54 protein-coding genes (1 of these 54 running past the window's edge) are annotated in these 56,309 nt (G+C 67.7%); 21 read left to right on the top strand and 33 right to left on the bottom strand.

Annotation, left to right across the window (positions count from 1 at the left end; genetic code table 11):
- Positions 1-154: 154 nt before the first annotated feature.
- From cydC to GONAM_RS03300, 5 genes are all read right to left on the bottom strand, one after another.
- Positions 155-1,873 (bottom strand): thiol reductant ABC exporter subunit CydC, encoded by a 1,719-nt coding sequence (gene cydC / locus GONAM_RS03280; RefSeq protein WP_006865351.1) that lies wholly within the window; start codon positions 1,871-1,873, stop codon positions 155-157.
- Positions 1,855-3,537: a thiol reductant ABC exporter subunit CydD gene (gene cydD / locus GONAM_RS03285; protein ID WP_006865352.1), complete on the bottom strand. Its 1,683-nt coding sequence runs from the start codon at positions 3,535-3,537 to the stop codon at positions 1,855-1,857. Before cydD ends, cydC begins: the two co-directional genes overlap by 19 nt.
- Entirely contained in the window at positions 3,534-4,616 is a 1,083-nt protein-coding gene (gene cydB, locus GONAM_RS03290) for a cytochrome d ubiquinol oxidase subunit II (protein ID WP_006865353.1), read from the bottom strand. The genes cydD and cydB overlap by 4 nt, the downstream gene beginning before the upstream one ends.
- A gap of 11 nt (positions 4,617-4,627) precedes the next feature.
- Positions 4,628-6,220, bottom strand: a complete 1,593-nt coding sequence (locus GONAM_RS03295; RefSeq protein ID WP_006865354.1) for a cytochrome ubiquinol oxidase subunit I — start codon at positions 6,218-6,220, stop codon at positions 4,628-4,630.
- Between the two features lie 207 nt (positions 6,221-6,427).
- Positions 6,428-7,297, bottom strand: coding sequence for an aminodeoxychorismate lyase (locus tag GONAM_RS03300; protein WP_006865355.1), 870 nt, complete (start codon positions 7,295-7,297; stop codon positions 6,428-6,430).
- A 74-nt stretch (positions 7,298-7,371) separates the two neighbouring features.
- On the opposite strand from GONAM_RS03300, the gene ygfZ reads away from it, so the two are divergent.
- The 3 genes from ygfZ (at position 7,372) to GONAM_RS22330 (ending at position 9,502) form a co-directional block, all read left to right on the top strand.
- Entirely contained in the window at positions 7,372-8,550 is a 1,179-nt protein-coding gene (ygfZ, locus tag GONAM_RS03305; RefSeq protein ID WP_006865356.1) for a CAF17-like 4Fe-4S cluster assembly/insertion protein YgfZ, read from the top strand.
- 3 nt (positions 8,551-8,553) lie between these two features.
- On the top strand, positions 8,554-9,231 hold the full coding sequence (locus tag GONAM_RS03310) for an MOSC domain-containing protein (RefSeq protein ID WP_006865357.1): 678 nt from the start codon (positions 8,554-8,556) through the stop codon (positions 9,229-9,231).
- A 94-nt stretch (positions 9,232-9,325) separates the two neighbouring features.
- Positions 9,326-9,502, top strand: coding sequence for a DUF3073 domain-containing protein (locus tag GONAM_RS22330; RefSeq protein ID WP_005194294.1), 177 nt, complete (start codon positions 9,326-9,328; stop codon positions 9,500-9,502).
- A gap of 324 nt (positions 9,503-9,826) precedes the next feature.
- Here the strand turns inward: GONAM_RS22330 and purM are convergent, their stop codons facing one another.
- The 3 genes from purM to GONAM_RS03325 all read right to left on the bottom strand — a co-directional run bounded on the left by purM (position 9,827) and on the right by GONAM_RS03325 (position 13,209).
- Entirely contained in the window at positions 9,827-10,939 is a 1,113-nt protein-coding gene (gene purM, locus GONAM_RS03315; protein ID WP_006865358.1) for a phosphoribosylformylglycinamidine cyclo-ligase, read from the bottom strand.
- 82 nt (positions 10,940-11,021) lie between these two features.
- Positions 11,022-12,629, bottom strand: a complete 1,608-nt coding sequence (gene purF / locus GONAM_RS03320) for an amidophosphoribosyltransferase (protein WP_006865359.1) — start codon at positions 12,627-12,629, stop codon at positions 11,022-11,024.
- A gap of 160 nt (positions 12,630-12,789) precedes the next feature.
- Positions 12,790-13,209 carry a sterol carrier family protein gene (locus tag GONAM_RS03325; RefSeq protein WP_006865360.1) on the bottom strand — a complete coding sequence of 140 codons (420 nt, stop codon included), beginning with the start codon at positions 13,207-13,209 and terminating at the stop codon, positions 12,790-12,792.
- 47 nt (positions 13,210-13,256) lie between these two features.
- On the opposite strand from GONAM_RS03325, the gene GONAM_RS03330 reads away from it, so the two are divergent.
- Together GONAM_RS03330 and GONAM_RS03335 are read left to right on the top strand one after the other, a co-directional pair.
- Positions 13,257-14,765: a glutamate-cysteine ligase family protein gene (locus GONAM_RS03330; RefSeq protein ID WP_006865361.1), complete on the top strand. Its 1,509-nt coding sequence runs from the start codon at positions 13,257-13,259 to the stop codon at positions 14,763-14,765.
- A gap of 147 nt (positions 14,766-14,912) precedes the next feature.
- Positions 14,913-15,710 (top strand): NADPH-dependent oxidoreductase, encoded by a 798-nt coding sequence (locus GONAM_RS03335; RefSeq protein ID WP_006865362.1) that lies wholly within the window; start codon positions 14,913-14,915, stop codon positions 15,708-15,710.
- A 24-nt stretch (positions 15,711-15,734) separates the two neighbouring features.
- On the opposite strand, the gene GONAM_RS03340 is transcribed toward GONAM_RS03335, so the two are convergent.
- Positions 15,735-16,814: an NAD(P)H-dependent amine dehydrogenase family protein gene (locus GONAM_RS03340; protein ID WP_006865363.1), complete on the bottom strand. Its 1,080-nt coding sequence runs from the start codon at positions 16,812-16,814 to the stop codon at positions 15,735-15,737.
- 188 nt (positions 16,815-17,002) lie between these two features.
- On the opposite strand from GONAM_RS03340, the gene GONAM_RS03345 reads away from it, so the two are divergent.
- Complete coding sequence (locus GONAM_RS03345) at positions 17,003-17,944, top strand: glycerophosphodiester phosphodiesterase (protein ID WP_006865364.1); 942 nt, start codon at positions 17,003-17,005, stop codon at positions 17,942-17,944.
- Here GONAM_RS03345 and GONAM_RS03350 read toward each other — a convergent pair.
- From GONAM_RS03350 to purL, 3 genes are all read right to left on the bottom strand, one after another.
- Positions 17,933-18,349 carry a DUF2752 domain-containing protein gene (locus GONAM_RS03350; RefSeq protein WP_006865365.1) on the bottom strand — a complete coding sequence of 139 codons (417 nt, stop codon included), beginning with the start codon at positions 18,347-18,349 and terminating at the stop codon, positions 17,933-17,935. The genes GONAM_RS03345 and GONAM_RS03350 overlap by 12 nt on opposite strands.
- Before the next feature lie 28 nt (positions 18,350-18,377).
- Positions 18,378-18,740 (bottom strand): CD225/dispanin family protein, encoded by a 363-nt coding sequence (locus tag GONAM_RS03355; RefSeq protein ID WP_006865366.1) that lies wholly within the window; start codon positions 18,738-18,740, stop codon positions 18,378-18,380.
- Positions 18,741-18,887: 147 nt separating this feature from the next.
- A complete protein-coding gene (gene purL / locus GONAM_RS03360; RefSeq protein WP_217997542.1) occupies positions 18,888-21,182 on the bottom strand; it encodes a phosphoribosylformylglycinamidine synthase subunit PurL in 2,295 nt (764 codons plus the stop codon).
- 208 nt (positions 21,183-21,390) lie between these two features.
- Here purL and eccA point away from each other — a divergent pair, with 208 nt between their 5' ends.
- The 3 genes from eccA (at position 21,391) to GONAM_RS03375 (ending at position 24,256) form a co-directional block, all read left to right on the top strand.
- Complete coding sequence (eccA, locus tag GONAM_RS03365) at positions 21,391-23,175, top strand: type VII secretion AAA-ATPase EccA (RefSeq protein ID WP_006865368.1); 1,785 nt, start codon at positions 21,391-21,393, stop codon at positions 23,173-23,175.
- A gap of 92 nt (positions 23,176-23,267) precedes the next feature.
- Complete coding sequence (locus GONAM_RS03370; RefSeq protein ID WP_006865369.1) at positions 23,268-23,702, top strand: hypothetical protein; 435 nt, start codon at positions 23,268-23,270, stop codon at positions 23,700-23,702.
- Between the two features lie 14 nt (positions 23,703-23,716).
- On the top strand, positions 23,717-24,256 hold the full coding sequence (locus GONAM_RS03375) for a hypothetical protein (RefSeq protein ID WP_006865370.1): 540 nt from the start codon (positions 23,717-23,719) through the stop codon (positions 24,254-24,256).
- A 37-nt stretch (positions 24,257-24,293) separates the two neighbouring features.
- On the opposite strand, the gene GONAM_RS03380 is transcribed toward GONAM_RS03375, so the two are convergent.
- The 3 genes from GONAM_RS03380 to cysD all read right to left on the bottom strand — a co-directional run bounded on the left by GONAM_RS03380 (position 24,294) and on the right by cysD (position 27,995).
- Complete coding sequence (locus GONAM_RS03380) at positions 24,294-25,073, bottom strand: 3'(2'),5'-bisphosphate nucleotidase CysQ (protein ID WP_006865371.1); 780 nt, start codon at positions 25,071-25,073, stop codon at positions 24,294-24,296.
- 88 nt (positions 25,074-25,161) lie between these two features.
- On the bottom strand, positions 25,162-27,024 hold the full coding sequence (gene cysC / locus GONAM_RS03385) for an adenylyl-sulfate kinase (RefSeq protein ID WP_006865372.1): 1,863 nt from the start codon (positions 27,022-27,024) through the stop codon (positions 25,162-25,164).
- Complete coding sequence (gene cysD, locus GONAM_RS03390; RefSeq protein WP_006865373.1) at positions 27,024-27,995, bottom strand: sulfate adenylyltransferase subunit CysD; 972 nt, start codon at positions 27,993-27,995, stop codon at positions 27,024-27,026. The genes cysC and cysD overlap by 1 nt, the downstream gene beginning before the upstream one ends.
- Positions 27,996-28,046: 51 nt before the next feature.
- Here cysD and GONAM_RS03395 point away from each other — a divergent pair, with 51 nt between their 5' ends.
- The 7 genes from GONAM_RS03395 to GONAM_RS03425 all read left to right on the top strand — a co-directional run bounded on the left by GONAM_RS03395 (position 28,047) and on the right by GONAM_RS03425 (position 34,416).
- Positions 28,047-28,970, top strand: a complete 924-nt coding sequence (locus tag GONAM_RS03395; RefSeq protein ID WP_006865374.1) for an IclR family transcriptional regulator — start codon at positions 28,047-28,049, stop codon at positions 28,968-28,970.
- An 84-nt stretch (positions 28,971-29,054) separates the two neighbouring features.
- Positions 29,055-29,666, top strand: coding sequence for a dihydrofolate reductase family protein (locus GONAM_RS03400; protein WP_006865375.1), 612 nt, complete (start codon positions 29,055-29,057; stop codon positions 29,664-29,666).
- Positions 29,667-29,746: 80 nt separating this feature from the next.
- Positions 29,747-30,217, top strand: coding sequence for a hypothetical protein (locus GONAM_RS03405; RefSeq protein ID WP_006865376.1), 471 nt, complete (start codon positions 29,747-29,749; stop codon positions 30,215-30,217).
- A 47-nt stretch (positions 30,218-30,264) separates the two neighbouring features.
- Positions 30,265-31,179, top strand: coding sequence for an enoyl-CoA hydratase (locus GONAM_RS03410; RefSeq protein WP_006865377.1), 915 nt, complete (start codon positions 30,265-30,267; stop codon positions 31,177-31,179).
- 1 nt (position 31,180) lies between these two features.
- On the top strand, positions 31,181-32,347 hold the full coding sequence (locus GONAM_RS03415) for an acyl-CoA dehydrogenase family protein (protein WP_006865378.1): 1,167 nt from the start codon (positions 31,181-31,183) through the stop codon (positions 32,345-32,347).
- Between the two features lie 6 nt (positions 32,348-32,353).
- Positions 32,354-33,322, top strand: a complete 969-nt coding sequence (locus GONAM_RS03420; RefSeq protein ID WP_006865379.1) for an acyl-CoA dehydrogenase family protein — start codon at positions 32,354-32,356, stop codon at positions 33,320-33,322.
- The gene (locus tag GONAM_RS03425; protein WP_006865380.1) at positions 33,319-34,416 is read left to right on the top strand and encodes an acyl-CoA dehydrogenase family protein; all 1,098 of its coding nucleotides are present in this window, start codon (positions 33,319-33,321) and stop codon (positions 34,414-34,416) included. Before GONAM_RS03420 ends, GONAM_RS03425 begins: the two co-directional genes overlap by 4 nt.
- 9 nt (positions 34,417-34,425) lie before the next feature.
- Here GONAM_RS03425 and GONAM_RS03430 read toward each other — a convergent pair whose 3' ends face one another.
- The 7 genes from GONAM_RS03430 to hsaA form a co-directional block, all read right to left on the bottom strand.
- Positions 34,426-35,052 carry a TMEM175 family protein gene (locus GONAM_RS03430; protein ID WP_006865381.1) on the bottom strand — a complete coding sequence of 209 codons (627 nt, stop codon included), beginning with the start codon at positions 35,050-35,052 and terminating at the stop codon, positions 34,426-34,428.
- A 956-nt stretch (positions 35,053-36,008) separates the two neighbouring features.
- Positions 36,009-37,151 carry a sulfotransferase family protein gene (locus GONAM_RS03435; protein WP_006865382.1) on the bottom strand — a complete coding sequence of 381 codons (1,143 nt, stop codon included), beginning with the start codon at positions 37,149-37,151 and terminating at the stop codon, positions 36,009-36,011.
- On the bottom strand, positions 37,144-37,935 hold the full coding sequence (locus tag GONAM_RS03440) for an SDR family oxidoreductase (protein ID WP_006865383.1): 792 nt from the start codon (positions 37,933-37,935) through the stop codon (positions 37,144-37,146). Before GONAM_RS03440 ends, GONAM_RS03435 begins: the two co-directional genes overlap by 8 nt.
- A complete protein-coding gene (locus GONAM_RS03445; protein ID WP_006865384.1) occupies positions 37,932-39,128 on the bottom strand; it encodes a hypothetical protein in 1,197 nt (398 codons plus the stop codon). Before GONAM_RS03445 ends, GONAM_RS03440 begins: the two co-directional genes overlap by 4 nt.
- Positions 39,125-39,697: a 3-hydroxy-9,10-secoandrosta-1,3,5(10)-triene-9,17-dione monooxygenase reductase subunit gene (hsaB, locus tag GONAM_RS03450; protein ID WP_006865385.1), complete on the bottom strand. Its 573-nt coding sequence runs from the start codon at positions 39,695-39,697 to the stop codon at positions 39,125-39,127. Before hsaB ends, GONAM_RS03445 begins: the two co-directional genes overlap by 4 nt.
- A gap of 1 nt (position 39,698) precedes the next feature.
- Positions 39,699-40,610 carry an iron-dependent extradiol dioxygenase HsaC gene (gene hsaC, locus GONAM_RS03455; protein WP_006865386.1) on the bottom strand — a complete coding sequence of 304 codons (912 nt, stop codon included), beginning with the start codon at positions 40,608-40,610 and terminating at the stop codon, positions 39,699-39,701.
- 191 nt (positions 40,611-40,801) lie between these two features.
- A complete protein-coding gene (hsaA, locus tag GONAM_RS03460) occupies positions 40,802-41,986 on the bottom strand; it encodes a 3-hydroxy-9,10-secoandrosta-1,3,5(10)-triene-9,17-dione monooxygenase oxygenase subunit (protein WP_006865387.1) in 1,185 nt (394 codons plus the stop codon).
- A 225-nt stretch (positions 41,987-42,211) separates the two neighbouring features.
- Here hsaA and GONAM_RS03465 point away from each other — a divergent pair, with 225 nt between their 5' ends.
- The 3 genes from GONAM_RS03465 to GONAM_RS03475 all read left to right on the top strand — a co-directional run bounded on the left by GONAM_RS03465 (position 42,212) and on the right by GONAM_RS03475 (position 44,506).
- Positions 42,212-43,444: a 3-ketosteroid-9-alpha-monooxygenase, oxygenase component gene (locus GONAM_RS03465; RefSeq protein WP_006865388.1), complete on the top strand. Its 1,233-nt coding sequence runs from the start codon at positions 42,212-42,214 to the stop codon at positions 43,442-43,444.
- 2 nt (positions 43,445-43,446) lie between these two features.
- Complete coding sequence (locus GONAM_RS03470; protein ID WP_006865389.1) at positions 43,447-43,842, top strand: hypothetical protein; 396 nt, start codon at positions 43,447-43,449, stop codon at positions 43,840-43,842.
- Positions 43,843-43,969: 127 nt separating this feature from the next.
- Positions 43,970-44,506: a C40 family peptidase gene (locus tag GONAM_RS03475; protein ID WP_006865390.1), complete on the top strand. Its 537-nt coding sequence runs from the start codon at positions 43,970-43,972 to the stop codon at positions 44,504-44,506.
- Here the strand turns inward: GONAM_RS03475 and GONAM_RS03480 are convergent.
- Positions 44,481-45,044: a hypothetical protein gene (locus tag GONAM_RS03480; protein ID WP_040535292.1), complete on the bottom strand. Its 564-nt coding sequence runs from the start codon at positions 45,042-45,044 to the stop codon at positions 44,481-44,483. The genes GONAM_RS03475 and GONAM_RS03480 overlap by 26 nt on opposite strands.
- A gap of 386 nt (positions 45,045-45,430) precedes the next feature.
- Here GONAM_RS03480 and GONAM_RS03485 point away from each other — a divergent pair, with 386 nt between their 5' ends.
- A complete protein-coding gene (locus GONAM_RS03485; protein ID WP_006865392.1) occupies positions 45,431-46,225 on the top strand; it encodes a VOC family protein in 795 nt (264 codons plus the stop codon).
- A 46-nt stretch (positions 46,226-46,271) separates the two neighbouring features.
- Here the strand turns inward: GONAM_RS03485 and GONAM_RS03490 are convergent, their stop codons facing one another.
- Together GONAM_RS03490 and GONAM_RS03495 are read right to left on the bottom strand one after the other, a co-directional pair.
- Positions 46,272-46,484, bottom strand: coding sequence for an Rv3202a family protein (locus GONAM_RS03490; RefSeq protein WP_006865393.1), 213 nt, complete (start codon positions 46,482-46,484; stop codon positions 46,272-46,274).
- A gap of 94 nt (positions 46,485-46,578) precedes the next feature.
- Complete coding sequence (locus GONAM_RS03495) at positions 46,579-47,775, bottom strand: TDT family transporter (RefSeq protein WP_006865394.1); 1,197 nt, start codon at positions 47,773-47,775, stop codon at positions 46,579-46,581.
- Between the two features lie 48 nt (positions 47,776-47,823).
- Here GONAM_RS03495 and GONAM_RS03500 point away from each other — a divergent pair, with 48 nt between their 5' ends.
- Positions 47,824-48,741 carry a LysR family transcriptional regulator gene (locus GONAM_RS03500; protein ID WP_006865395.1) on the top strand — a complete coding sequence of 306 codons (918 nt, stop codon included), beginning with the start codon at positions 47,824-47,826 and terminating at the stop codon, positions 48,739-48,741.
- A gap of 4 nt (positions 48,742-48,745) precedes the next feature.
- Here GONAM_RS03500 and GONAM_RS03505 read toward each other — a convergent pair whose 3' ends face one another.
- From GONAM_RS03505 to GONAM_RS03540, 8 genes are all read right to left on the bottom strand, one after another.
- Positions 48,746-49,252, bottom strand: coding sequence for a nuclear transport factor 2 family protein (locus GONAM_RS03505; protein WP_006865396.1), 507 nt, complete (start codon positions 49,250-49,252; stop codon positions 48,746-48,748).
- A 5-nt stretch (positions 49,253-49,257) separates the two neighbouring features.
- Positions 49,258-50,145, bottom strand: a complete 888-nt coding sequence (locus GONAM_RS03510; protein ID WP_006865397.1) for an LLM class F420-dependent oxidoreductase — start codon at positions 50,143-50,145, stop codon at positions 49,258-49,260.
- A 96-nt stretch (positions 50,146-50,241) separates the two neighbouring features.
- Positions 50,242-51,084: an SDR family NAD(P)-dependent oxidoreductase gene (locus tag GONAM_RS03515; protein WP_006865398.1), complete on the bottom strand. Its 843-nt coding sequence runs from the start codon at positions 51,082-51,084 to the stop codon at positions 50,242-50,244.
- Positions 51,071-52,165, bottom strand: a complete 1,095-nt coding sequence (dmpG, locus tag GONAM_RS03520; RefSeq protein WP_006865399.1) for a 4-hydroxy-2-oxovalerate aldolase — start codon at positions 52,163-52,165, stop codon at positions 51,071-51,073. Before dmpG ends, GONAM_RS03515 begins: the two co-directional genes overlap by 14 nt.
- On the bottom strand, positions 52,162-53,067 hold the full coding sequence (locus GONAM_RS03525; protein WP_006865400.1) for an acetaldehyde dehydrogenase (acetylating): 906 nt from the start codon (positions 53,065-53,067) through the stop codon (positions 52,162-52,164). Before GONAM_RS03525 ends, dmpG begins: the two co-directional genes overlap by 4 nt.
- A 36-nt stretch (positions 53,068-53,103) precedes the next feature.
- A complete protein-coding gene (locus tag GONAM_RS03530) occupies positions 53,104-53,892 on the bottom strand; it encodes a 2-keto-4-pentenoate hydratase (protein WP_006865401.1) in 789 nt (262 codons plus the stop codon).
- Positions 53,893-54,053: 161 nt separating this feature from the next.
- Positions 54,054-54,764: an ABC transporter ATP-binding protein gene (locus GONAM_RS03535; RefSeq protein WP_006865402.1), complete on the bottom strand. Its 711-nt coding sequence runs from the start codon at positions 54,762-54,764 to the stop codon at positions 54,054-54,056.
- Positions 54,761-56,309, bottom strand: partial view of a branched-chain amino acid ABC transporter permease/ATP-binding protein gene (locus GONAM_RS03540; RefSeq protein WP_006865403.1) — the 3' portion only. The gene runs 1,229 nt beyond the window's last position; 1,549 of the gene's 2,778 nt are visible here — the last part of the coding sequence; its start codon lies off the right edge, out of view; it ends in the stop codon at positions 54,761-54,763. Before GONAM_RS03540 ends, GONAM_RS03535 begins: the two co-directional genes overlap by 4 nt.

Consider the following 56,309-nt stretch of genomic DNA (forward strand, 5'->3'; position numbering starts at 1 on the left):
CAGCGAACGGGTGGGCACCTTCGCTCGCACCTCAGGGAACGGGTAAGCACCTTCACCTCTGGGAGCGGGTGGGCATCTCCCCCGACAGCCGGCAGACTTCAACTCCACCGGCAGACTTCGATCGACGTCTGCAAGTCGAGTTGAGGTTCGCCGGTCAGGAGTCGCGCGCCGAGGCCGGTTCCAGCTCCACCACCTGCGCACTGCCGACGTCTGCCGGGAGCTGGTGGGTCACGACCACGACGATGCGATCGGGACCGAAGAGGTCGTCCTCGACACCGAGGAGGCGTCGGAGGAGACCGTCGGCGTCGTCGGCAGAGAGGTGTTCGGTCGGCTCGTCGAGCAGGACCATCGGTGCCGGGTGGAGCAGCGCGCGAGCGAGGAGCAGACGTCGACGCTCGCCGCCGCTGACGGCGTCGGCACCGCCGGTCAGGGTGGTGTCCAGACCGTCCGGAAGCCGTTCGGCCCAGCCGTCGAGGCCGACCGTCGTCAGCGCCGCGAGGATCTCGTCGTCCGTGGCGTCACCCCGCGCGACGCGCATGTTCTCGCGGACCGACGTCGAAAAGAGATGTGCTTCCTCGGTGAAATAGCAACCGGCCGAGCGAAGGTCGACGGGTGCGCGGCTCGACACGTCGACACAGGCGATGTCCCCGTCGACCGGATTGAGCAGCCCGGCGAGGGTCAGCAGAAGTGTGGACTTGCCGACGCCGCTGGGTCCGACGACCGCCAGCCGCGATCCCGGCCGCAGGTCGAGGTCCAGACCGTCCGCAGGACCGAGGACACCACGGTCCCCGCGGCCCCACCGCAATCGGTCGGTCGACACCTCGACCATGCCGCGGTGGACCGCCACATCTGCACCGGACGGTTCGGTGCTGTCCGCGGCGTGTGCGCCGTCGACCAGAGCCATCACCCGCGCGGCGCTCTGACGACTGCGCTCGATCTGCAGTCCGGCCTCGGTCAGCGGCGCGGTCGACTCGAAAGCCGAGAGCGGAAGCAGGATCAGCACACCGAGGATCATCGGGGTGAGCCCCTCACCACTGGCGATCCCGGCGATCGAACCGGTTGTCTGCGACGCCAACTGGATGGCGATCACGCAGGCCGCGACCAGCGACGCACCCATCGCGAGCGGGGTTGCCGCGGCGGCCGCCGCCTCCAGCCGACGACCCCGATCGGTGGCCGCGACGTGCCGGCGATCGGCATCCGCGGCGGTCTCGAGCAGTTCCTCACGCCGACGCGCGACGACGAGTTCGGATGCGTGCCACAGGGTGGTCGTCGTGGCCTCTGCGGATTCGGTGGCGGCCCGCGCACCGTCGCGGAGGGCCGAGGCAGCACCGCGTGCCGCGAGCCACGGGGCGAGACCGCCGCTGATGATGAGCGCGACGGCGAGCACTGCGGCGGCGGGCAGCGAGACCAGCGCCATCACGACGACCGCGGCCACCGCCGTCGTCACACCTACACCGATGGGGATCAGGCCGCGGATGAGTGCGTTGCCGATCTCGTCGATGTCATCGCCGGTGCGGGTCAACAGGTCTCCGCGCCGGAGGGTCACCGAGTAGGCCGGTGAGCCGGTCGCGAGCGCCGTGTAGACCCGTTCGCGGGCGGTCGTCATCGCACGCAGGGCGAGGTCGTGGGTGGCAAGTCGTTCGAGGTAACGGAACAGGCCGCGCGAGATACCGAGTGCGCGCACGGCGGTGATCGCGACCGACAGGTACAGCACCGGCGGCATCTGCCAGGCCCGGGTGATCAGCCACGCCGACAAGGCCGCGAGGCCGAGCGCCGACAGCGACCCGCCGACGCCGAGCAGCAGGGCTTTGGCGACCGCACCCCGGCGCAGGCCGAGGAAACCGAGCGCGCGGATCAGTGGGTCGTCGCGCATGGCACACCTCCGTCGAATTCGACCACCTGGTCGGCGAATTCACGCGCGATCCCCCGGTGGGCCACCACGATGACCGTGTCACCGGCGCGTGCACGGTCGCGGAGCACGGTGAGGACCGCACGTTCGGACGCCTCGTCGAGGTGGGCGGTCGGCTCGTCGAGCAGCAACAGCGGAGCCGGCGACGCGAGCACTCGCGTGAGTGCGAGCCGCTGACGCTGGCCGGCGGAGAGCCCTACGCCGCCCGCGCCGAGCCGGGTGTCGAGCCGCTTGGGCAGTTCGAGCACGACGGAGTCGAATCCGCTGGCCGTCGCGGCACGGTCGGCAGCGTCGCGGTCAAGCGCGCCGAAGAGTTCCACGTTCTCGCCGACCGTGCCCGGCACGACGACCGGCTGCTGCGGCAGCCAGGCGATCTGCTCGTGCAGGGACTCTGGATCGGCATGGGTGACCGGGATGGACCCGATGAGCACCGAACCGTCGTCGGGGGTCAGCAGACCCATGATCGCGGCCAGGGTCGTGGATTTCCCCGAACCGTTCGGCCCGGTGAACAGCGTGAGCGAGCCGGGCCGGATCGTCGCGCGCAACGACTCCGGCGCCCAGCCGTCACGGCCGTGCACCCCGAGGTCGAGGATGGTGATCGGCGCGCCCGCTACGGTGAGGCCGCGGCCACCGCTGACCGGTATCGGCGCGGCGTCCTCGGGAGAGTCGATCAGCTCGAAGACCTCCCCGGCGGCGGTCACGCCATCGGCGGAGTTGTGGAACTGTGCGCCGACGCGTCGGAGCGGCAGATATGCCTCGGGCGCCAGGATCAGCGCGAAAACACCTGCGTAGAGCGACATCTCGCCGAACACCAGGCGCAGACCGATGCCGACGGCGACCAGGGCGACGCACAGGGTCGCGAGCAGCTCGAGGACGGCCCCGGACAGGAACGCCACCCGCAGCGAGCTCATTGTCGAACGCCGGTGTGCCTCACCGAGTTCGGCCACCTGGGCGGCCGGGGTCTCGGCGCGGTTCAGCGCCCGCAGAGTCGGCAACCCGGCGATCAGATCCAGCAGCTGCGCGGTCAGTCTGCTCATCGTCGCCAGCTTGCGGGTGGTGCGATCCCGGGTCATGAGTCCGACGAGAACCATGAAGATCGGGATGAGCGGCAACGTGATCAGGATGATCAACGCCGACGGCCAGTCGGCGAAGGCGATCACCACGGTCACCGTCGGCGTGAGGATCACCGCGCTCACGAGTGCCGGCAGGAACCCGGAGAGATACGGCCCGAGCGCATCCAGTCCCCGCAACAGCACGGTCGCCGCGTGCTCACGCTGCGCCAGCAGCTTTCGCGGTGACGTCCGACGCGGGTCGGTGAGCACGTCGAGTGCCTCCGACCGCAGTTCCGCGATCGCCTGGTCCGCCGCACGGTGCGCATACCGGTCGTGCCCGTAGGCCATCACGGCGCGAGCGGTCATCGCGACAGCCAGGACGACCAGGTGCACCCACTGCGCGTCGAAAGACCGCGACCCCGGGAAGACGATCAGCTCCGACAGGATCGAGGCGGCCATACCCGCGGCCACGATGATCGCGATCACCTGCGCCACGGAGAACGCCGCCGTGACCGCGACGTAGCGTCGGGTCGTCGGTGAATACCGCAGCAGCCGCGGGTCGACCGGAGGCGTCACTTGCTCGACACGCGCAGCGAGGGCAGGCCGTGATGCTCCGGGATGTTCCCGACCGACAGGCGCTTACGGAACACCCAGTAGCTCCACGCCTGGTAACCGATCACCACCGGGGTGATGAACAACGCCGCCCACGTCATCACCGTCAGCGTGTAGTCGCTCGACGACGTGTTGTCGATGGTCAGGTTCCAGTCCGGGTTCAGGGTCGAGGGCAGCGCGTTCGGGAACAGCACCGCGAACAAGGTGGCCACCGTCCCGGCGATCGCGATCGAGGTGAACAGGAACGCCCATCCCTCCCGGCGCACCTGCGTCGCGACGAGCATGCCCACCGCGGCGACCGCGGCGATCAGCACCGGGATCCAGGTCCAGCCGTTGCCGTAAGCGAACTGCGTCCACAGCAGGAACGCGGCGGCCACGACGAGCGTCGGCCATGCGAGCCGGGAGGCGTAGCGGGCCGAATCCTCTTGCAGGACACCGGAGGTCTTCAGCGACAGGAACACCGCACCATGGGTGAGGAAGGCGAGCAGGGTCGTCGCACCGCCGAGCAGCGCGTACGGGTTCAGCAGGTTGAAGAACCCGCCGGTGTACTGGGCGTCGGCGTCGATCGGCAGGCCCCGCACCACGTTCGCGAAGGCGACCCCCCACAGGATCGCGGGAATCCACGACCCCAGACCGATGCCGATGTCGCACCACTTCCGCCAGCGCGGATCGTTGATCTTGCCGCGCCACTCGATCGCGCACACACGGGTGATGAGGCCGATCAGAATGAGGAACAGCGGCAGGTAGAAGGCGGTGAACATCGTTGCGTACCAACCACCGAACGCCGCGAAGAGCGCGCCACCCGCGGTGAGCAGCCAGACCTCGTTGCCGTCCCACACCGGTCCGATGGTGTTGAGCAGCGCCCGCCGGCGCTTGTCGGGGTCGGCCTCGGGATCGTCGGGTGCGACCTTGTCGTCGCCACCGGTGTGACTCGACCCGAGGATCGGCATGAGCATGCCGACGCCGAAGTCGAAACCCTCGAGGACGAAGTAGCCGACGAAGAGCACGGCGATGATGAGGAACCAGAATTCCGGGAGTCCCATGTCACTCTCCTCTAGTACGCGAACGAGAGCTGTTTGGGCTCATCGGAATCGGAATCGGAGTCGGCTTCGTCGTCGCTGTGGCCTGGTGGCCGGGAGTCGTAGCTCGCCGGTCCCTCGATCACGTAGCGGCGCTGCAGCATGAACCAGACGACACCCAGCGCACCGTAGAGCAGCGTGAACCCGATCAGGGTGACGAGCACCGTCCCCGCGGTGTGGTTGGAGACGCCGTTCTGCACGAGCATGCTGATGCGCAGCGGATCGAGGTCGTCCTCCCAGTTGGGTGCGACAACCCAAGGCTGGCGGCCCATCTCGGTGAAGATCCAGCCGGAGCTGTTGGCCAGGAACGGGGTCGGGATCATCAGCAGGGCGATGAAGCCGAATCGCCTCGACTCGACCACCCGCTTGCGGCGCGTGTACCAGAGGCCGCCGAGGGCCACGACCACCGAGCCGGCCGCCCATGTGATCATCGCCCGGAAACCCCAGTAGGTGACGAACAGGTTGGGTGCGAAGTTCTGGTTTGCGGGCACGTTCGGGTTGTCGGCGAAGGCCTTCGTGTACTGCTCCTGCAGCTCCTCGACGCCCTGCAGGGTCGAATCGAAGGAGTGATCGGCCAGGAACGACAGCATCTTGGGGATCTCGATGATGTGATCGATGTTCTCGCAGTTGTTCTGACGTCCGATGGAGAGGACGGAGAAGCCGGGGCCGGTCTCGGTCTCGCAGAGCGATTCCGCCGAGGCCATCTTCATCGGCTGTTGCTTGAACATGATCTGCGCCTGGATGTCACCGGTGATGAACAGCGCGACGCCCGAGACGAGCGTGACCCACAGCGCGAACCGGGTGACCGGCCGCCACAGGTCGCGCGCGTCTTTCTCCAGGTCTTCCGGGGTGGCGTCGACGTGGCTCGGCGATGTGCTCTCCGGGACCTCACTGGTGTCACCGGTCCCGGACGCTTCCCGCAACTTCTTGGCGCGCCACGTGTTCCGGGCCATCCACCAGATGCCGATGGCCGCGACGAAGGTGCCCGCGGTCAGGAACGCACCGGCGATCACGTGCGGGAAGGCGGCGAGCGTCGTGTTGTTGGTGATGACGGCGAAGAAGTCGTTCATGGCGGGGCGGCCACGGGTCTCGTCCCACTCGACGCCGACGGGGTGCTGCATCCACGAGTTCGCGGCGATGATGAAGTACGCCGACGCGTTTACGCCGATGGCCGCCAACCAGATACACGCCAGATGGACGCGTCGCGGCAGTCGGTCCCAGCCGAAGATCCAGAGTCCGATGAAGGTCGACTCCAGGAAGAAGGCGACCAGGCCTTCCAGCGCCAGCGGCGCACCGAAGACATCCGCGACGAAGCGGCTGTACTCACTCCAGTTCATCCCGAACTGGAACTCCTGCACGATGCCGGTGGCCACGCCGAGCGCGAAGTTGATCAGGAAGAGCTTCCCGAAGAACCGGGTCGCGCGCAGCCACTGCTCGTTGCCGGTGACGTGCCACACCGTCTGCATCACCGCGATCATCGGTGCGAGACCGATGGTCAGCGGCACCAGGATGAAGTGATAGACGGTCGTGATACCGAATTGCCATCTGGAGACGTCCAGAGCGTCCATGTATGCCTCGAATCAGGTCACCGGCTGAGCCGGCGGGTGCCGAAGTCGCCTACTACTTCCGGTAGTAGGTCCTGAGCGCGACGTTACGCCTGGTCGCCGACCCTGTTCAAGCGCCAAAAGTCCCATCGGGCCACCGCCGCCGGTGCATTCGCTCTCACCCGCGACCAGGTGTGATGCGGACCCGGGATCAGCGCGGAGTGACCGAGATCAATCGCCTTCCGCGGCAATGGCCCGGTCCACCAGACCGGAGAACCGGTCGGCGTCGGCAGGCACCGGCATCACGTACCGATTGAGATGGGTGACCCGGGCCGCGAGCGTCACACTGCTGACCAGCCAGACCGAGTCGGCCGCCACGAGGTCCTCCGGGCGCAGGATCTCGACCTTGGTCTTCCAGCCCTCCGCATCGGCGAGATCGAAGACGGCCTGGGCCGTCGTCGAGGCGAGGATGCCGATCTCCGTCGGCGGGGTGACCAACGTGTCCCCGTACACCGCGACCACCGTCGAGCGCGGCCCCTCGAGCACCGCCCCCTCGCTGCTGACGAAGATGACGTCGTCGTAGCCCTCGGATGCGGCATGACGCAGCGCAGCCATGTTGGTGGCATAGCTCAGCGTCTTCGCGCCGAGCAGTTGCCACGGCGCCCTGGCCGCCAGGTCGATGGAGAAACCGCGCTCGAGGGTGACCACCGAGACGCCGTCCGCGCGCGCGGAGGCGACGCGCTCGGGCACCCGCTCGACGGTCAGGTAGGCCGTCGGGGCGTACCCGTGTTCGCGTCCGCGGGTGTAGACCAGGCGCAGCAACGCCTCGTCCGACGTCCCGTGCTCGGCAGTCCACAACTTGACCGCGTTCTCGATGGCAGCGCGCCACTCGTCGGGGTCCGGCGCCGGGAGCTCCATGGCGGTCGCGCTCCGGACGAGGCGTTCGAGGTGCAGGCGCACCCCACGCGCCCGGCCGGCACGGACGAGCAGGGTCTCGAAGACGCCGTCGCCGCGTACCGCCGCGAGGTCGTCGGCGTGCAGGAATGGTGCATCGGCGTCGTGTTGGGTGCCGTCGAGGGTGAGCAGGATCGAATCCGACATGGATAAGAGGCTCCCACGAGCCCCCGACCCCTGCTCCACACCCCTGGTGCGCGACCGACCCGTAGAATCGACCCGTGAGCCGTTCACCCATCCTGACCAGGCATTCCGAGGGCGGGGCGGTCGCCGGCCCCGGAGAGTTCCACTCATCGGAGACCCCGTGGCACTTCGGTGATCCACTCGGGGAACAGAGAGCCGCCGCCACCGGGGTCATCGTCGTCGACCGTTCCGACCGCGCCGTCATCGAGATCCCCGGCGAGGAGCGCCTGAGCTGGCTGCACACCATCTCTAGCCAGCACATCGCCGCACTCCCCGACCGCCGTAGTGCGGAGAACCTGTCTCTCGACGCCAACGGTCGCGTCGAGGAGCACTTCGTCATGACCGACATCGATGGCATCACCTGGGTCGACACCGAGGGTGCACGCGGTGAGGCCCTCGCCGGATTCCTCGCCAAGATGGTGTTCTGGGCCAAGGCGCAGCCGGCCCCGCGGACCGACATGAGGGTCCTCACCCTCGTCGGTCCGGGTGCGGTGACCGGACCCGTTGCCGAGCTCCTCGAGATCCCCGCGGACGCGGACGTCTACCAGGCGGGCAATCTGCCCGAGACGCACCACGAGGACGAGCCGCTCGGCTTCTGGCGACGGATGCCGCCGCTCGGCGAGAACCGCGACCTCCCCGTCGTCGACCTCGTCCTGCCCGAGTACGTCCTGCTGCGCTGGTGGGACGCACTGGTCGAGGCCGGCGCCCGGATGGCCGGCAGCTGGGCGTACGACGCGCTGCGTGTCGCGGCCCGCCGTCCGCGCCTCGGCGCCGACACCGACGAGCGGACGATCCCGCACGAGGTCGACTGGATCGGTGGTCCGGCCGATCAGGGCGCCGTCCATCTCGACAAGGGCTGTTATCGCGGCCAGGAGACGGTGGCCCGGGTCCACAACCTCGGCAAGTCGCCACGACGCCTGGTACTGCTGCATCTCGACGGGAGCTCGGATCAGCGTCCGACGACCGGCGATCCGGTCACCGCCGCCGGCCGCACCGTCGGCCGCCTCGGCACCGTCATCGATCACTACGAGTGGGGTCCCATCGCTCTCGCGCTCGTCAAGCGCAACGTCGGTGCGGACGTCGAACTGACGATCGGGACCGAGGAGCCGGTGAGCGCACGCATCGACCCGGACTCCATCCGCGAGGACGATCGCGTCCAGGCCGGTCGCGCCGCTGTCGAACGGCTGCGCAGCGGCTCGGTCACCCCGGGTAGCTGACGCGTGGACACCGGAACAGTGCTGGCCGTCTGCGCGGCCGGCCGAGATGTCGTCCTCGACAAGATCGGACCCTCCGCGATCGACAAGCGGCCGCTGGCCGGCCGTGCCGAGGTGCACGAGCTGGGTCTGGTCGCCGACCATCAACGCAACCGTAGATATCACGGCGGCGTCGATCAGGCGGTGTACGCCTACGCCGAACCCGACGCGCAACGCTGGTCCGACGAACTCGGACGTGAGCTTCCTTACGGCTGGTTCGGCGAGAACCTGCGGGTCGACGGGATCGACGTCACCGACGCCTTCGTGGGTGAGCGCTGGCAGGTCGGTGACGACGGGCTCCTCCTCGAGACCACCATCCCTCGCGTACCGTGCCGGACCTTCGCGGTCTGGGCGGATGAGCCCAGGTGGGTGAAGAGGTTCATGGACCAGGCCGATTTCGGTGCCTACCTGCGGGTTCTCCAACCGGGCACGGTGGCCGCGGGCGATTCGGTGACGGTGATCCACCGTCCCGACCATGGCGTCCGGGTCCGACAACTGCTCGTCGACGCCGACCCCGAGTCGATCAGGACACTGCTCGCCGCCGACGATCTGCCGGTCAAGGTCCGTCGCGAGGCGCAGCGGATTCTGGGCAAGGTGGAGAGATCGGGCGGCGCGGCGAGGCAGGGCGCGGCACACAAGTCCTGAAGGCGCGCTAGACTGGGCAGCACGACAGAATTACTTCAAGAGAACGGGGCCGCCAAATCGTTGGCCGCCCCGTCATTTTGCGAGGGGGTCCCGTATGGGCCGCGGCCGGGCAAAGGCAAAGCAGACGAAGGTTGCTCGTCAGCTGAAGTACTCCACTCCGAACACCGATCTCGAAAGCCTGCAGCGTGAGCTGTCCGGGCAGACCAGCTCGGTAGATCGTCCGGATCCGGTGGATGAGTGGTTGGACGAGGACGAGTGGCGCCGCGCCTGAGGCGCGCCACTCATGGGTGCCGGTCTCCCCGACGACACCCGATCCCACCCCACCACGACCTCTCCGCTCAGCGGACCCGCGGTGACGCGGGTTGATGTTTTCGTACGTACCAGACGGCCGCAGGTGACTGCGGTCGTCTGATGCGTGCGCGGTCGTTTTTCGACTTCCAGCGGTGCTCGCCGCGGTGACAACCGGCGATGAGCATCGCTGATCTGTGCTGTCCACCGGAGTGGCGATCATTCTCAGACGACGAGAAAGCGGCGGGAACCCGAAGGTCCCCGCCGCTTTCTCGTACGTGTGAGAGGCGGTGTGCGCCCGTGACTCTCAGAAGCGCGGGTGCTCACCCACCAGGGAGACGCGTGAGCCGGCCTCGGTGCTCTTGGGGTCGTTGGACCGCTTGATGGTGCCGAGGACCCAATTGTCGACGTGCCGGGCGGTCAGGACCGCCTGCGCGCGGTCGGTGTCCTCGGGCGCGACGACCGCGACCATGCCGACACCCATGTTGAAGGTGCGCTCCATCTCGAGCTGCTCGACGCGTCCGCGCTGCTGGATGAGAGCGAAGATCGGGGCCGGGGTCCAGGTGTTGCGTTCCAGTTCGGCCACGAGGCCCTGCGGGATGACGCGGGCCAGGTTCTCGGCCAGACCGCCACCGGTGATGTGTGCGAAGGTCCGCACGTCCGCCTCGGCGATCAGCGCCAGGCAGTCACGGGCGTAGATGCGGGTCGGCTCGAGCAGTTCCTCGCCGAGCGAGCGGCCGAACTCCTCGACGTGGCCGAAGAGATCCATGTGGCCCCACTCGAGCAGCACCTTGCGGGCGAGCGAGTAGCCGTTGGAATGCAGACCCGACGATCCCATGGCGATGACGACGTCGCCGGCACGGACGCGGTCGGGGGCGAGGACCTTGTCGGCCTCGACGACGCCGACGGCGGTGGCCGACAGGTCGTAATGGTTGTCCTGCATGAGTCCGGGGTGTTCGGCGGTCTCGCCGCCTAGCAGTGCACACCCGGCCTCGACACAGCCGTCGGCGATGCCGGCGACGATCTGCGCGACGGTCTCGGGGACGACCTTGCCCACGGCGATGTAGTCCTGGAGGAAGAGCGGCTCGGCGCCGCAGACGACGAGGTCGTCGACGCACATGGCGACGAGGTCGCGTCCGACGGTGTCGTGCTTGTCGATGGCCTGCGCGACGGCGAGCTTGGTGCCGACGCCGTCGCTGGCGGCGGCGAGGACCGGCTCGCGGTAGTTGCCCTTCAGCGCGAAGAGGCCCGAGAAGCCGCCGAGACCGCCGAGGACCTCGGGGCGCGACGCACGTTTCGCATGCGGGGTGATCAGCTCTACGGCTCGTTCACCGGCGTCGATGTCGACTCCGGCCGCCGCGTACGACGCCTGCGGCGTAGCGCCCGTCGTCTCGTCGGCCGCCGCATCCCGCTCCGTCATCTCCGCAAGCACCCCTTGTCAAAAGTTGTTTCCGGCGTGTTCGCCGACGATCACACGGTACCGGAGTGCCTTGCCCCCGAATTCAGGGACGCATCACTGCGCTGACGTTGTCGTTGGGCTTGGTCAGCGGGTCGACGGTTCCGTCGTGTGCAGCGGAGGCCAGCATCTGCTCCAGAACCGCCTTGCCCATGGAGGTCTCCTTGGGCAGCTCGATCGGGTACTTGCCGTCGAAGCAGGCCGCGCACAGGTTCGATGCGGGCTGCTCGGTGGCACCGATCATCTCGTCGATGCTGATGTAGCCGAGCGAGTCGGCGCCGATGGCCTGGCGCACGCCCTCGACCATGCCCTCCTCGGACTCCATACCGTTGGCGATGAGTTCCGCCGGGGAAGCGAAGTCGATGCCGTAGAAGCAGGGCCAGCGCACGGGGCTGGAGGCGATCCGCACGTGCACCTCGGCGGCACCGGCCTCGCGCAGCATGCGGATGAGGGCGCGCTGGGTGTTGCCGCGCACGATCGAGTCGTCGACGACGACGAGACGTTTGCCGCGGATCACCTCGCGCAGCGGATTCAGCTTGAGTCGGATGCCGAGCTGACGGATCGTCTGCGACGGCTGGATGAAGGTGCGGCCCACGTAGGCGTTCTTCATCAGGCCCTGGCCGTAGGGAATGCCCGAGCCCTGGGCGAAGCCGACGGCCGCGGGTACACCCGACTCGGGCACCGGGATCACCAGGTCCCCCTCGGCGGGATGTTCCTTGGCCAGGCGGCGGCCGATCTCCACCCGAGTGGAGTGCACCGACCGGCCGTGGATGTTGGAGTCCGGGCGGGCCAGGTAGACGTATTCGAAGACGCAGCCCTTCGGCGTCGGCTCGGCGAAGCGCTTGGTGCGCACGCCGTCGGCGTCGATGGCCAGCAGCTCACCGGGTTCGATGTCGCGGACGAAGGATGCGCCGACGATGTCGAGGGCGGCGGTCTCCGATGCGACGACCCAGCCGCGGTCGAGGCGGCCGAGCGACAACGGACGCACACCGTGCGGGTCACGCGCCGCATAGAGGGTGTGCTCGTCCATGAAAGTCAGGCAGAAGGCGCCCTTGAGGGTCGGCAGCAGCTCCATGGCCGCCTGCTCGATCGAGCTGTCGGCGGCGCCGTGTGCCAGGAGAGCACCGACGACATCGGAGTCCGACGTCGCCGCCGAGCTCTTGATGCCCTTGTCCCGGGCGCGAGCGGCGAGGTCGGCGGTGTTGACGAGATTTCCGTTGTGCCCGAGCGCGACGCCGGTGCCGGCATCGGTGGTGCGGAAGATCGGCTGGGAGTTCTCCCAGGTGGTCGAACCGGTGGTGGAGTACCGGCAGTGTCCGATGGCGACGTGGCCGCTCATCGCACCCAGTGTCTGCTCGTCGAACACCTGGCTGACGAGGCCCAGGTCTTTGAACACGACGACCTGACTGCCGTCGCCGACGGCGATGCCCGCCGCTTCCTGCCCGCGATGCTGCAGCGCGTAGAGGCCGTAGTAGGTGAGCTTGGCCACTTCCTCACCGGGCGCCCAGACTCCGAATACGCCGCACTCCTCGCGCGGTTCGTTCTCGGGCTGGTCCAGTGGAGCGGGTTCGGGCGCGCACCCTCCGGCTGCGGAGCATCCGCCCGCCGGTGTGGGAGCGAGCAGGTTCACGTTGGCGATCGAGCGATCAGTCATCGACTAGCTCCCCTGGGCTGCGAATCGGTTAACACGTCAATGTGCTGGGAGACAATTCGGAGTTTACGTGCCTGTTGCCTTCCAGAGCGAATCTTGCAGCGGCGTTCGGAGCGCAGTAATTCCACGTGGGAGCGAGGAGTGACGGATCACACTCGGCGGATCACCGGCTTCTCGACGGGCCCGGACCCAGCGGAACCAGTGGCAACAGCTCTGCGACCAGGTCCGCGCGGTGGCCCGATGCGTCGAGTTCGCGGGCGCCGAGCGCGGCGTCGTAGGTCCGCAGCCCGGTCACCATCAGCAGCCACGTCCGGGGCGAGGTCTCGACGACGTTGGGCGGCGTCCCCCGCGTGTGGCGCGGACCCTCGATGCACTGCACGGCGACGAACGGCGGGACACGGACCTCGACAGAGTTGCCCGGGGCGAGGTGTTCGAGGGTGCGGGCCGTGAGGCGGACAGCGGCGGCGAGGGCGGGCCGCGACGGGGTGGGGGCCGACTCGTCGACGAGCCAGTCGGCGACCGCGAGGACGGCGGCGCGCACCTCGGCCGGGTCGGGTCTCTTACGCGGGGGCACGTCAGTCATCTTGCAACGCCGGTTGACGGCGCCCGAATTGGGGCAGTATGTCTCGCATGGGCGCGGAAGTGAACAAGCAGGAGTTCACCGGCGAGGATCGCGTGAGGTTCCGGCGGCAGGTCGGTCGCGGGACCGACGCGATTGCACGGATGTTGGCCGAAGGGCTGTTCACCGACCAGGGCCGGCCACCCAAACCCCTCCTCGGTATGGAGGTGGAACTGAACCTCGTCGACGAGCAGATGCGTCCCGCCATGGCCAACGCCGCCGTCCTCGAGGCGATCGCCGACCCCGACTATCAGACCGAACTCGGGCAGTTCAACATCGAGATCAACGTGTCGCCGCGGCCCTTCACCACCGACGACACGATCTCGCTGGAACAGGCGCTGCGGACGTCACTGAACCGTGCGGAGGAGCGCGCCGCCCGTACGGACAACCACCTGGTGATGATCGGGATGCTGCCGACCCTGAAGGCCGAACACTTTGCCCATCAGTGGATCTCGGCCAACCCTCGCTACGACCTGCTGAACGAGCAGATCTTCAACGCCCGCGGCGAGGACCTCGAGATCGACATCAGCGGCGTCCCCCTGGCCGACGGTTATCACACCGAACGCCTCCACACGTCCACCGATTCGATCCTCCCCGAAGCCGCCTGCACCTCGCTGCAGTTGCACCTGAGGGTGGCCCCGGAAGACTTTGCGGCGCATTGGAATGCCGCCCAGGCCATCTCCGGGATCCAGGTGGCGCTGGCCGGCAACTCCCCGTTCCTCGCCGAGACCGCGCTGTGGCACGAAAGCCGTATCCCGGTGTTCGAGCAGGCCACCGACACCCGGCCGTTGGAGCTGAAGAACCAGGGCGTGCGCCCGCGCGTCTGGTTCGGCGAACGTTGGATCAACACCATCTTCGACCTGTTCGAGGAGAACACGCGCTACTTCCCCGCTCTCCTACCCGTCTCGACCGACGTCGACCCCCTGGCCGAACTCGACGCCGGACGTATCCCGATGCTCGACGAACTGCGACTGCACAACGGCACGGTCTACCGCTGGAATCGGCCCGTCTACGACATCCATGAGGGCCAGGCACATCTTCGTGTCGAGAACAGGGTGCTCCCCGCGGGACCGACGGTCGTCGACACGATGGCCAACGCCGCCTTCTACTACGGGGTGGTCCGCGGGCTGGTCGAGGCCGACCGGCCGCTGTGGTCACAGATGTCGTTCAACGCGGCCGCCGAGAACCTGCAGTCCGGTGCGCATTTCGGCATGGAGTCGCAGCTCTACTGGCCCGACGTCGGTTGGGTACGACCGGATGAACTCGTGCTCCGTCGCCTGCTGACCCTCGCCGAGAAAGGCCTTCGCGCATATGGGGTCTCGGACAAGGCCCGCAATCGGTACCTGTCGGTGATCGAGGGACGCTGCGTCAACCGCCGGACCGGTTCGGTGTGGCAGCGTGAGTCCGTCGCCGCCCGGGAGAAGGCCGGCGACAGCCGGTCGGCCGCACTGACCGGCATGCTCGCCGACTACGTGACCCTCATGCACGAGGGCGAACCTGTACATACCTGGGAGGTGTGACCCCGCCCGCTCACCGAGTGGGTCCGAGCCGAAGCCGAAAGCCGTGTCGAGGTCGGCGTTTGGACCCAGCGTGGGCAGGAAAGTTGCTGAGGAACGATTCCGGCGACACCCTTGACTCATGACCCGACGATTCACCGCCGCGATCCGATGACGATCACCGAGCGATACGCCGACCCCTCTGCAACCCTCGGGGTGGTCAACGACGTGCTGTCCGTGCAGCTCGCACACCGATCGGTACGCAGGTTCCGACCGGACCCCGTCGACGACAGTCGGCTTCATGCCATCATCGCGGCGGCGCAGTCCGCACCCACGTCGTCGAATCTGCAGCCCTGGAGTGTGGTTGCCGTGCGCGACCCCGCTCGACGGAAACGACTGGCGGCACTCGCCAACAACCAGAGCTTCATCGAACAGGCACCGTTGTTCCTGGTGTGGATCGCCGACCTCGGGCGGGCCCACCGCCTCGCCGCGCGGCACGAGGCCCCGCTGGAGGCAGCGGACTATCTCGAGACGACGATCATCGGCTTCGTCGACACCGCGCTGGCCGCGCAGAACGCAGTGGTGGCCGCCGAGTCATTGGGCCTGGGAACGGTTTTCGTCGGCGCCATCCGCAACAATCCACTGGAGGTGGCCGCGGAACTCGGCCTCCCGGAGCACACCGTCGCGACCTTCGGTCTCGCGATCGGCACGCCGGACCCCGTCGAGACGGCAGGCATCAAGCCGCGAATCCCACAGGCAGCCGTGCTGCATCACGAGACCTACGACGCCGAGACCGCGGACGCACACCTCACCGGATACGACGAGTCGCTCGCGGACTACAACCGACGGCACGGACTGGAAGGGGACTGGAGTTCTCGGGTGCTGACTCGACTGGCCGGGGTGCCCTCACTCCATGGTCGAGAGAAGCTGCGCGACCATCTGCGCACACGAGGACTGCCGTCCCGGTGACTGCACGCAGATCCCTGCGTTGCACTAACCCCGCGTCACCAGACCCCGACCGGTGACGAGCGGCAGATCCAGGGCGGTCACCAGCCCGGGCTTCGCATCGACCACGGCGGCAACCGAATTCACCAGTCGCATCGCCGTGACGATCATCCCGGAGACGTTGTGGTCACCGTTCTCCCCGTGGTGGCCGAACTCGACGGTCATCTCGGGTTCGCCGGAGATCGCGACCCGGTAGCAGCCGTCGCCCTCATGCGGGGTCGGCCACTCCGGACACTGATCGGCATGCGTGCGTGTGTAGTGCTCCAGCACAACACGATCCACCCCGTCGACCTGTCCGGCGACCTCGAAGCGCAGCGCCGCCATGGTCCCCTTCGGGATCTCCACCGACACCGTCGAGTAGTCGCGGTCGGCCTCGACGCGTTCGACCCGTTCGACGAGCGGCTCGTCGAGGGTGAGGTCGAGTCCGGCGGCGATCTGGCGCACCACGCTGCCCCAGCCCATCGACAGGATGCCCGGCGACAGCAGCAGCGGTGTGGTGTCCATCGGCTGCCCGAAGCCGAACAGATCCCGCATGACCACCGGCTGGTAGTAGGTCGAGTAGTCCGCGATCTCCTGGCACCGCACCTCGTCGATTCGCTGCGAGAGGCTCGTCAACGACAGCGGCAGAACGTCATTGGCGAAACCGGGGTCGATGCCGTTGACGTGCAGGCTGGCACCGCCGGACTCGCCGGCCGCGGCGATCCGATCCAGCAGTCTGTCCGGCAGGATGCCCTTCGGGAACTGCAACACGACCGGACCGCTGGAGACGACGTTGATCCCGTTCTCCACGAAAAAGATCAGGTCCTCGATCGACTCCATCACGCGGTCGTCGGTCATCGCGGTGTGCACGATGCAGTCGGGCTTCAGGGCGATCAGGGCGTCGCGGTCGTCGGTCGCGGCGACGCCGAGGTCACGGCCGAGGCCCGCCAGGTTCCCGGCGTCTCTCCCGGCTTTGTCCGGATTCGACACCCAGACCCCGACGAGTTCGAGGTCGGGATGGGCGTCGATCCCGGCGATCGCATGTCTTCCGACGGTTCCGGTCGACCACTCGACCACGCGCAGAGTCATGCCCCTCAAACTAGAACACGTTCCACCGTGGGCGCGGCGGTTCGGCGGCATTGCCGAGATGCACCCCCGGGAACAACCCGTCAGCGCGCCGGCGGCGACACATGGTCGGCGGCGCGGCGCTGGAGGGCGGATGACAGGGGCGGATTCGGAGCAGAGATCGCAACCGCGGCCACTATCCTCGGTGATCGATGAGCGCCATGCCCGCCGACCCGACCTCGGCACCCCTGTACGTCGACTTCGACGGTCACCGGACCATGCTCAAGTGGCACCGTGGTCGTCGACGCGCCGACGACCCGGCCTTCACCGCCTCGCGAATCGTGGAGGGGATGCGGCTGGGCGCGAGCATCGAGGTGGACCTGGTCATCCACGCCGACCGCGGTTTCGCGATCCTCCACGACCGCGTCGTTGATCACGCCACCACCGGCACCGGCGCCATCTCGGCACTGCCCGCGGCCTACCTCCGCGGACTGTCCCTGCGCGACAACCACGGGCAGGCCCTCGACGAACCGGTCCTGCTGCTCGAGGACCTCACCGAGCTGTTCTCGTGCATCGACATCGCACCGTCGTCGATCCTCCAGCTCGACTTCAAGGAGGACGACGCCGCGCTCGATCCGCGGGCCGTGGACATCTTCGCGCGTAGCGTCGAGCCGCTGGCTTCGCACTACATCCTGTCCTGCGGCGATGCGGCGGCCGTGGCGCGGCTGACGTCGGCGGCCCCTGGGATCCGCATCGGGTACGACCCCTGCCATCACGGCGCCGCCGACGCTGCGATCCGGTCCGGCGATTTCGCCGGTTTCGTCGCGCGTGCGCTCGCCGCGTCACCGGACGCGGAGATGGTCTATCTGGAGAACCGCCTGATCCTTGCCGCCGACCGGGGAGGCTTCGATCTCGTCGACGCCTTCCACCGCCACGGCCGGCTCGTCGACGGTTACACGGTGACCCGCGTCGGATCTCGTTCGGTCCCGGATATCCGACGGCTGCTGGAGTTACGGGTCGACCAGATCACCACCGACGACCCGGAGGGGCTTGCCGCGCTCGATCTCGATGCCGCCGGTCCCGGCGGGTCACGGCTGGTCCGGTGGGTCCGGCGCACCGGGCGCACCGGGCGCCGCGGCCCGTCAGACGTTTAGGGACCAGAACGGTTCCACCGGGATGTTCCGGACGACGAACCAGGCGACCACGGCGACGAGCACCACGACGGCGGAATAACGCATGTTCTGCCAGCCGCGAATTCGCCGACCGGTCCACAGTCGCAGGCAGTAGGCGCCGAATGCGAAGAGCAGCAACCCGATCGCGAGTACGAAGGCCGCGTTGTAGTGCAGCGCCGCAGAGAGATCGCCGTGCAGAAGCGAGTACAGCGCACGCTGCGAACCGCAGCCCGGACAGGTCACCCCGAAGACCAACTTGGTGGGACACACCGGGAGCAACCCACCGGGCGTGGTCGGATCTCCCAGCAGTACTGCCGCGCAGCAGATCCCGGCCCCGGTGACCACGGTCGCCGGACCGAGGATCCGATGGTTCGAGAGGACCGACACCCGTCGAAGGACGGCCCGCTCGAACCGTTCAGTACGTGGACGTGGTGGCGCTTGCACCGATGATCAACACCGCGATGACGAAGTAGACCACGACGATGAGGATCGAGCCGACGATGCCGATGATCGCACCCCACATGGCCCACTTCTTGGCGTCGTCGGCCGCCTTCTGCGCGCCGGCGAAATCACCGGCGGCCCACAGCTTGCTGACCGAGGTGGACTTGACGATGGCCACGATCCCCAGGGGCAGACAGCACAGCACCGTCGACAGAATCGCCCACACGAGGTTGTTGTCGGGCTCGGGACCGGGCGCGTACGCGCCGTACGGCTGCTGTCCATAGCCGGGCGCAGCGCCGTAGTTCGGCGGCTGGTTCGGATCGTGGGGATAGCTCATCTGCGCCCTTTCGACTCTCGCTGAGATCCAAAGGAGCGTAACCGACCCCGATCGCGTTCGTCGGGTCGGTGAATCAGATTGCTTCCAACGGTATACGCGCAACGTTCCCGCAGTCGGGAACGTTGCGCGCTACAACAACTCGGCTTGCTACGCGGTGTCGCCGAAGAGACGCGGCAGCGTCGCCTCGTGCACCTCGCGCAGCTCGGCGAGCGGCACCGAGAAGTAGTCCTGGACCTCGACCTCGTCGCTGCCCTGATCGACCACGCCGATGCGCGTCCACGGCATGCCGCGGGCGTCGAGCATCGCCGAGAAGCGGGACTCCTCGGTGCGCGGCACGGCGACCAGTACGCGTCCGGCGGACTCGGAGAACAGCCAGACGAAGGGGTCGGCGTCCTCGGGCAGCAGCACGCGGCAACCGGTCTCCCCGGCCAGCGCCGCCTCGACGACGGTCTGGATGAGACCGCCCTCGCTGAGATCGTGTGCGGCCGAGATCAACCCGTCGCGCGACGCGGCGGTCAAGATCTCCGACAGCAGACGCTCACGCTCGAGGTCGACCTCCGGCGGCACGCCACCGAGGTGGTCGTAGGCGACCTGCGCCCAGATCGAGCCGTCGAACTCGTCACGGGTCTCGCCGAGGAGGATCAGCGTCTCGCCCGGCTCGGTGCCGAAGCCCGTCGGGATACGACGATGAACGTCGTCGATCACACCGAGGACACCGATGACCGGCGTCGGGAGGATCGCGGTCGCACCGGTCTGGTTGTAGAAGCTCACGTTGCCGCCGGTGACCGGGATGCCCAGTTGCGCACAGCCGTCGGCGAGTCCGCGGACCGCCTGCTGGAACTGCCACATGACCGCCGGGTCCTCCGGCGAGCCGAAGTTGAGGCAGTTGGTGACCGCCTTGGGCGTCGCACCCGAGACTGCGACGTTGCGGTAGGCCTCGGCCAGGGCCAGCTGCGCACCGCGGTACGGGTCGAGGAAGGTGTAGCGGCCCGACGCGTCGGTCGCCAGCGCGATTCCGCGCCCGGTCTTCTCGTCGATGCGGATCATGCCGGAGTCGGCGTGCTCGGCCAGGACGGTGTTGCCGCGCACGTAGCGGTCGTACTGGTCGGTGATGAACTTGCGGCTGCACAGCGCGGGGCTGGCCAGCATCTGTAGCAAGGTCTCGCGCAGCTGATCCGGGGTGCTCGGGCGCTTCAGCGGCTCGGTGGTCGAGGCGACCACGGTGTCCTGCCAGTCCGGACGTGCCACGGGGCGCTCGTAGACCGGGCCATCGTGGGCGACGGTGCGCGGCGGCACGTCGACGACGGTCTCGCCGTGCCAGGTGATGACCAGATGATCACCGTCGGTGACCTCGCCGATCACGGTCGCCAGCACGTCCCACTTCTTGCACACCTCGAGGAAGGCGTCGACGTTCTCGGGGGCGACGACCGCGCACATGCGTTCCTGAGACTCGCTGGAGAGCACCTCGGCCGGGGTCATGCCCTCGGCGCGCATCGGCACCTTCTCCAGGTCGATGTGCATGCCACCGTCGCCGGCGGCCGCGAGTTCGCTGGTGGCGCAGGACAATCCGGCACCGCCGAGGTCCTGGATGCCCACCACGAGTCCGGCGTGGTAGAGCTCGAGGCAGCACTCGATGAGCACCTTCTCGGTGAACGGGTCGCCGACCTGGACGCTGGGGAGCTTCTTGCGACTCGGGCCCGCGTTCTCGTCGTCGTCGAAGGTCTCCGACGCCAGCACGGAGACGCCGCCGATGCCGTCGAGACCGGTGCGCGCACCGAACAGGATGATCTTGTTGCCCGTGCCCGAGGCGAACGCCAGATGCAGGTCCTCGGTTCGGAGGACGCCCGCGCAGAGTGCGTTGACCAGCGGGTTGCCCGCGTAGCTGGCGTCGAAGACGGTCTCGCCACCGATGTTGGGCAGGCCGAGGGAGTTGCCGTAGCCGCCCACCCCGCGCACCACGCCGTCGACGACGCGCCGGGTGTCGGGGGCGTCTGCCGGGCCGAAGCGCAGCTGGTCCATGACCGCGATCGGGCGAGCGCCCATCGCCATGATGTCGCGGACGATGCCGCCGACACCGGTCGCCGCGCCCTGGTAGGGCTCGACGTAGCTGGGGTGGTTGTGCGACTCGACCTTGAAAGTCACCGCCCATCCATCGCCCACGTCGACGACGCCGGCGTTCTCACCGATACCGGCGAGCATGTTGGCCCGCATCTCCTCGGTGGTGGTCTCCCCGAAGTACCGGAGGTGGACCTTCGACGACTTGTAGCTGCAGTGCTCGGACCACATGACCGAGTACATGGCGAGCTCGGCGTCGGTGGGTCGACGGCCCAGGATCTCGCGGATCCGCGCGTACTCGTCGTCCTTGAGTCCGAGTTCGCGGAACGGTTGCGGATGATCCGGGGTCGAGGAAGCGGCTGAGACGGTATCCACCTGGGCACTCACGGTGACAAGTCTAGGCGGGCCCGGGTGGTTGGAGGCGACGGGGCAGACCATCAGGTGTTCGACGGGTCCTCCCCTGGGAGATCTGTTCCGGGGATCGGGCCTGTCTCGGGATAGTCTGTTCACTCGAGCCGCGCAGTGCGCGGGACGTGCGCGGGGGTGCAGGCACGCCGACGCCGCGCGGGGGACGACGTTGACACAGGGGGACGAGATGGCCGATGTCCGCAAGGCGAGGGCACTCTTCGAACTGGGTGTCCTGTCCTTGAACATCCCGGTCGACGGTCAAGAACCCATCAACAATCCCGCGCAGGCAGCCAAGGCGTTCACCCGCGCAACCGAGTGGGACCCCTCGCTCGGTGACGCCTGGATCGGGCGGCTCGCGTGTGGCGACAAGAGCGATGAGGTGCTGCTGGGTCTGTATCGCTCACGCGCCACGATCGGTGCCGAACAGCGACGCCTCGGCCTTCCACCGGGCACCATCGCCGGTCGATGGGACACCGGGCTGTACATCGACTACCCGGCGGTCACCGCGGTCGACGCCACCGCCGCCTATGCGTCCAGCCTGGTCCGCGGCGCGGATTACACCGGCGCCGAGGAGGCGCTCGACGAGATCCCGCCCGCCCATCGGTTACCGATCGTGGACTTCGTCCGCGCCCACCTCCACTACAAGACCCAGCGGTGGCCCGACGTGCTGACCGCCCTCACCCGCTCGGACCGGTGGGGCGACACGGTCATGCAGGCCGCGGCCGACTTCATGGCCGGGTCGGCGTGCGTGAGTCTGGGAATGCTCGGCGAGGGTATGCGGCGTCTGCAGAACGCGATCGACGGTCCGATCGCCGCCTGCTCGACGAGCGCGATGTTCGCCTACGCGCTGGCACTCCGCGAGCAGGGCCATGAGGAGAAGACAAAGGCCATGCTCGAGCAGGTCTACGCGCGCAACCCCGCCCACTCCGCAGCGGCGCAGGCGCTGCAGTCCCCGTCGGTCCGCCTGGCCGTCACGACCCCCGAGCAGATCGCCGCACGCACCGACCGCTGGGACCCCGCCTCGGTGCCGGACCGGGCCGAGACCCTGGTGCCGTCGGACGCTGCGGGCGGCGGTGTCGAGAACGAGCTGGTGACCGACGCCCAGCGCGAGCTCGGCGAGCAGATCGGCCTCGAGTCGGTCAAGCAGCAGGTCGCGAAGCTGCAGTCGGCGGCCACCCTCGCCCGGGTCCGCGCCGACCGCGGGCTCTCGACGTCGGCACGCAGCCTGCACCTGGCCTTCACCGGCCCGCCCGGTACCGGCAAGACGACGGTCGCCCGGATCGTCGCCAAGATCTACTGCGGACTCGGCTTCATCAAAACCGACAAGGTCGTCGAGGCGACCCGCCGGGACCTGGTCGGCGAGCACCTCGGCTCCACCGCCATCAAGACGTCGGCGCTCATCGACTCGGCCATGGACGGCGTGCTCTTCATCGACGAGGCGTACACCCTGATCCAGAAGGGCCTGTCCGGCGGCGACGCGTTCGGCCGCGAGGCTGTCGACACCCTCCTGGCGCGGATGGAGGACGACCGCGACCGCCTGGTCGTCATCATCGCCGGCTACGACTCGGAGATCGACCGCTTCCTCGCCGCCAACGACGGACTCTCGTCGCGCTTCGCCCGTCGCGTCCGGTTCGACTCCTACACCCCGCAGGAGCTCGCGCAGATCGGCGAATTCATCGCCCGCAAACGAGATTCGGTCCTCACGCCGGAGGCGGTCGCCGAGCTGGAGCTGGCGTGCGCGCCGCTCTACCACGATGTTCGCGAACACGACGGTGGTACGCGTCGGGCCACCGACCTGGCCGGCAACGGTCGCTTCATCCGCAACATCGTCGAGGCGGCCGAGGAGGAACGCGAATTCCGGCTCAGCAACGCCGGCGACCTCGCATCCCTGTCCGCCGACGACCTGATGCGTATCGAACTCGACGACATCCGGTCCGCCATCTCCGGGGTGCTGTCCGGACTCAGGCGCTAGCAGCGCTCGCCCCCCGGCAGTACCGTCGAACCCCCAGACCCGAATCGCCGGACCCGAATCGGCCGGTCCCGAACACCCAGAGAGGTTGCGTCATGTCCCGCGCACGTCTGTTCCGTTCAGCCCTGCTCGCCGGTGCTGTCGCATTGTCGGTGTCGCTGGCCGGTTGCTCGTCCGACGACGCCGAACCCGCGTCGACGACGACCGCCTCGGGACAGACCTCGGCTGGGCTGACGAGCCCCGCGCCGACCACCGAAGAGATCGCGCCGAGCATCGCCGGCAGCTCGGCCGCCCGGCCGTCGACCGACGCACCCCGGTCGACGACGGGCTCCGCCGATGCCGGTGATGCCAAGACCCTGAGCTGCCGCGACTACCGCGCACTCGAGGACGAGGGGCGTGCCGCCGCCGTGGCAGCCCTCGGGATCAAGTCGAACGCCGACCAGGTCGCCACCGTGGCCGCGACGGTCTGCCTCACCCGACTCGACGACAAAGTCGCCGACGTTATCGATGAGCTCGTGCCCACACGCTGATACTTTCGTTGTCCATGACCGATCGCCCGTGGACACTGCTGCACGGCCCGTTGTTCTCCCGCAGCAATCCGCTGGACCGTGAGCACGCGGCACCGCGAATCAGCGCCTACATCTACGGCAACATCCTGATCCTGGCCGCACTCATCCCGCTGCACCTCAACGACGACTTCGTCGGCATCCTGATCTTGCTCGGCACCGCACTGTCGACCTTCGTCGCGCATGTCTTCGCCGAGGCGGTGGGGCGGCGAGTGCACGAGGGCGCCATCCACCCGACGATGAAGACGATGCTCCACCATCTGCGGGACTCGGTGCCGATCCTGTCCTCCGCGTCGGTCCCGTGCCTCATCCTGGCGATGGCGTGGATCGGCTGGATCGATCCGCGCACCGCGCAGCTCGCCGCGGAGATCGTGATCCTCTTACGTATCGGCGGAACGGTTTTCGTCATCGATCGGCTGAACAACGAGAGGCCCAGTCGCGCGACGCTGATCGGGGCTGCCGCGGTCACCGTGGTGGCCACCGTGATCGTCGTGGTCAAGGTCGTGCTGACGCACTGAGCTCGGATCCTCCCAGCACATCGATCGGGGGACCTCGTCAGCCGCCCGCACCCTCCGTGGTGACGGTGAGGATCGACTCGACGTATTCGGGGCGGCAGATCACGAGGTCGGGCAGGTACGTGTCTTCGTTGTTGTAGACGAGCGGCGAGCCGTCGATGCGTCCGCACCACAGCCCCTTCGCCCGGGCGACGGCCACCGGCGCGGCCGAATCCCACTCGTACTGGCCACCCGCGTGCACGTAGGCGTCCGCCTCTCCGCGGACCACCGCCATCGCCTTGGCACCGGCCGAACCCATCGGCAGCAGCTCACCGCCGACCGCGGCGGCGACCTCGTCGGCGAAAGCCGGTGGACGGGAGGAGCTGACGACGACGCGGGGCACGCCGGTGCGTGGGCGCGATGCCAGTCCCTCGGTGGGTTCGACGACCGTGTCGTCGTCGACGTACGTCACGCCGAGTGCAGGGAGTGCCACCGCACCGGCGATCAGTCCGTCGCTCGCCGACCACAGCGCCACGTGCACGGCCCAATCGGTGCGGCCCGCGCCCGGCTCGTAGGTGCCGTACTCACGCGTGCCGTCCACCGGGTCGACGATCCAGACCCGCTCGGCCTGCAGGCGGGACTTGTCGTCCGCCGATTCCTCCGAGAGCACCGCGTCGTCGGGTCGTTCCTCGGCGAGCCTGCGCAGCAGGAACTCGTTGGACTGCGAGTCGCCGGCGTTGCCCAGCTCCTTGCCGGTCAACCCGCTGGTCTTGCGGATGTCCAGGAGGAGTTCTCCTGCCGCGGTGGCCAGTTCGCCTGCGAGTGCTCGATCGTCGGTCACGGGGTTCCCTCTCTGGCGGTACTGCTGATCGGTCGGTTCTGCTGATCCCTCGCCGCATACCCAGGGGCGTCCCCGGCCAACCGCGTCTCTAGAGTCCCAGGTTACGCAGAACCATGTCGGCGACATCGGCGGGCGCGCCGTCCTCGGGGGTGATGACGAGTTCGGCGTCGGCCGGTCGTTCATACGGCGAGTCGATACCGGTGAACTGGCTGATCTCGCCACGGCGGGCCTTGCCGTACAACCCCTTCGGGTCCCGGCGCTCGCACTCCTCGAGCGGGGTGTCGACGAAGATCTCGTAGAACGGCAGACCCCGTTGGGCGTGGATCTCGCGGGCGCGCTGCCGCTCCTCGGCGAACGGACTGATCAGCGACACGATCGCAACCGCACCGGAATCGGCGAAGAGCGCCGCGACCTCGCTGGTGCGGCGGATGTTCTCGCGCCGGTCGTCGTCGGAGAAGCCCAGGTCGGAGTTCAGGCCGTGCCGCAGGTTGTCGCCGTCCATCAGGTAGGCGGGCCGGCCCTCGGCGACGAATCGCCGTTCGAGTTCGACGGCGAGCGACGACTTCCCCGACCCGGAGAGTCCGGTCAGCCAGATGGTGGCACCGCGGTGCGCCCGGTGTTCGCGGGCGACCTTGCTGGCCTGCCAGACGATGTGGCTGTCGTGGCTGACCGGCGCGGTGATCATGCCCGCGCCCACGGTGCGGTTGGTGGCCTCGTCGATGAGGATGAAGCTGCCGGTGTCCCGGTTGCGCCGGTAGGAGTCGAACATGACCGGTTCCTGCGTGTGCACGGTCACGCGCCCGATCTCGTTGAGCGCCAACGCCTCGGCGTTCTCGTCGCGGTGCAGCGAGTTGACGTCCAGCCGGTAGTTGAGGCCGGTGATCTGCGCGCGGGTCAGTCGCGTTCCGCACAGGAGCTGATAACGGTTGTGCGAGCGGAGATCTGCATCCTCGGCGAACCAACAGACCATCGCGTCGATGTCGCGGCCGACGTACGGCCGGTTGTTCGGCCGCGCGAGCATGTCCCCGCGCACGATGTCGATCTCGTCGGCGAGCTCGACCGACACGGCCATCGATGCGAACGCCTCGTCGACGCCGGCCCCACCCGGCCCCCAGATCTCGGTGATGGTGGTGCTGAAACCGCTCGGCAGCACGACGACCTCGTCACCCTTGTTGAACACACCGCCGGCGACCGTACCCGCGTACGCGCGGTGATCGGCGCCGTCGCTGCGCTGGGGCCGGATGACGTACTGCACCGGCAGACGCGCGTCGATGAGGTTGCGGTCGGAGGCGATGTAGACGTGCTCGAGATGACTCAGCAGCGGCCGACCCTCGTACCACGGCATCGCGGCGGACTGTTCGACGACATTGTCGCCGCGCAGCGCCGACATCGGGATGAAGGTCAGGTCGACGACGTTCAGCTTGGCCGCGAAATCGATGAAGTCGGCGCAGATCTCGTCGAAACGTTCCTGTGACCAGTCGACAAGGTCCATCTTGTTGACGCAGACCGTCAGGTGCGGGATCCCCAGCAGCGTCGAGAGGAACGCGTGCCGCCGGGTCTGTTCGAGCACACCCTTACGCGCGTCGATGAGGATCATCGCCAGGTCCGCGGTCGACGCACCGGTCACCATGTTGCGGGTGTACTGCACGTGGCCCGGGGTGTCGGCGATGATGAATTTCCGCCTGGGAGTGGCGAAATAGCGGTACGCGACGTCGATCGTGATGCCCTGCTCACGCTCGGCCCGCAGACCGTCGGTCAGCAGCGCGAGGTTGGCGTACTCGTCACCGCGCTCCGCACTGGTCCGCTCGATCGACTCGAGCTGGTCGGTGAAGATCGCCTTCGAGTCGTAGAGCAACCGGCCGATCAGTGTCGACTTGCCGTCGTCGACGGAACCCGCGGTCGCGAGCCGCAACATCTCGGTGGCACCCCCGGCAGCATTGACCCCGCTCATCAGAAGTACCCCTCCTTCTTGCGATCCTCCATGCCCGACTCGGAGATCCGGTCGTCGGCGCGTGTGGCCCCGCGTTCGGTCAGCCGGGTCACCTCGATCTCCTCGATCACCTTGCTCACGTCGTCGGCGGTCGACAGGACACAGCCGGTGCAGGTGGCGTCGCCGACGGTCCGGAAGCGGACCGTCTCCGTGCGCACCTCCTCACCCGGGAGTTCCTGCAGGAAGCGGGTTTTCGCAAGCAGCATGCCGTCGCGGGGGATCACCTCCCGCTGGTGCGCGTAGTAGATCGACGGCAGGTCGATGCTCTCCGCGGCGATGTACTGCCAGATGTCGAGTTCGGTCCAGTTCGACAGCGGGAAGACCCGGATGTGCTCCCCCTTCGCGTGGCGTCCGTTGTAGAGCCGCCACAGTTCGGGACGCTGGTCCCGCGGGTTCCACGCGCCGAACTCGTCCCGGAAGCTGAAGACCCGTTCCTTGGCCCGCGCTTTCTCCTCGTCGCGACGCGCTCCGCCGAACACGGCGTCGAAGCGGTTCTCGGTGATACCACGAAGCAGCGCCGTGGTCTGCAGACGGTTGCGGCTCGCGCCGGGCCCGGTCTGCTCGACGACGCGGCCGGCGTCGATGTCGTCCTGGACCGAACTCACGATCAGCCGGACGCCCGTCTCGGCGACCACCCGGTCGCGGTAGGCGATCACCTCGTCGAAGTTGTGGCCGGTGTCGACGTGCATCAGCGGGAACGGGACCGGCGCGGGCCAGAACGCCTTGCGGGCGAGGTGGAACATGACGACCGAGTCCTTGCCCCCGGAGAACAGCAGCACCGGACGCTCGAAGGTCGCCGCGACCTCCCGGAAGATGTGCACGGATTCCGCCTCGAGCGCCGCGAGATGCGACAACTCGTACCCGTGCCGACCGGATCGGTGTGCCTGCCGGTCGCCGGCGCTGCCGCCGTCCGCTTCGGTCGTGCTCGTCACCGCGCGCAACCCCCTTGACATGTCGAATATTCGACACTATGTGTTGACAATGTGACACCGACCGTAGGCGACCTCTCCGATGCGCGTCAACCGTCGCGTGCCGCGTCGCCGCCGACCTCGCGCGTGGTCCAGATCGTCGAACTGCTGGCCGGCGCGGATCAGCCGGCGCTGACCCTCGCCGAGATTGTCCGGCAGACCTCCCTCTCGCGGGCGACGGCACACGCGATCGTCGCCGAATTGACCGAACACGGTTGGCTGAGCCGCGACCCCGCCACCGGGCAGTACGGGATCGGCCCCGGATTCCGTACCCTTGCACGGGCCGCCGCGGACGCCGACCACCTGGACCGATGGGCCGCGGCCGCCGCGCACGACCTGTGCGGACGCTTCTCGATCCCCTTCTTCGTGGCCCGCCGATCCTCGGCCGACATCGTCACGCTCGCGGCGCACGCCTTCCCCCCGCATCTCGCGGCCGACTCCGAACCGCATCCGTGGCTGCGCAACGGCAGCCGCATCCGGATCCGCCCGCCGATCTGCCGCGAGTTCGTCGCCTGGGACCCGGTCGAGGCACGCGATGCCTGGATCGCCCAGGCCGCCGAACCCACCCGCACCCGGCTGCGCATGATCCTCGACGTGATCGCCGAACGCGGCTACTCGATCGAGCGGATGACCGACGACCACGCCGCCATCATCGACGCCCTGAACTCCCTGGACACCATGTCGGAAAACCTGCGGAGTCGAGTCGGCGACCTGCTGACCGAGCTGTCGGTGATCGACTACCTCCCGGACGAGCTCGACGCGGGGGCCGGGGAGGGCGTCCCGGTGGTGACCATCGGCGCGCCGATCTTCGACCACACGGGACGGGTCGTCGCCGCGATGGTCGCGTGCCCGAACTCGACCCTGGACGTCGCGGATCTGCAGTCGATCGCCGACGCCACCCGCGCAGCGGCCGAACAGATCTCCGCGCATCTGCGATGAGTTCCGCTGCGGCACCGGGTCTGCCTCTGTGTGCCGACCGTGAACTCCTGCGGCCGGTTTCCGAGAACCGCAGAGGAGACCACGATGGCGGCGACATACACCTTCGACATCTTCACCAGCCTCGACGGCTTCGGCTCCTACGAGGAACCGGGCGACTGGGGCGGGTATTGGGGCAAACAGGGTCCGGAACTACTGGACCACCGCGCCCGACAGTTCGCCGATCCGCACCGAATGATGTTCGGCGCGACGACGTTCCGGGAATTCGTGGCGATGACCGCGGCCGCCGACGAGGACTCCGAGTTCTTCGACCCGTGGGTGCAGTCCATGCGGAACATGCCCACGACCGTGGTGTCGTCGACCATCACCGACACGAGCGGGTGGCCGGACGCGACGGTCGCGAGCGGTGACGGCGTCGAGATCGTCCGGCAACTCAAGGACGAATCCGACGTGCCCCTCCGCTCGCACGGCAGCCTCTCGCTGAACCGCAGCCTGTTGGCAGCCGGGCTCGTCGACCGCATCGTCGTCTCCGTCTTCCCGGTTCTCACCGGCAGATACGGCAGCGCGCCGGTCTTCGGCGGCGTCGAGGGCATCGACCTCGAACTTCTGGACAGCACCGTGCTCGACGGCCGGACAATGGAGCTGGTCTACCACCCGGAGCTCCACCGTTTGACCGACGCGATTTTCCCTACTCGGTGACGAGCACCCGCCATGTTCGCGACAATCGCCGGAAGTCGGCCGCCGGCCGAAGAGTTCCCACGACAACGAGGAGTTCGAACATGGTCCGGACGAAGACGTTCACCAGGCTGGCCGCGGCGGCCCTGTCGATCACGGCCGCGGCAGGACTCGGCCTCGCCGGCACGGGACAAGCCGAGGCGGCACGCGAGTTCCCGGTCTCCAACTGCATCGGCCCGAGCCCGAACATCGTCGACCTCCCGTTCATGGTGCGACGCGCCATCGTCAGCACCTACGGCGGCAACGCCTACATCGCCGCGGACTTCCCCAGCTATTTCCCCGGCGGCTACCAGTCGTCGTTGCGGATGGACTGGCACAACCTGTCCACCGGCAAGCGCGGGTCGAAGGTCAGCAACACCAGGGTGAACCCGCCATATCAGGGTGTCCACTACTTCGTCATCCCGGTGAAGACGATCGGCAAGGGCCGGGTCAACGTCACCCTCGGCGCGACGAACCGCAATGCGTTGTGGAGCGTGCCGTCGACGGGCTGCAGCGGGACGATCGTCGTCCCCTGAGGCCCACCCACTACCAACCAAGCACTTGCTAGGTTAGGCTCGTGGGCATGAGTGATGCCGCCATCCCGCCCGCACTCGGACCCGACGATCTCGGCCCGGACACCCCTCCGGTCGCCTATGAGGTCGGCGGCCCCGAAGGTGCCGTCGCCTACGTGACACTGAACCGTCCCGAGTACCGCAACGCGCAGAACTCGGTCATGACGTATTCGCTCGACGCCGCCTTCCGCAAGGCCGTCGAGGACACGTCCGTGAAGGTCATCGTCCTGCGCGCGAACGGCAAGCACTTCTCGGCCGGCCATGACATCGGCACCCCGGAGCGCGACTTCGACACCTACTACGAGAACGCCGCGGTCCTGCACTGGGACCACACCGACAAGACCGGCGCCGATCAACGTCTCGCCCGCGAGATGGAGGTGTACATGGGGATGTGCCGCCGCTGGCGCGACATCCCCAAGCCACTGATCGCCCAGGTCCACGGCGCCTGCATCGCCGGCGGACTGATGCTGGCCTGGATCTGCGACTTCATCGTCGCCTCCGACGACGCGTTCTTCTCCGATCCGGTCGCACGGATGGGCATCCCGGGCGTCGAGTACTTCGCGCACGCATACGCCCTCGGCACCAGACGGGCCAAGGAGATCCTGTTCACCGGTGAGCGATTCACCGCCACGCAGGCCGCCGACTGGGGCATGGTCAACCACGTCGTGCCGCGGGATCAGCTGGAGACCAAGGTGAACGAGATCGCCGAGAAGGCGGTCACGATGCCGATGCAGGGGCTGTTCCTCAGCAAGAAGGCCGTCAACATCTGCGAGGACCAGATGGGCCTGCGCAACTCCATGGACTCCGTCTTCGGTTGGCACCACTTCGCGCACTCGGCCAATGCCGAGGCGTCGGGCGGCGATTCGCTCGGTGGGATGGATGCCAAGTCCATGAAGGCTTCCGCCGGTCCGGGATCGGGTAGCTGACATGGACCTTTTCTTCGACGACGCAGCCGAACAGTTCCGCGCCGAGGTCCGCTCCTGGCTGGCCGAACACGTTCCGCGCGAACCCCTCCCGTCCATGGACACCGCGGAGGGTTTCGAGGCGCACCGTGAGTGGGAGCGCACGATGGCGGCCGACCGCATGTCCGTCGTCAGTTGGCCCGAGGAGTACGGCGGCCGCGACGCTCCCCTCCTCCACTGGGTGATCTTCGAGGAGGAGTACTACCGGTCGGGCGCACCGGGCCGCGTCAGCCAGAACGGCATCTTCCTCCTCGCCCCGACCCTCTTCGAACATGCGAATCCCGCTCAGCTGGAACGGATCATGCCGCGGATGGCGCGCGCCGACGACATCTGGGGACAGGCCTGGAGCGAGCCGGAGGCAGGCAGCGATCTCGCCTCGCTCCGGTCAACCGCGGTCCGCACCGACGGTGGCTGGCTGCTGAACGGGCAGAAGACGTGGAGTTCCCGATCGAGTTTCGCCGACCGCGCCTTCGGCCTCTTCCGCACCGACAAGGAGGCCCAGCGACACAAGGGCCTCACCTACTTCATGTTCGACCTGCGTGCCGAGGGCGTCACCGTCCGTCCCATCGCGCAGCTCGACGGTGAAGCCGGTTTCGCAGAACTGTTCCTGGAGAACGTCTTCGTGCCCGACGACCCGGCGAACCCCGGCGAGTCCGGGGTCATCGGCGAGGTCGACAACGGCTGGAAGGTGGCGATGAGTACCGCCGCCAACGAGCGCGGACTGTCGCTGCGGGCGCCGGGCCGCTTCCTCGCCACCACCGACCGCCTCGTCGAACTGTGGCGGTCGAAGCGGAACGAGGTGCCCTCGACGGCCAACACCGATGCGCGGGTCGCCGACGCCTGGATCGGGGCACGTGCCTACGAGTTGTCGACCTGGCACACCGTCAGCCGGCTCTCGGCAGGCGGGCAGCTCGGCATGGAGTCCTCGATCAACAAGGTCTTCTGGTCGCAATGGGACATCGCCGCCCACGAGACCGCCCTCGATCTACAGGGACCGGACGCCGAACTCGACGACGCCTGGATGGACGGCTACCTGTTCTCCCTGTCCGGCCCGATCTACGCCGGCACCAACGAGATCCAACGCAATGTCATCGCCGAGCGACTCCTCGGCCTTCCTCGCGGAGATCGCTGATACCACATGGACTTCCAACTCTCCGACATCCACACGGACCTCGCCGCCACCGTCGACGCCATGCTCGGCAAAGCCGACATGCCCGCCGCGGCGCGAGCATGGGCGGCCGGTGACCGGGCCGCGGTGACCAAGGTCTACTCCCAGCTCGCCGACGCCGGGATCAGTGGTCTCCTCATCGACGAATCCCACGGCGGCAGCAGTGCCGGCGCCGTCGAGATGGTCGTCGCCGTCGAACAGCTCGGACGTCACTGCGCACCCGGGCCGATCGTGGAAAGCGTTGCCGTTCTGCCGATCCTGCTGCGCGACGCCGACGTGAACGGCCCCCTGCAGGATCTCGCCGAGGGACGGCTGGCAACCTGCGCCATCGCCCCGCTGCAGCCGCTGGCCCCCGATGTCGAGTCCGCGGACGTGTACGTCGTCGAGGACGGCGTACTGTCGACGGCCACCGTGCTCAGCACCGAACCGTCGGTGGACACCACTCGCACACTGTCGCGGGTGGCTCCGGACAAGACCCTGGCCACCGGGGTCGACCCGTCCGACGCCGTCGACGCCGGCGCACTCGCCACCGCCGCCGAACTCCTCGGACTCGGTCAGGCGATGCTCGGCCTCGCCAGCGAGTATGCGCAGTCCCGCAAGCAGTTCGGTCGGCCGATCGGTTCCTTCCAGGCCGTGAAGCACCACCTCGCCGATGTGGCCATCGCACTCGAGATGGCCCGCCCCCTGGTCCACGCCGCGGCGCTGGGCATCGACGGCCAGGTACCCGAGGGCACCAACGTGTCGCGAGATGTCTCGGCGGCCAAGGTCGCGGCGGCCGACGCCGCACACCTGTCGGCCCGCCGCTCGCTGCAGGTGCTCGGTGCGATCGGTTACACCGCCGAACACGACATCTCGCTGTACATCACCAAGACCCGCGCGCTCCTGTCCGCCTGGGGCTCGCCCGCGGTACATCGTCGACGCATCCTGGAGACACTGTGACCACCGAGACTCTCGCGATCTCCGCCGAGGAACGTGAGGCACTGGCCGAGGCGGTGCGCGACCTCCTACGACGCCGCGGTGACACCGCCTCGGTGCGCAAGGCCATGGCCTCGCCCGGCCGCGTCGACCGGGGCCTGTGGGAGACGCTGTGCACCGAGATCGGTGTCGCGGCGCTCCCCATCCCCGAGGACGCCGGCGGCGCCGGGGCGTCGTGGGCCGAATCGGCCGCTGTGCTCGAAGAACTCGGCGCGACCCTGAGTCCGGTGCCCGCCTTCGGGTCGTCGGTGCTGGCGACCGGTGCGATCCTGCTGGCGCAGGACGACGACACCGCGTCGCAGCTGCTCCCCGCGCTGGCCGCCGGAGAGCAGACGGCCGCGTTGTGCTGGGCCGGCGAACGCGGCTGGGAGACCCCGGGCGTGCGCGCCGACGCCGGCTTGCTGTCCGGCACCGCGCATTTCGTCGTCGATGCCGAATCCGCGGACACCTTCCTGGTGTTGGCGTCGGGTCCCGGTGAACCGGTCACGTTGCACTCGGTCGCCGCCGATGCCGCCGGCGTCACCGTTTCTCCGATGCCGCTCCTCGATCCGACGCGTGCGCTGGCCTCGGTGCGGTTCGACGAGGTCGCGTCCACCGCGATCCCCGCACCTGCCGACCTCGCCGCACGCCTGCGGACGCTGGGGTGGGCCCTGCTCTCCGCCGAGCAGGTCGGCGGCGCCCAGCGCGCCCTCGACCTCACCGTCGAGTACACCAAGTCACGCAAGCAGTTCGGCCGCACCATCGGCTCGTTCCAGGCGCTCAAGCACCGTATGGCCGACATGTACGTGCTCGTCGAGACCGCTCGTTCGATCTCTCGTGCAGCGGTCGCCGCGGTCGCCGTCGACGATCCCGAGGCATCCGACCTGGCTCTCGCCGCCCATGTGTACTGCTCGGATGCCTACCGGCGCATCACCGGCGAGGCCATCCAGTTGCACGGCGGCATCGGCATCACCTGGGAGCACGACATCCAGCTGTACTTCAAACGCGCGCAGGCGTCGTCGCAGTTGCTGGGCGCCCCGCATCTCGCGGTCGCCGAAGCCGCCGCGCGCCTGCGCTGACTCCGGCTTTCAGTCTCGGTTGCGGAGTCGGTCCAGCACCCGTTCGATCGGCTCGGTGAGGACCAGCAGCAGGATCGGCCAGTTCCCGGTTTCGGGGAACACCAGCGTGATGATCAGTGCGATCGCCAGGGCCAACAGGGTTCCCCAGCCGCCGGACGCCTTCGTCCAGCGTCGGGTGGCCTCGTCGTCGGCAAGCAGGTCCGGATGCCGGTGTCCCCACTGGGCGATGCCGACGAGCGCGGCCACCGAGGCCGCGAGCACCCCGATGTAGAAGGTGGTCCCCCATTCGACCCGGCTGTCGTCGATCATCGCCGTGGCGAACGGCAGGATCACGACGGTCAGCAGCCAGACGAAGGTTAGGTTGATCAGGACCGAGTCGTAGGAACGGAAGTACTCCATCGTCTGGTGGTGTTGACGCCACAGGATCCAGATGACGACGAAGCTCACGAAGAAGCTCGTGAGCTCGAGCGAGTGGTCGGAGATCACCTCCGCCACCGAGGTCTCCTCACGCAGGTCGTTCGCGATGTCGACGAGCGGGAGCACCAGCAGCGTGAGCGCGATCGCCACCACCGCGTCCGCGAACGCGATCAGCCGGCTCAGACCTTCTTCCGACTTCCGATTCTCCGGTTCGGCCATGGGTTGAATGTAGAACCCGCCGCTCAGTTGCGCTCACTGTTTCCGTTCGCGCTCACGCGGAATTCGTGAGCGCGAACGGAGTCCGTGAGCGCGACGCGAGTTCAGCCGGAGTGGTGATCGGCCTAGATCGATGACAGGGTGAAGTGACTGGCCGCCGCTACGGACCGTAGCTGACATGACCGACGCCCCCTTGAGTGCCGACAGGTACGCCAAGTGGTTGCGCCGGAGCGCCTTACCCTGACCATCCGATCGACTTCGTTCCCGCGTGACTGTTTACTCCCCGCTGTGCTGTCTCCCTCCCGCTAGCTAGATCTGACCCGCTGGAAGGAGTCACGCAGGCGGGAAGGAAACACGCGAGCGCGAATTCGCTCGATTCGCACTCAGCCAAGGGACCCTGCGAGTGCTCGAGTGCCGTCGCAATTGGTCGATTCTTGAATGTAAGCCTCGCCATCTGGGTATAGGTGCAGGATCAGGCACGAAGTGCACCGCCAGACGAAACGGAAACTGCAAAGGGGTCACGACATCTGGTATTCGTGGTCGCCTGCCTGTCCCTGAACCGGAGTCACCCCCAGTCTTTCTCGGAGACTACTGCGGGACGCCCGGAGCGACTGCGATGACCGCTGAAGGGGCGACACTCTACTGCGCTCGGCGCGAGTACACCGACGCGTACGTTTGGTACACCTCACCTGGAGTCGCTCCAAATCCGACGTACACACCGCCGACGACGGACATAGTGCCCCCCGGGAAGCGACTACGGCAGTGAAGCCCATACCGAAACGTGCATGGGTAAGACCGGACAGACCTATGACCAGTGCAAGGAACAGATAGAGGGCAGCCGCCCGAATCGACTTTCGTTTACCGCGTGGATATTTCCCATCCGCTGGCCAGATCTGACCCGCGGGAAGGAAACACATCGGCGGGACGGAGACATACCCGCGGGAACCGCGCGGCGCCCGCTACTCCCCGAACGCCGCCGCGACCGTCGCCTCGTCCAGTCCGTAGTCGGACAGCTGGTAGCGGTGCTGCGGCTTCCGCGCACCGGACCTGCTCTCCTCGTCGAGGGCGGTCACCGCCGCGCGGGCAGCGTCGGACATGGGGGTGTCGAGCGCGGCATAGACACGTTCGACGGTGCCCATCGGGTCCGAGCGGAGGTCGGCGAAGTCGATGTCGAGGAACTGGGCGGGGTCGTACGTCTCCCGGGCGCGGGAGAACTCGCGCAACCCGCGCGACCACAGTTCCAGCTGGTCCTGTCCGATCTGGGCACCGGTGAAGGTCGTCGACCAGCCGGGGGTGGCGTGCTCGGCGAGGCTGCACATCGACGCGATGATGGTCGACGGGGCGCGGTGGGTCTGGATGACCAGCGCATCGGGGTAGGCGGCCATCAGGGCGTCGAGCGCGAACAGGTGGCTCGGGTTCTTGAGCACCCACCGCTTATCCGGGTCGTTCAACCCGATCAGCTGCAGATTCTTTCGATGCCTCAGATACGCAGGCGTCCAGTCCTGTTGCGCCAGCCAGCGCGAGTAGGACGGGATGTGGGCGAGCGACTCGTAGGAGATCGAGGTGACGCTCTGCCGCAACAACTGCCAGCATTCCTCGACCTCGCCCGCGTCCATGTAGTGCAGACCCATGAACTCCGGGTTCTCGACGTGGTGCTGCTCGAAGCCGGCCTGGATTTGCCGGTACACCGGGTTGTCGGCCCACGTGTCCCGCGGCGGCCGCGGCTGCGGGAACTCCGCGAGCCACATCTCGAGGCCCTGGTGGTCTGGGTCGGCGGCCAGGAGCCGGTGCAACGCAGTGGTTCCCGTGCGCGGCAGACCGGTCACGAAGATGGGCCGGGTGATCTCGACCCCGGCGTGCTCGGGGTTCGCCTTCCACGACGCCTCACTCAGCAACCGGGCGACGAGTGCGCCTTTGAGGAAGAACCGGAACATCTTGCTGCCGAGCTCGGTGAGTCCGGCCTCGGACCGGTAGGAGTCGAGCAGGAGACCCAGTGGCTCGAGGTAATCGGTGTCGCCGAAGTCCTCGAGGCCGGTGGCCCGGGTGGCCGAAGCATGCAGGTCCTCGATGGTCCCGACGTCGGTACGCGCTGCACTAGTCATGGTATTCACCGCAATTCACGTCCAGGGTGTGCCCGGTGATCGCCCGGGCCATCGGCGAGGCGAGGAACATCACGGCGTCGGCGATCTCGTCCGGCTCGGGCAGACGTTTGAGATCGGACTTCGACGCGGTCTGCTCGTAGACCTGCTCGGGCGTGATCCCGTACTTCTTGGCGACCTCGCCGAAGTACCATTTGAGCTGGTCGTCCCAGATGTAACCGGGCGCCACCGAATTGATCCGGATACCGCGATCCCCCAGCTCCGACGCCAGCGTCTGCGACATGGCCAGCAGCGCCGACTTGGCGATCTTGTAGCTGCCGTACCGCGGTTCGGAGTGCCGGATGACCATCGAGTTGATGTTCACGATCGATCCGTTCGACTCGGCGAGCGAGTCGGTGAACGACTTGATGACGCGCAGTGTCCCGACGACGGTGACCTCGATGCTGCTGGTGATCTGGTCGAAGTCGGTGCGCCCGAGCGGTTTCATCGACGGTAGGGCGAAGGCGTTGTTGACCAGGACATCCGCGCTACCGAACTCGGCAAGCGTGGTGGCGACCAGATTGTCGACGGCGGCGTCGTCGGTGATGTCGGTCGGCACGACGAGGCTGGTCCCGCCTGCCGCATCGACCTCGGCGGCAACCTCTTTCAGGCGCGACTCGGTGCGGGCCGCGAGGACGACCCGGGCACCCTGGGCAGCGGCACGCAGGCAGATCGAGCGCCCCAACCCGGGACCCACGCCCGATACGACGACCACCTTGTCGTCGAGCAGACCCGCTCCAGAACTCATCCCAGCATCCTCTCGGCGAACGCGCGCTGCCGCGCGGCGATCCGGTCGGACCAACCGGCGGCGTCGATCTTGTTGTGTTCGAAGTGCGGCAGGTGGGCGGCCACCTCGTCGATGGCGACAACCGTTGCCGTGGGGCCGAGTTCCGGACCGATGGGCGAGTCGCTGCGCTGCCAGCGGAACTGCAGGATGCCCTTCTCCCGGCCGGTCGTCTCGATCCAGTTGGCGACGCCGGGATCGCGGTGGGACACGACCATCCGGATCATGCCGTCCGGATCGACCTGCGCCTGAGCCGAATTGAGGCTGGTCTGGTGGTTGACGTAGTCGAGCGAGATGTACCACATGCTCCCGAGCTGGAATCCCTGATAGGGCGCGTCGGATTTCGGGATGGTGATGACCATCGCCTCGTCGGGCCCCAACCGGTAGTGACCCACCGACGAGAACTGCGTGCTGAGTCCGCCAGGTGTCTGGCGGGGCGGGGTGAACGTGTTGACCGGTTCGTCGAGATAGAACCACTTGGGGAAGTTGAACCAGGTGTTGATGCGCGCCGTCAGCATCTTGCCCGCGGTCGCATACCTGCGTGCGACGCGTGCGAGATCGGCTTCCGCCGGCGCGGTGCCGACGGTGTCGACGCGCTCGATGGTGATCGAACCCTTGCGCTCGGTCCAGTCGGAGTACACCTCACGGACCGCGAGCATCGACGCGCCCTCACCGAGGGCGAAGTAGTTGTCGGGCGGATCGGCGATCGCCGGCCCGAAGGTCAGCTCGAACGTGCCGTCGTCGGCGATGGTCAGGCGACGGTCGTCGAAGGCGTCCTCGCCCCCGGGCACCGCGGACGGCGTGTAGTCGCCGCGCAGCACCTGGAAGCTGAGATCGGTTGTGGTGCCGCGGCGTCCGCGGACCACGTAGGTCCCGGTCGGTTCGACGTCGGCGTGGTAGTACAGCGTGTCCGGGTTGTCGAGACCCATCTTGGTCGACGGTCCGGTCGAGGTCACGAAGTTCGGATGTGACAACGACCGGCCGCGAACCAGCTGGATGATCGCGGCGATGCTGCCCGCCAGATAGTCGTATCCCTCGGCGAGATCCTGCTCGGTCTCGGCGAACTCCGCCGAGGCGACCAGCTTCTCGGCCTCGGCGATCGCATCGGTCAGGGGCTTGGTCAGGTCCTGCGGTACAGCGATCTCGCGCGAGCTCATAGCCAGGTGTCTCCGCCCGTCCAGGTCAGGAAGTTCTCGAGTTCGGCCTGTGCCGGCGTCACCCGCGGATGTTCGGTCGACAGGTAGCCGCCGCGGTAGAAGAGCAACGGCTTGTCCTGCAGCACTTCGCCGAGCGTGAGGGCTCGGCCGATGACGATGTGGTGATCGCCACCGTCGGTGACCCGTTCGACGTCGCATTCGACCCAGGTCAGCGCATGCCGGATCACCGGCAGTCCGGCCGGCGACGGGTCCCAGGTGATGTTGGCGAACTTGTCGTCGCCCGGGGCGCCGAAGGCAGCGCTCACGTCCTGCTGTCGGTTGGACAGGACGTTGACGCAGAACTTGCCGGTCTTCTCGATGACCTTCCAGCTCCGGGAGGTCTTCATCGGGCAGAACAGCACCAGCGGCGGGTCGAGGGACAGCGCGGCGAACGACTGACAGGCGAAGCCGACGGGTTTGCCGTCGTCGTCGACGGTCGTGATGACCGTGACGCCGGTGCAGAACTGACCCATCGCGGTACGGAACTGCCGGGAGTCGAACTCCGCGGACCCGTAGGGCGTCTGGGCCATGTCAGTTCTTGAACCCGACGCTGAAGTCATGCCCCCACAGACTGACCGCGGTGCTCTCCCGCGCGATCCACTCGTCGTCGTTGACCGTTCTTCCCTCGCAACCGAACTCGACGTCGAAGCCGCCCGGTGTCTTCATGTAGAAGGAGAGCATCAGGTCGTTGACGTGCCGGCCCAGGGTTGCCGACATGGGGACCTTCTTGCGCAGGGCGCGGTCGAGGCAGAGTCCGACGTCGTCGGAATTCTCGACCTCCACCATCAGGTGGACGATGCCGGTGCTGTTGGGGATCGGCAGGAACGCCAACGAGTGGTGTCGCGGGTTGCAACCGAGGAACCGCAGCCACGGGACCTCGTCGCCCTCTTCGCGTCCGACGACCTGCGGGGGCAGCCGCATCGAGTCGCGGAGCTTGAATCCCAGGACGTCCCGGTAGAACTCGAGCGCGGCCTTGTCGTCCTCACACGTGAGCACGACGTGACCGAGACCCTGTTCCTCGGTGACGAAGCGATGACCGTAAGGGCTGACGATGCGACGGTGCTCGAGCGCGGCCCCGTGGAACACCTCGAGGGTGTTGCCTGCGGGGTCGTCGAACACGATCATCTCGGCGACGCGGCGGTCGGCGATCTCCTCGTCCTTGCCCTCCCGGAAGACGACGTGCGCACCGGCCAGGCGGTCGCGGACCTCCTGCAGCGCAGCGGCGTTCGCGACCTCCCACCCCGCGCAGGCCAGGCGATCGTGCTCCGAAGGAACAATGACCAGGCGGGCGGGGAAATCGTCCATCCGCAGATAGAGCGCTCCCTCGGTGAGCCCGGAACCCTCGATCATGCCGAGGACCTTGAGGCCGTAGGTGCGCCAGGCCTCGATGTCGGTCGCCTCGATCCTCATGTATCCCAATGAACGGATCGGACAGTCAGTCATCTCCACGATCTCCTGTTTCCTGCTCCCGTGGGGAGCGAGTTTGCGAGCGTTCCCTGCTCCCTGAGGAGCGAGCCTGCGAGCGTTCCCTGCTCCCTGAGGAGCGAGCCTGCGAGCGTTCCCTGCTCCCTGAGGAGCGAGCCTGCGAGCGTTCCCTGCTCCCTGAGGAGCGAGCCTGCGAGCGTCTCGAAGGGTCAGACCATCGTGTCGCCGATGGGAATCCCGAACTCGCCGTTGCCGAATGCGACGTAGGCACGTTCCGGATCGTTGGCGGCGTGCACGCGTCCGGCGTGGGCGTCGCGCCAGAACCGCTGGATCGGGGTTCCGTTCTCGAGTGCGTGGGCGCCCGAGTTCTCGAAGAGACGGTCGATGGCGGAGATCGCCCGGCCGGTGGCGCGCACCTGGTCGCGACGGGCCGCGAGACGCAGCTCCATGGGAACCTCTTCGCCGGCGAGGATCAGGTCGTACTCGGCCTGCAGGTTGCCCGACAGCTGGCGCCAGGCGGCGTCGATGTCGCTGGCGGCCTCGGCGATACGCACCTTCGCGAAAGGATCGTCCTTGGCCTTCTCGCCGGCGTATGCGGCGCGGACGCGCTTGCCCTGGTGCTCGACGTGAGCGTGGTAGGCACCGTAGGCCATCCCGACGATCGGGGTCGCAATGGTGCTGGGATGAATAGTGCCCCAGGGCATCTTGTAGACCGGCGCGGTGTTCTGCTCGAGACCCGGGCTCTGCCCCATCGACATGGTGCGCATGCTGAGCATGCGGTGGCGGGGAACGAAGACGTCCTTGACCTCGATGGTGTTGGAGCCGGTGCCGCGCAGACCGACGACGTTCCAGACGTCCTTGATCGTGTAGTCCTCGCGCGGGATCAGGAAGCTGACGAAGTCGACCGGCTTGCCGTTCTTGATGACCGGTCCACCGACGAACACCCAGTCGGCGGTGTCGCAGCCCGACGACCAGGCCCACGATCCGTTGACCTTGTAGCCGCCGTCGACGACCTCACCCATGCCCATCGGCGCGTACGACGACGAGATGCGGACGTTGGGGTCCTTGCCCCAGACATCTTCCTGCGCCTGCTGGTCGAAGAGTGCGAGGTGCCAGTTGTGGATGCCGATGATGCCCGACACCCAACCCGTCGACCCGCAGGCCGAGGCAATACGCCGCACGGCCTCGTAGAAGGTGACCGGATCGACCTGGTAACCACCCCACTGCTCGGGCTGCATCAGCTTGAAGAAGCCTGCCGTCTCGAGGCTGGACACGGTCTCCTCGGGGATTCGGCGCAGATCCTCGGTGGCCTGCGCCCGCTGCTCGATCTCCGGGAGCAGTGCGTTGATCTTCTCCAGGACCTGCTCGGCGGCTTCGCTCCGTTGTGCTGGCATCTCGCCTGCTCCTACCTGTCTCTCCCTCGGCCGGACGGCGCCGGCCGCTTACTCATCGAGTTCGAGATTAGAACACGTTCTCATTTCTGTCGAGCACCGGGACTTTATGCCCATGTACAGCACTGATCGGCAATCTGGACCGCGATCCACCCAAAGGATTTGAAACGTGTTCTAGTATTGGTGGCAAGGTTCGATGCGACACCAGCCACAGACAGGAGAGGGCATATGTCACCAGCACCCGACACGATGACCCCGAAGACCCCCGGTTCGTCCGACGACGCCGAGGTGGGCATCCGGGAGATCGACACCGGCGCACCGCCCACCCGGTTCGCCCGCGGGTGGCACTGCCTGGGTCTGTTCAGCGAGTTCGACGACGGCAAGCCGCACTCCGTGCAGGTCTTCGGCACCAAGCTCGTCGTCTGGGTCGACACCAAGGGTGAGCTGAACATCCTCGACGCCTACTGCCGACACATGGGCGGCGACCTCTCGCAGGGCAAGCTGTCCGGTGACAACGTGGCCTGCCCGTTCCACGGCTGGCTGTGGAAGGGCAACGGCCGCTGTGCCGGCGTCCCGTACGCCAAGCGCAACCCCAAGCTCGCCAAGACCCGCTCGTGGCCTTCGATGGTCCGCAACGGCCAGGTCTTCGTCTACAACGATCCCGAGGGCAACCCGCCGCCGGAGGAGGTCATCATCCCGGAGCTGGCCGAGGTCGGGTCCGAGGAGTGGACCGACTGGACCTGGAACCGGATCGTGATCGAGGGCTCGAACTGCCGCGAGATCATCGACAACGTCGTCGACATGGCGCACTTCTTCTACGTGCACTTCGCCTTGCCGGACTACTTCAAGAACGTCTTCGAGGGCGAGATCGCCGCGCAGTACATGAATTCGCACGGACGCCCCGACGTCACGTTGGGAACCAACTACGGCGACAGTCGGCTCGAATCGATCGCCGCCTATTACGGCCCGTCCTACATGCTGAACCCGATGGTCCAGTACTACGGCGGCTTCGCGGTCGAGACCATCCTGACCAATTGCCACTACCCGATCGACGAGAACTCGTTCGTCCTGATGTACGGCGTCATGGCGAAGGTGCCCGAGGGTCTCACCGCCGAGCAGGCGTCGAAGATGGCGACCAAGATCAGCGCCGGCGTCGAGGTCGGCTTCCTGCAGGACGTCGAGATCTGGAAGAACAAGACCCGGATCGACAATCCGCTCCTCGTCGAGGAGGACGGCCCGGTGTACCAGCTCCGACGCTGGTATGAGCAGTTCTACGTCGACAAGGCCGACGTCACCGAGGAGATGACCGGCCGGTTCGAGTACGAGATCGACACCTCGAAGGCAGTCGAGAGCTGGAACGCCGAGATCGAGGAGAACCTCCGGCGCCAGGAGGCCGAGAAGGCTGCGGCCGAACAGTCGGCAGACGGCGCCACGGACTCCTCGGAGAAGGCGCAGGTCTGACGATGACCCGGGCCGCGTCACGAGCACACTGGGCCAAGGCGCCCGATTTCGGCGACGATCCCGACCGGGCGGCCCGGGTCCACGCGGCGACCCAGCGCGACCGCGAGCACTACCTACAGGGAGGCATGCGGGAGATCGAATGCCGCGCCTGCCACGCCTGCGTGCTGGTGAAGAAGACCAGCGCTCACCACACGAGCGTGCAGTGGAACGCCGACGCCCGGAACCGATGCCACGGCCTCGAGCAGATGCGCGCCGGCGGTGACGACGGCAACGGACCGTTGCTCCCCGGTGCGATGATGCCGACGTGCGCCCGATTGTCGGCGAGTATCGACCACGGCGTCGCCGAGGGGATCATTCCCCCGGAGTCACCCGCCACGGATCCCGACGGTTATTGGTGAGCGTCGATTTGAGCACCACGGGCAACATTAATTGTCCTTAGCCTCACGCATCACAACGGTTACACCTTCATCACACGTAGAGAACTAACGGCGACACGCGGGTATTCGGTCGGCCAATCTGAGCGTCATGTCCGATTTGCGAACCCGCTGCGTGCGGGTCACCTGTGCTGTCGCCCTGTCCGCCGCGCTGTCCGTCGCGGCGCCGTTCGTGGGTTCACCGTTCGCCGATGCCGGACGCGCCGCCGCGGCCGGGTCGAGTTCCGGCTCCAGTGATTCCACCGGTTCGGTACCGATCTACCTGCCCATCCCCACCCCCACCGGTCTGGCGGCGCTCGGCGCGTCGATGACCCAGATCGGCAAGCCCTACCGATGGGGCGGAACCGGTCCGCACTCCTGGGACTGCTCTGGTCTCGTCCAGTGGGCTTTCCACACCGCAGGCGTGAACCTGCCGCGGACCAGCCAGCAGCAGGCGAAGGTCGGCAACGCGATCCCGTTCAGCGCCCTCGCCCCCGGCGACATCATCATCTTCGGCCGCGACGCCGGGCACGTCGGCATCTACGCCGGCGGCGGCCGCGTGTTCAACGCCTACGCCACCGGCAAGCCCATCGGCTTCACCAAGGTCAAGGACATGGGGCCCATCAAGACGATTCGTCGTTTCGGCTGACCACCGGGCCCACCGACCGTCCGGGCCACACCGAGGTCGCGACCGCGAACCCCACGACGACGAGCAGCAGCACCGCGACCACCACGGTGCCGAGCAGCCCGTAACCCGGTTGCATCGTCGGGAGTTCGAGGTCGAGGGCCTCGCCGACCCGGTCGGAGAACAGGTGCGTTGCCGGATCGCTCAGCGTCCGCAGCCCCACGACCAAGGCGACGACCGCCGCCAGTCCGATCACCCCGATCGCCGCCGGACGGAGACGCTCGTGCCACCACGCCAACGCGGCGACCAGCGCGATGACCGCACCGAGGATCACCACACTCAGACCGGGCCGGTCGGTGTTGTCCTCGAAGAAGAAGGCCACGTCCTCATCGCTCGCCCCCGGGACGGTCACCCGTCCGAGACCGGTGATGGACGGTTGCACGCCCTCGTCGGTGCTTCCCCACTCCACCTGCGCGAACAGCACCAGGAGGAGGCCACCGACGAGGGCGGCAGGCCACACGAAGGTGCGGAGTCTGTCGACGATGCCCGGTTCTGTCGTCATGCCGACCAGATTGCCATTCACCCGCCTCCCGCCGCCGATCGACTAGGCGAGGACCTCGATACGCACCGTCCCCGCTTCGCTCGGTCGGCCCTACTCGGCCGGCATAGCCGAAGCCGTATCCCCCGCCGATTGAGTAGGCGAGGACCTCGATACGCACCGTCCTCGCTGCGCTCGGTCGGCCCTACTCGGCCGGCATAGGCGAAGCCCTATCCCCCCGCTGATTGAGTAGGCGAGGAGCTCGCGACGAGCCGTATCGAAATCACGCGCCGGTATCGATCTCACCGGAGCATCCCAACCCGCTGTCGGAGCGATGAGTTTGCGCGACGCTGAGAGTCTCCACCTCAGTCGTTCACCAACATTCCGCATGGCAACGAAGGGATACGAGCATGGCCGAGTACGCAGCCCCGTCCGGGGCCCCGATCTGGTTCGACCTGATGAGCAGCGACACGGCGAGAGCCGAGAAGTTCTACGGGGAGATCTTCGGCTGGGAGACGGAGACACCGAACGAGGAGTTCGGCGGCTACCGGAACTTCCTCAAGAACGGCAAACCGATCGCCGGGCTCAGCCCCGCGATGGAAGAGGCTGGGCCGCCCAACATCTGGTCGGTGTATCTGCATTCCGAGGACGCCGACGCCACCGTGAACGCGGTCGAATCGGCCGGTGGAAGCGTCATGGTCCCGCCCATGCCGGTCGGTGACGAGGGCAGGATGATGGTCGCCACCGATCCGGCCGGAGCCGTCATCGGTTTCTGGCAGCCGAAGCAGCACAAGGGCTATTCGGAGTTCGGCGATCACGGCACCCCGTACTGGTTCGAATGCCAGTCCAAGGATTACGCCAAGTCACTCGACTTCTATCGCGCCGTGCTCGGCGCACGCATCGAGGAGGTCGGCACCGGCGGGGACCCCGACGCCGTGGGTCCCGACCATTACGGCCAGATCTTCTACGGCGACGAGTCCTACGCCGGGATCATGGACGCTTCCAAGCTGTTTCCCGAGGACGTGCCGTCGTTCTGGCAGATCTACATCACCGTCGACGACGTGGCGGCGACGGTCAAGCAGGTCGAGTCCCTCGGCGGCGAGATCGTGATGCCCGGTGAGGACACCCCGTACGGGACGCTCGCGGCGATCAAGGACCCGATGGGTGCGCTGATCTGCCTCGGACATCCGCCGGCCGGGATGTGACACCGCGCGATCGGTAGAAGAAACACGCGCCATGCGCGTGTGTTCTCTACCGATCGTCGTCGGGCGGGTACTCGTCGGGGTCGTCGGGACCGAGCGCGGTCGCCTGTTCGACGACGTCGGCGGGATCGGCCTCGAGGGAGATCGACGGCACCTCCGACTCGACGGGGGATTCACCGTCGACGGGCTCGACGGGGGTCGTCTGCTCGACGACGTCGGCGTCGTTCGCTTCCCCTCCGGTCCACGCTTGAGTGTCTGCCATGGCGACTCCTTCCGGTTGCGGGTGCTCGGCACACCGGATGTCCGAGCGCGACCTTCCGGCGCCCTTCCGATGATCCTGACGTCCGCGACAGGCGTCAACATCCCGGGATCGGCAGTCGGAGGAGTTCACCGGAGACGACGCCCCGGACGGTCCGGGCGGCGACGACACCCCAGGCGAGGACCAGCACCGCGAAACCGGCGACCGCCGCGACCTCGAACACCGGTCCGCCCAGGGTGAGCGCCAGCGCGGAGGAACCGGTCACGTAGGTGCCCATCGGGAAGGTGAACGACCACCACGTCATCGCGAACGGCATACCCGCACGAGCGGTGCGGACGGTGAGCCGCGCGGCGACGAGAATCCAGACCGTGGCGACCGCCCACACGACGAGCCCATAGGCGACCGCGAACTCGTGCATCGCTCCCGCAACCGAGGCGGACACAGCGTCGGGCGCCACGTGGGCGAGCAGACACACCGCCGTGACCGACTGCCCGAGCGGGCCCAACACAATCCACCAGGTGGGCATCATGGTCGCGGCGCCGTGGTCGCCGGTCCGGAACCGACGGACCAGGGCGACCAGGATGGGCGTCGCGGCGACCACCGCCAGTCCGAACATCGCGAACCCGACCCCGAGAACCAGGGTCCGTGCCCACCCGGCGCCGAGCTGACCGGCCAGGATCGCCGCGGCCGACGCCGACACCATCGGCGCCACGACCGGCATCAGCCAGCCGCCGAACGCCTCCCCGACGTGAGCACGCCGCAAGATCAGGTGCCGGTACGGGATGACCAGCGCGGTCACCACGCCGCCGAGCGTGCCGACGATCCAGCACACGACATCGACGCCGACGGCAACGTCTCGGCCGACGACCCCGACGCCGACCAGGAGAGTGCTGGTCCCCACCGTCATGACGGCCATCGGCACCGCACCGTAGAAGTGCGCGACGACGCGGTGATCGTGGTGGCTGCGAGCGACAGCGGGGTCCATCAGCCAGTGGCCGATCGTGGTGATGACCACGCCCCCGAACACGACGCAGGCAAGCATCCAGAACCCGGCGGCCACGACGCTCAGGACGGCCGGCTGCCAGGGCAGGCCGTGCGCGGCGATGGCGATGATCCCCGTGCCCATCACCGCCGCGAACCAGTTCGGCGGGAAGTAGGTGACCCGGGCGCGCACTCCGCGCGCGGTGCCGGGCAGAGAGCCGGCCGGGGTCGGGCGAGCGGTCATCGTGGTCATGTCCACCACGATCGCGTGGATGCCGCGCCCCCGGTAGAGCCCGAATCGTTGGAAGGTCACAAACTCCGCTTGTAGCTGGGGTACCAACGACGGTTGTACCCTCGGACGATGGTTCTCAGTCCGCGGATGCCCGACCTCGCCTCGTTGGAGACCCTGCAGGCGGTCGTCAGCACGGGCAGTCTCAATGCGGCGGCCGGCGAGCTCGGTGTCACCCAGCAGGCGGTGTCGGCACGTATCCGCGCGATGGAGACCCAGCTGGGCGTCGGACTGCTGACACGAACACCACGCGGATCGGTCCCGACCCAGTCCGGCCGGCTCGTCGCCGAGTGGGCCGACCGGTTGCTCACGCTGGCAGGCGAATTCGACGCCGGGCTCGCCGCGCTGCGGCTGGAGAGGCGCGATCAGCTGCGGCTGGCCGCGAGCCTCACCGTCGCGGAGCATCTCCTCCCCCGCTGGCTTGTGTCCTTCGCCTCCCAGCACGAACCCGCGCCGAAGGTGTCGTTCACCGCCGCCAACTCCGACCACGTCTGCACACTGGTGCGCGACGGCGAGGTCGAACTCGGGTTCGTCGAGGGACCTCGGGTGGCGCCCGGACTCCGGAGCCGGACGATCGCACGTGACGAGCTCGTCGTCGTCGTGCCGCCCGATCATCCGTGGACTCGTAGCCGCCGTCGGATCGGGGCCGCCGATCTCGCCGGTACCGCGCTCGTGACCCGCGAGGAGGGCTCGGGCACGCGCGAGTTCTTCGAACGCGCTCTCACGCGGGCGCTGGGACCGTCCCGCGAGATCACCGCACCGGTGCTGGAACTGTCGACCACGGCGTCGGTGCGCGCCGCAGTCATCGCGGGGGCCGGGCCGGCCGTGCTCAGCAACCTGTCGGTCGCCGACGATCTCGGCCGACGGCTGGTCCGTATCCCGATCGACGACCTCGATCTCGAACGTCAGCTACGCGCGGTGTGGTCATCCGGTCCTCAACCCAATGCCGGTGCAGCCCGGCACTTCCTGGCACATATCGGCCGATCCTGAACACTCAGGAAGAGGCGCGGTCCTCGACATCGGTCCCGTGGGCACCCGCGTTGAGCAGGTGATGCGCCTCGGGATTCCCATCGAGGGCACGGCTGGTACGCCGGGCGACCTTCCAGCCGGCCTCGGTACGCACGAACCTCCAGTGATGCGCGGTGGCGCGGAGAACGCGGAACCCCTTGTCGCCGGACAGGACCAGAAGTGAGTGGCTGGCGGCGATCGCCTCGTCGGCGTCGACGTTCACATGAACCGCACCCTGGAGATGTGTGCAGCCGCGGGCGATGAGTCCTTGATGTGCGTCGGAGCGGACCATCGCGGCGATGTCATCGCGGCCCTGCATGTAGAGGCCGTCGACGTCGTAGATGCCGTCGGGCGTCCACAGCGCGGCAACCGCCTCGGCGTCGCCGCTGTCGACGAGCGGTCCGTACGAGGTGACCAGGCGGGTGATCTCCCGTTCGTCGGCAAGAAGCCGAACAGTGTCCTCGAGCTGGGTCATCTTCTCTTCGATCGTCATCGCGTTCACCCCTTCAGTCCGAGTTCGGCGAGTCGTCGCAGCTGACCGATGTAGTGGTCGGCCGACGACGCCCGGATCGTCACGCCGACGATCGTCGCACCGGCGGAGCGGGTCTTCTCCAGCTCTGCGGCGGTGCCCTCGGCGTCCTCCGGATCGAGCGGCCCCGCGCCGAGCACCACCTCGAAACCGTGCGGGACCTCGACCGCGTCGAGCATCTCCCGGAGTCGGGACCGGCCCAGTCCGAACGGAACCCAGCCGTCACCGAGCTCGACGGCCCGCCGCAGGGACCGACTCGTTCGTCCGCCGACCCAGATCGGCACCCGTTGCTGTACCGCACACGGTTCGACGATCGAGCCGCCGAACTCATAGTGGGTGCCCTGATATTCCGGTTCGGAGGCCGACAACGAGGCGCGCAGCGCGCGCATCGCGTCGTCGGCGCGATCACCGCGACCACCGAACTCGACACCGAGGAGATCGAACTCCTCACGCAGTGAACCGACTCCGACGCCGAGCGTCACCCGTCCCCCGCTGATGGTGTCGAGCGTCCCGTAGCGTTTCGCGATCTCCAGGGGATGGTGGTACCCGAGCACCAGCACCTGGGTGAGGAACCGGATGGTCCGCGTTCGTCCCGCGAGGAACCCGAAGAAGGACAACGGGTCCCAGTAGGTACCGCCGCGCTGGGCAGCGATCGCGGTGGGCACTGCGACGTGCTCGCTGCAGGTGAGGTACTCGAAACCCAGTTCGTCCGCGGCCGCGGCGATGTCGGCGAGTTCGGCGATCCCCGCGGTCGCCTCCCACTCACCTGCGACACCCGGCAAACGCGTGACGATCGGGCTGGTGATGCCGAGGCGATAGTCAGGCAGGGTCGGCTCCTTTCGATACGCCCTCCGCAAGCTCCGGGCTACTCAAGGAGCAGAAACATGCGCCCTCCGCAGGCTCCGGGCTACTCAAGGAGCAAAAACATACGCCCTCCGCAAGCTCCGGGCTACTCAAGGAGCAGATGATGCGGCCTTCTGCGGGAACAATTTCAGCATCGCCTCATGCTGGGCCAGGATCAGACTGCGGCGGTCGGGTCCGTTGATCTTCTCCGCCCGGCGGGCGTTGCCGCCGGCCACCCACACCGGGCCGTCGGCGAGATGCTCGAGACCCTCGCGGGCGACGTCGTCGGGCTCGCTCGCCTTCAGCGGCCCGCCGAGGTTCATCCCGGCCCGTTCCATCGCGGGTGTACGCGTCACTCCCAGAACGAGTTCGAGGACGTCGACACCGTGGTCGCGCAGCTCGAGCCACAGGGATTCGGCGAACACGCGCCCGAAAGCCTTGACCGCGCCGTAGATCGAGAGATGCTTGCCGCCCAGGTAACCGCTCATGGAACCGACGAGCAGCAGCCCACCACTCCCCCGGGCCCGCAACCGGGCACCGAAGTGGTGCACGAGTGCGAGCTGGGCGGTGATGTTCAGATCGATGACGGTCTGGAACTTCTCGAGGTCACCCTCCACGAAGTCGGCACCGTAGGTGTTGGCGCCGGCGTTGTAGACGAGCAACCCGACATCGAGATCGGCGGTGGCGGAGATTATTTCATCGATCGCCGAGGGGTCGGTCAGGTCGACCGACAGGGTCAGCGCCTGAACGCCGCGGGCCCGGACCTCGGCAGCCGTTTCTTCGAGCGGTCCGGGTTTACGCGCGATGAGTACGAGATTGACCCCGGCGTCGGCGAGCTGGTGGGCGAACGAGGCGCCCACGCCCTCCGAACCGCCGGCGATCACCGCCCACGGGCCGTACTTCGTCGCGTCGAAGCCGGATCCGAAACCGTCAGGACTCTCAGACACCGGCATTCGCGTCTTGCTTCTTCTTCAGCTCCAGCGCGATGTCGATGAGCTGGTCCTCCTGGCCGCCGACGAGCTTGCGGGCGCCTGCCTCGAGGAGGATCTCGGCGGCTGAGACGCCGTAGCGCTCGGCGTGACCCTCGGCGTGCTTGAGGAACGAGCTGTAGCAGCCCGCGTAGCCCATCATCATCGCCGGTCGGTCCACCAGGCACTCCGACGGCATGGCCGGGCGGACCACGTCCTGTGCGACGTCGGCGATCTTCATGAAGTCGACTCCGGTGGTGATGCCGAGCTTGTCGCACACACCGACGAAGGCCTCGGTGGGCGTGTTGCCCGCACCGGCACCGAAGCGTCGGATGGAACCGTCGATCTGCTGGGCGCCCGCACGAATCGCGTTGACCGAGTTGGCGATCGCGATGTCGAGGTTCTCGTGCCCGTGGAACCCGACCTGGGCGTCGTTGCCGAGTTCGGCGACCAGCGCCTCGACCCGGACGGTGACGTCCTCGAGGACCAGCGCGCCCGCGGAGTCGACGACGTACACACACTGGCAGCCGGCGTCGGCCATGATGCGGGCCTGCTTGGCGATGACCTCCGGCGGCTGACTGTGGCTCATCATCAGGAAGCCGACGGTCTCGAGGCCGAGGTCGCGCGCGAGGCCGAAGTGCTGAATGGAGACGTCGGCCTCGGTGCAGTGGGTGGCGATGCGGCAGATCTGGCCGCCGTTGTCCTGGGCGGCGCGGATGTCATCCTTGGTGCCCAGACCGGGCAGCATCAGGAAGGCGATCTTGGCCCGCTTGGCGGTCTCGGCCGCGGCCTTGATGAGCTGCTGCTCAGGGGTTTTGGAGAACCCGTAGTTGAACGACGAGCCGCCGAGGCCGTCGCCGTGGGTCACCTCGATGACCGGCACGCCGGCCTCGTCGAGGCCGCCGACGATCGCCCGGACCTCCTCCTCGGTGAACTGGTGACGCTTGTGATGACTGCCGTCACGCAGCGAGGAATCGGTGATGCGGATGTCGAGAGTGTCGGAGTACTTGCGCGCGTTCGCCATCAGCTTCGGGTCGCGCGGTGTCAGAACCACGTTGGTGCTCATGCGGGGACTCCCAACTTCTTCTTCGCGAGTTCTTCGCCGACCTTGGTCGCGGCGGCGGTCATGATGTCCAGGTTGCCGGCGTAGGGCGGCAGGAAGTCGCCCGCACCCTCGACCTCCACGAAGATCGACACGCGCGCGTAGCCGCCGTTCAGGACGCTCGGCGGGTCGAACTGCGGGTCCTGCAGGAGGCGGTAACCCGGCACGTACTGCTGGATCTCCTTCTCGCGCCGGTGGATCGACTCCGCGATGGCGTCGGTGTCGGCATCCTCGGGAATCGCGCAGAAGATGGTGTCGCGCATGATCATCGGCGGGTCGGCGGGGTTGAGGATGATGATCGCCTTGCCGCGCTGGGCGCCACCGATCGTCTCCACTCCCGCCGAGGTCGTCGCGGTGAACTCGTCGATGTTGGCGCGGGTGCCCGGACCGGCCGAGACCGAGGCGACCGACGCGACGATCTCCGCGTACGGGACCGGGACGACGGACGAGACCGCGTGCACCATCGGGATCGTCGCCTGCCCACCGCAGGTGATCATGTTGGTGTTCGGGGCGTCGAGGTGTTCGCGCAGGTTGGCCGGCGGGACCACGGCGGGTCCGACCGCTGCCGGGGTGAGATCCACCGCGGTGATCCCGGCGGCCTCGTACTTCGGGGCGTACTCACGGTGCACGTAGGCCGAGGTGGCCTCGAAGATGAGATCGGGCTTGTCCTGCGACCCGAGGAGTTCGTCCGCACCACCGCTCATCGTGATGAGCCCGTGGTCGGCGGCGCGCTTCATGCCCTCCGAGTCGGGGTCGATGCCGACCATCCATCGGGGTTCGATGACCTCCGAACGCTCCAGCTTGTACATCAGGTCGGTGCCGATGTTGCCCGATCCGATGATCGCCGCGGTCAGTTTTGCCGCCACGTGGACCCTCCTCTTGCTAGTGAAGTCTGTTGAATGTCAGGTGAAGTCGAGGGTGACCGAACCGAGGCCGGCGAATTCGGCCACGAAGTGGTCACCCGAGGAGATGTCGATCGCCCGCGTCGCCGTGCCGGGCAGGATCACATCGCCCTTGCGCAGCCGGACGCCGAAGCTGTCCACCTTGCGCGCCAGCCACGACACCGCGTTCAACGGATGACCCAGCACCGCGGACGAATTGCCCTTCGCGACGATCTCCCCGTTACGATGCAGGACCGCGTCGATGTCGCCGGTGTCGATCTCGCTGATCGGGACACGCTGCTGTCCGAGAATCCAGCCGCATGACGAGGCGTTGTCGGCGATGGTGTCGCACAGCGTGATCTTCCAGTCCTTGATGCGGGAGTCGATGAGCTCGATCGAGGGCACCACCCACTCGACCGCGGCGATGACATCGTCGTTGGTGCATCCCTCGCCGGGTAGATCCTCGCCCAGGATGAACCCGACCTCCACCTCGACCCGCGGGAAGCACAGCTTCTTCGCGTCGATGGGGGTCTCCTCGAAGTACTGCATCTCGTCGAGGAGGTGACCGTAGTCCGGCTCGTCGACGCCCATCATCTTCTGCATCGCCTCGGAGGCGAGGCCGACCTTGTGTCCGGCGACCTTGGCCCCGGCGTCGAGACGCTTGCCGATGTTGATCAGCTGGATCTCGTAGGCGTCGACCACGTCGAGGTCGGGATGGGTGTCCGTAGGACGGTCGATGGCCGTCGCCGACGTCTCCGCTTTCCACAGCTGCGCCGCAATCTGCTCGCGAACGTGCTGGTCAACCGCCATTGTGCCCTCACCTTTCCAATGTGAACGTGTTCTAGTTTAGAACACGTTGCATTTTCGGGGCACCCCTCGGTCCGATCGCCCGAAAATCTCTGCCGGCGACCATGTCACCATCTCCGCCGCAGCCGTGGCGGCGGTCTTCTCATTCAGCGAGCGAACCGGCGTCAGACGCTCAGGTACGCCCTCTCGATCCGGGCTGGATCTGCCCGCAACGCCTGGGCGGAGTCGTCGATCGCGATGCTGCCGTGGACGAGGATCCCGGCCCGGTCGGCGATGCTCAGGGCGAGCTGGACGTGCTGTTCGACGAGTACGACGGCCATCCCCCGCTCGTCCGCCAGCCTGCGGAGGACGTCGAGGATCTCGTCGACGATCACGGGTGCGAGTCCCATACTCAGCTCGTCGATGAGGAGCACTTTGGGTCGCTGCACGATGGCCCGGCCGATGGCGAGCATCTGCTGTTCACCACCGGAGAGTCGTCCCGCCTCGACCCCGAGGCGTTTCCGGAGCGAGGGGAAGTAACCGAGCACCTCCTCGATCGCCGCGGCACGATCGCCCCGTGCCTTCACCGCGAGGCGCAGGTTCGCGACGGTGGGCAGCTGACGGAACAGAGCGCGATCATCCGGCACGAGCACCAGTCCCGCCCGCACCGAATCCCGCGGGCGATCGGCCGGCAGGACCTTCCCGTCCACCGTCACCTCACCGGCGAAACGCGGCACCATTCCGGCGAGGGACATCAGGAGCGTCGTCTTCCCCGCACCGTTCGGCCCGAGGAGACAGGCGATCTGGCCGGCCTCGACGTCGAGGTCGACGTCCCGGACACACGGACGTTGCCGTACATAGCCCGCGGACAGTCCGCGGCAGCGGAGTGCGGTCATGACAGGACCTCCTCTGTTTCGACGGGGCGGGTCTCGACGGACGGGGTCTCGACGGATTCGACAGGTGCACCGAGATAGGCCCGGACGACCGCGGCGTCGGCGCGGATCTCGTCCGGCGTCCCCGTCGCGATGACCCGACCGAGGTCGAGCACGACGATCCGGTCGCAGATCGACAGGACGAGGTCCATGTCGTGGTCGACCATCAGGATCGACATCCCGGCATCGCGTGCCTTGCACAGACGCTCGCCCAGCCAGCGGCTCTCGCTCGAGTCGAGTCCGGCGGCCGGCTCGTCGAGCAGCGCGACGATCGGCGACATCGCGAGGACGCGTGCGACCGACACCAGCTGCCGGTGTCCCTGCGAGAGTGTCGCCACCTCGGCGTCGGCCAGTTCGGTGATGCCCAGGGTGGCGAGCACCGTGGACACGCGCTTGCCGATCGGTTCGTCGGACCGCGACCGGGTCGCCCCGACCGTCACGTTCTCGGCGACGGAAAGGTCGTCGTACAGTTCGACGTCCTGGAAGGACCGGCCCAGACCGCGCCTGCCCCGCACATGCGGACGCTGGGCGCTCACGTCGTCACCGTCGAGCGTCACCGTGCCTGTGGACGGGGCGAAACCGGTGATGGCGTCGATCACGGTCGTCTTACCCGCACCGTTGGGTCCGATGAGCCCGACGATCTCGCCGGGATACACCTCGAAGGTGACGTCGGCCGCGGCGACCACCGCACCGTAGGACACGCCCACACCGTCGACGGCGAGGGCCGCCCGGCTGCGGTCGACCGTCGGCGCCGGGGACGACGCGGTTGCCCGATCATACTCTGCCGCAATGGTGTTCGAGCGTCCACGACGGGACAGGGTCGGCCACGGGATCTTCGGGAGGCGGCTCGCGATGCCGTCGGGGTTCGCCATGACCGAGACGATCAGCAGGATGCCGCTGATCAGGGTGTAGTACTCGCCGGCGTGCAGGAAACGGTCGACGAGGATGTAGAGCAGACCGCCGGGCGCCATGAGCCCGGCCAGGATGCCGCCCGTGATCGAGGTGATACCGGCGATGTACATGACCGCGAACAGGCTGATACCCAGGAAGACCGTGAACGATTCGGCGGTCGCCAGGGTCTGCTGGTAGCCGAGCAGCGCGCCGCCCAGACCGGCGATGAAGGCTCCGATCGCAAACGCCGCCAACTTGGTTCGGGAAACGTCGATGCCGGTCGCGGCGGCCGACCGTTCGTTGGCGCGGACCGCAAGCATGTCGGTGCCGAGCGGACTACGACGCAGCCAGGCGACCCCCAGGGCCACGAGGGCCAGCGTGAACAGACACAGCAACCCGAACGCGATCCGCGGATAGCTCTCTCCCGCACCGATTCCGAGATCGATGCCGAAGATGCGCGGCGTGTCGATCGGGGCGCCGTTGACGCCGCCGTTCAGGGAGGGGTTCCGGAACCAGAACGCCTCGAGGAACACCGCGAGGGCGAGGGTCACCACGGTCAGCGGGAGCCCTCGGACCCGGAGCGCGGGTAGGCCGACCACCACACCGATGACGGTGGCG

Source organism: Gordonia namibiensis NBRC 108229, assembly GCF_000298235.1.
Lineage (GTDB): Bacteria > Actinomycetota > Actinomycetes > Mycobacteriales > Mycobacteriaceae > Gordonia > Gordonia namibiensis.

Bases quoted from the DNA above. Each gene is read 5' to 3' on its own strand.
- GONAM_RS03490 (WP_006865393.1), bottom strand. From the start codon at position 46,484: ATGGCAGACACTCAAGCGTGGACCGGAGGGGAAGCGAACGACGCCGAC.
- GONAM_RS03480 (WP_040535292.1), bottom strand. From the start codon at position 45,044: ATGACGACAGAACCGGGCATCGTCGACAGACTCCGCACCTTCGTGTGG.
- GONAM_RS03505 (WP_006865396.1), bottom strand. From the start codon at position 49,252: ATGACGATCGAAGAGAAGATGACCCAGCTCGAGGACACTGTTCGGCTT.
- hsaB (WP_006865385.1), bottom strand. From the start codon at position 39,697: ATGGCCCAGACGCCCTACGGGTCCGCGGAGTTCGACTCCCGGCAGTTC.
- GONAM_RS03415 (WP_006865378.1), top strand. From the start codon at position 31,181: ATGGACCTTTTCTTCGACGACGCAGCCGAACAGTTCCGCGCCGAGGTC.
- hsaA (WP_006865387.1), bottom strand. From the start codon at position 41,986: ATGCCAGCACAACGGAGCGAAGCCGCCGAGCAGGTCCTGGAGAAGATC.
- GONAM_RS03340 (WP_006865363.1), bottom strand. From the start codon at position 16,814: ATGACTCTGCGCGTGGTCGAGTGGTCGACCGGAACCGTCGGAAGACAT.
- GONAM_RS03410 (WP_006865377.1), top strand. From the start codon at position 30,265: ATGAGTGATGCCGCCATCCCGCCCGCACTCGGACCCGACGATCTCGGC.
- GONAM_RS03435 (WP_006865382.1), bottom strand. From the start codon at position 37,151: ATGACTAGTGCAGCGCGTACCGACGTCGGGACCATCGAGGACCTGCAT.
- GONAM_RS03475 (WP_006865390.1), top strand. From the start codon at position 43,970: ATGTCCGATTTGCGAACCCGCTGCGTGCGGGTCACCTGTGCTGTCGCC.
- GONAM_RS03355 (WP_006865366.1), bottom strand. From the start codon at position 18,740: ATGAGCTATCCCCACGATCCGAACCAGCCGCCGAACTACGGCGCTGCG.
- GONAM_RS03535 (WP_006865402.1), bottom strand. From the start codon at position 54,764: ATGACCGCACTCCGCTGCCGCGGACTGTCCGCGGGCTATGTACGGCAA.
- GONAM_RS03465 (WP_006865388.1), top strand. From the start codon at position 42,212: ATGTCACCAGCACCCGACACGATGACCCCGAAGACCCCCGGTTCGTCC.
- cydC (WP_006865351.1), bottom strand. From the start codon at position 1,873: ATGCGCGACGACCCACTGATCCGCGCGCTCGGTTTCCTCGGCCTGCGC.
- hsaC (WP_006865386.1), bottom strand. From the start codon at position 40,610: ATGACTGACTGTCCGATCCGTTCATTGGGATACATGAGGATCGAGGCG.
- GONAM_RS03370 (WP_006865369.1), top strand. From the start codon at position 23,268: ATGTCCCGCGCACGTCTGTTCCGTTCAGCCCTGCTCGCCGGTGCTGTC.
- GONAM_RS03470 (WP_006865389.1), top strand. From the start codon at position 43,447: ATGACCCGGGCCGCGTCACGAGCACACTGGGCCAAGGCGCCCGATTTC.
- GONAM_RS03400 (WP_006865375.1), top strand. From the start codon at position 29,055: ATGGCGGCGACATACACCTTCGACATCTTCACCAGCCTCGACGGCTTC.
- GONAM_RS03335 (WP_006865362.1), top strand. From the start codon at position 14,913: ATGACGATCACCGAGCGATACGCCGACCCCTCTGCAACCCTCGGGGTG.
- GONAM_RS03375 (WP_006865370.1), top strand. From the start codon at position 23,717: ATGACCGATCGCCCGTGGACACTGCTGCACGGCCCGTTGTTCTCCCGC.
- purM (WP_006865358.1), bottom strand. From the start codon at position 10,939: ATGACGGAGCGGGATGCGGCGGCCGACGAGACGACGGGCGCTACGCCG.
- GONAM_RS03300 (WP_006865355.1), bottom strand. From the start codon at position 7,297: ATGTCGGATTCGATCCTGCTCACCCTCGACGGCACCCAACACGACGCC.
- GONAM_RS03445 (WP_006865384.1), bottom strand. From the start codon at position 39,128: ATGAGCTCGCGCGAGATCGCTGTACCGCAGGACCTGACCAAGCCCCTG.
- cysC (WP_006865372.1), bottom strand. From the start codon at position 27,024: ATGAGCGGGGTCAATGCTGCCGGGGGTGCCACCGAGATGTTGCGGCTC.
- eccA (WP_006865368.1), top strand. From the start codon at position 21,391: ATGGCCGATGTCCGCAAGGCGAGGGCACTCTTCGAACTGGGTGTCCTG.
- cydB (WP_006865353.1), bottom strand. From the start codon at position 4,616: ATGGGACTCCCGGAATTCTGGTTCCTCATCATCGCCGTGCTCTTCGTC.
- GONAM_RS03420 (WP_006865379.1), top strand. From the start codon at position 32,354: ATGGACTTCCAACTCTCCGACATCCACACGGACCTCGCCGCCACCGTC.
- GONAM_RS03330 (WP_006865361.1), top strand. From the start codon at position 13,257: ATGGGCGCGGAAGTGAACAAGCAGGAGTTCACCGGCGAGGATCGCGTG.
- GONAM_RS03430 (WP_006865381.1), bottom strand. From the start codon at position 35,052: ATGGCCGAACCGGAGAATCGGAAGTCGGAAGAAGGTCTGAGCCGGCTG.
- GONAM_RS03500 (WP_006865395.1), top strand. From the start codon at position 47,824: ATGGTTCTCAGTCCGCGGATGCCCGACCTCGCCTCGTTGGAGACCCTG.
- GONAM_RS03345 (WP_006865364.1), top strand. From the start codon at position 17,003: ATGAGCGCCATGCCCGCCGACCCGACCTCGGCACCCCTGTACGTCGAC.
- GONAM_RS03325 (WP_006865360.1), bottom strand. From the start codon at position 13,209: ATGACTGACGTGCCCCCGCGTAAGAGACCCGACCCGGCCGAGGTGCGC.
- GONAM_RS03405 (WP_006865376.1), top strand. From the start codon at position 29,747: ATGGTCCGGACGAAGACGTTCACCAGGCTGGCCGCGGCGGCCCTGTCG.
- GONAM_RS03515 (WP_006865398.1), bottom strand. From the start codon at position 51,084: ATGCCGGTGTCTGAGAGTCCTGACGGTTTCGGATCCGGCTTCGACGCG.
- GONAM_RS03295 (WP_006865354.1), bottom strand. From the start codon at position 6,220: ATGGACGCTCTGGACGTCTCCAGATGGCAATTCGGTATCACGACCGTC.
- GONAM_RS03530 (WP_006865401.1), bottom strand. From the start codon at position 53,892: ATGGCGGTTGACCAGCACGTTCGCGAGCAGATTGCGGCGCAGCTGTGG.
- dmpG (WP_006865399.1), bottom strand. From the start codon at position 52,165: ATGAGCACCAACGTGGTTCTGACACCGCGCGACCCGAAGCTGATGGCG.
- GONAM_RS03440 (WP_006865383.1), bottom strand. From the start codon at position 37,935: ATGAGTTCTGGAGCGGGTCTGCTCGACGACAAGGTGGTCGTCGTATCG.
- purF (WP_006865359.1), bottom strand. From the start codon at position 12,629: ATGACTGATCGCTCGATCGCCAACGTGAACCTGCTCGCTCCCACACCG.
- GONAM_RS22330 (WP_005194294.1), top strand. From the start codon at position 9,326: ATGGGCCGCGGCCGGGCAAAGGCAAAGCAGACGAAGGTTGCTCGTCAG.
- GONAM_RS03485 (WP_006865392.1), top strand. From the start codon at position 45,431: ATGGCCGAGTACGCAGCCCCGTCCGGGGCCCCGATCTGGTTCGACCTG.